This window comes from Alishewanella sp. HH-ZS (assembly GCF_001704375.1).
GTDB classification, from domain to species: domain Bacteria; phylum Pseudomonadota; class Gammaproteobacteria; order Enterobacterales; family Alteromonadaceae; genus Alishewanella; species Alishewanella aestuarii.
On sequence record NZ_LZEJ01000009.1, the window covers coordinates 1 to 57,671 of the forward strand.

At 52.6% G+C, this 57,671-nt stretch carries 55 protein-coding genes and 1 riboswitch (1 of these 56 running past the window's edge); of the genes, 27 read left to right on the forward strand and 28 right to left on the reverse strand.

Translation table 11 applies throughout. The features are described from left to right. The 3 genes from A9165_RS04850 to A9165_RS04860 form a co-directional block, all read left to right on the forward strand. Positions 1-700, forward strand: a 700-nt coding sequence (locus A9165_RS04850; protein WP_065955108.1) for a TetR/AcrR family transcriptional regulator, incomplete at its 5' end; no start/stop codon positions are given. Positions 701-750: 50 nt separating this feature from the next. Beyond that, on the forward strand, positions 751-1,869 hold the full coding sequence (locus tag A9165_RS04855) for an efflux RND transporter periplasmic adaptor subunit (RefSeq protein WP_065955109.1): 1,119 nt from the start codon (positions 751-753) through the stop codon (positions 1,867-1,869). A 10-nt stretch (positions 1,870-1,879) separates the two neighbouring features. Continuing rightward, the gene (locus tag A9165_RS04860; RefSeq protein ID WP_065955110.1) at positions 1,880-4,969 is read left to right on the forward strand and encodes an efflux RND transporter permease subunit; all 3,090 of its coding nucleotides are present in this window, start codon (positions 1,880-1,882) and stop codon (positions 4,967-4,969) included. Positions 4,970-5,090: 121 nt separating this feature from the next. Here A9165_RS04860 and A9165_RS04865 read toward each other — a convergent pair whose 3' ends face one another. After that, a complete protein-coding gene (locus A9165_RS04865; protein ID WP_008607615.1) occupies positions 5,091-5,948 on the reverse strand; it encodes a DMT family transporter in 858 nt (285 codons plus the stop codon). 286 nt (positions 5,949-6,234) lie between these two features. Between A9165_RS04865 and A9165_RS04870 the strand changes: the two genes are divergently transcribed. Together A9165_RS04870 and A9165_RS04875 are read left to right on the forward strand one after the other, a co-directional pair. Beyond that, a complete protein-coding gene (locus A9165_RS04870) occupies positions 6,235-7,512 on the forward strand; it encodes a DUF3422 domain-containing protein (protein WP_065955111.1) in 1,278 nt (425 codons plus the stop codon). 12 nt (positions 7,513-7,524) lie between these two features. After that, positions 7,525-8,199 carry a lytic transglycosylase domain-containing protein gene (locus A9165_RS04875; RefSeq protein WP_065955112.1) on the forward strand — a complete coding sequence of 225 codons (675 nt, stop codon included), beginning with the start codon at positions 7,525-7,527 and terminating at the stop codon, positions 8,197-8,199. Here A9165_RS04875 and A9165_RS04880 read toward each other — a convergent pair. Genes A9165_RS04880 through A9165_RS04890 form a run of 3 tightly spaced genes read right to left on the reverse strand, consistent with a single transcriptional unit; the run spans position 8,184 to position 10,816 of the window. Further along, complete coding sequence (locus A9165_RS04880; RefSeq protein WP_065955113.1) at positions 8,184-8,624, reverse strand: HPP family protein; 441 nt, start codon at positions 8,622-8,624, stop codon at positions 8,184-8,186. The genes A9165_RS04875 and A9165_RS04880 overlap by 16 nt on opposite strands. Positions 8,625-8,636: 12 nt before the next feature. Continuing rightward, entirely contained in the window at positions 8,637-9,755 is a 1,119-nt protein-coding gene (locus A9165_RS04885; protein WP_065955114.1) for a PilT/PilU family type 4a pilus ATPase, read from the reverse strand. Positions 9,756-9,763: 8 nt separating this feature from the next. Continuing rightward, the gene (locus A9165_RS04890; RefSeq protein WP_065955115.1) at positions 9,764-10,816 is read right to left on the reverse strand and encodes a type IV pilus twitching motility protein PilT; all 1,053 of its coding nucleotides are present in this window, start codon (positions 10,814-10,816) and stop codon (positions 9,764-9,766) included. 29 nt (positions 10,817-10,845) lie between these two features. On the opposite strand from A9165_RS04890, the gene A9165_RS04895 reads away from it, so the two are divergent. The 10 genes from A9165_RS04895 (at position 10,846) to A9165_RS04940 (ending at position 20,058) form a co-directional block, all read left to right on the forward strand. Beyond that, positions 10,846-11,541: a YggS family pyridoxal phosphate-dependent enzyme gene (locus A9165_RS04895; protein WP_065955170.1), complete on the forward strand. Its 696-nt coding sequence runs from the start codon at positions 10,846-10,848 to the stop codon at positions 11,539-11,541. Then, positions 11,534-12,349: a pyrroline-5-carboxylate reductase gene (proC, locus tag A9165_RS04900; protein ID WP_065955116.1), complete on the forward strand. Its 816-nt coding sequence runs from the start codon at positions 11,534-11,536 to the stop codon at positions 12,347-12,349. The genes A9165_RS04895 and proC overlap by 8 nt, the downstream gene beginning before the upstream one ends. A gap of 15 nt (positions 12,350-12,364) precedes the next feature. Beyond that, positions 12,365-12,904 carry a YggT family protein gene (locus tag A9165_RS04905; protein ID WP_008607603.1) on the forward strand — a complete coding sequence of 180 codons (540 nt, stop codon included), beginning with the start codon at positions 12,365-12,367 and terminating at the stop codon, positions 12,902-12,904. Between the two features lie 13 nt (positions 12,905-12,917). Then, positions 12,918-13,349, forward strand: coding sequence for a DUF4426 domain-containing protein (locus tag A9165_RS04910; protein WP_008607602.1), 432 nt, complete (start codon positions 12,918-12,920; stop codon positions 13,347-13,349). 9 nt (positions 13,350-13,358) lie between these two features. Beyond that, positions 13,359-13,964, forward strand: a complete 606-nt coding sequence (gene rdgB / locus A9165_RS04915) for an RdgB/HAM1 family non-canonical purine NTP pyrophosphatase (RefSeq protein ID WP_065955117.1) — start codon at positions 13,359-13,361, stop codon at positions 13,962-13,964. Continuing rightward, complete coding sequence (hemW, locus tag A9165_RS04920; RefSeq protein ID WP_065955118.1) at positions 13,961-15,103, forward strand: radical SAM family heme chaperone HemW; 1,143 nt, start codon at positions 13,961-13,963, stop codon at positions 15,101-15,103. Before rdgB ends, hemW begins: the two co-directional genes overlap by 4 nt. A gap of 21 nt (positions 15,104-15,124) precedes the next feature. Next, positions 15,125-16,972: a DUF885 family protein gene (locus A9165_RS04925; RefSeq protein WP_065955119.1), complete on the forward strand. Its 1,848-nt coding sequence runs from the start codon at positions 15,125-15,127 to the stop codon at positions 16,970-16,972. A gap of 60 nt (positions 16,973-17,032) precedes the next feature. Beyond that, complete coding sequence (locus A9165_RS04930; protein WP_065955120.1) at positions 17,033-17,995, forward strand: magnesium transporter CorA family protein; 963 nt, start codon at positions 17,033-17,035, stop codon at positions 17,993-17,995. Between the two features lie 93 nt (positions 17,996-18,088). Further along, positions 18,089-19,006 (forward strand): 30S ribosomal protein S6--L-glutamate ligase, encoded by a 918-nt coding sequence (rimK, locus tag A9165_RS04935; protein WP_008951500.1) that lies wholly within the window; start codon positions 18,089-18,091, stop codon positions 19,004-19,006. Next, positions 19,006-20,058: a succinylglutamate desuccinylase/aspartoacylase family protein gene (locus A9165_RS04940; RefSeq protein ID WP_008607596.1), complete on the forward strand. Its 1,053-nt coding sequence runs from the start codon at positions 19,006-19,008 to the stop codon at positions 20,056-20,058. The genes rimK and A9165_RS04940 overlap by 1 nt, the downstream gene beginning before the upstream one ends. 19 nt (positions 20,059-20,077) lie before the next feature. Here the strand turns inward: A9165_RS04940 and A9165_RS04945 are convergent, their stop codons facing one another. The 4 genes from A9165_RS04945 to A9165_RS04960 form a co-directional block, all read right to left on the reverse strand. After that, a complete protein-coding gene (locus A9165_RS04945; RefSeq protein WP_238534559.1) occupies positions 20,078-20,836 on the reverse strand; it encodes a DUF2884 family protein in 759 nt (252 codons plus the stop codon). A 95-nt stretch (positions 20,837-20,931) separates the two neighbouring features. Continuing rightward, positions 20,932-22,587, reverse strand: coding sequence for a FapA family protein (locus A9165_RS04950; protein ID WP_065955121.1), 1,656 nt, complete (start codon positions 22,585-22,587; stop codon positions 20,932-20,934). Positions 22,588-22,798: 211 nt separating this feature from the next. Then, positions 22,799-23,134 (reverse strand): hypothetical protein, encoded by a 336-nt coding sequence (locus A9165_RS04955; RefSeq protein ID WP_008607590.1) that lies wholly within the window; start codon positions 23,132-23,134, stop codon positions 22,799-22,801. A gap of 57 nt (positions 23,135-23,191) precedes the next feature. After that, positions 23,192-23,851 (reverse strand): DUF2982 domain-containing protein, encoded by a 660-nt coding sequence (locus tag A9165_RS04960; protein ID WP_065955122.1) that lies wholly within the window; start codon positions 23,849-23,851, stop codon positions 23,192-23,194. Positions 23,852-24,078: 227 nt separating this feature from the next. Here A9165_RS04960 and A9165_RS04965 point away from each other — a divergent pair, with 227 nt between their 5' ends. Together A9165_RS04965 and A9165_RS04970 are read left to right on the forward strand one after the other, a co-directional pair. Next, the gene (locus tag A9165_RS04965; RefSeq protein ID WP_008607588.1) at positions 24,079-25,095 is read left to right on the forward strand and encodes an efflux RND transporter periplasmic adaptor subunit; all 1,017 of its coding nucleotides are present in this window, start codon (positions 24,079-24,081) and stop codon (positions 25,093-25,095) included. 2 nt (positions 25,096-25,097) lie between these two features. Next, positions 25,098-28,256 (forward strand): efflux RND transporter permease subunit, encoded by a 3,159-nt coding sequence (locus A9165_RS04970; RefSeq protein WP_065955123.1) that lies wholly within the window; start codon positions 25,098-25,100, stop codon positions 28,254-28,256. A gap of 101 nt (positions 28,257-28,357) precedes the next feature. Here the strand turns inward: A9165_RS04970 and A9165_RS04975 are convergent, their stop codons facing one another. Together A9165_RS04975 and A9165_RS04980 are read right to left on the reverse strand one after the other, a co-directional pair. Continuing rightward, a complete protein-coding gene (locus A9165_RS04975; RefSeq protein ID WP_065955124.1) occupies positions 28,358-29,068 on the reverse strand; it encodes an SDR family NAD(P)-dependent oxidoreductase in 711 nt (236 codons plus the stop codon). Continuing rightward, on the reverse strand, positions 29,061-30,029 hold the full coding sequence (locus tag A9165_RS04980) for an NAD(P)/FAD-dependent oxidoreductase (protein WP_065955125.1): 969 nt from the start codon (positions 30,027-30,029) through the stop codon (positions 29,061-29,063). The genes A9165_RS04975 and A9165_RS04980 overlap by 8 nt, the downstream gene beginning before the upstream one ends. Positions 30,030-30,117: 88 nt before the next feature. Between A9165_RS04980 and msrA the strand changes: the two genes are divergently transcribed. After that, positions 30,118-30,663 carry a peptide-methionine (S)-S-oxide reductase MsrA gene (msrA, locus tag A9165_RS04985; RefSeq protein ID WP_065955126.1) on the forward strand — a complete coding sequence of 182 codons (546 nt, stop codon included), beginning with the start codon at positions 30,118-30,120 and terminating at the stop codon, positions 30,661-30,663. A gap of 26 nt (positions 30,664-30,689) precedes the next feature. Here msrA and A9165_RS04990 read toward each other — a convergent pair whose 3' ends face one another. Then, positions 30,690-32,465 (reverse strand): TonB-dependent receptor domain-containing protein, encoded by a 1,776-nt coding sequence (locus A9165_RS04990; protein WP_065955127.1) that lies wholly within the window; start codon positions 32,463-32,465, stop codon positions 30,690-30,692. 34 nt (positions 32,466-32,499) lie between these two features. After that, positions 32,500-32,703: riboswitch (cobalamin riboswitch) on the reverse strand. A gap of 74 nt (positions 32,704-32,777) precedes the next feature. Beyond that, complete coding sequence (locus tag A9165_RS04995) at positions 32,778-33,260, reverse strand: YajQ family cyclic di-GMP-binding protein (protein WP_008607581.1); 483 nt, start codon at positions 33,258-33,260, stop codon at positions 32,778-32,780. Between the two features lie 81 nt (positions 33,261-33,341). Between A9165_RS04995 and A9165_RS05000 the strand changes: the two genes are divergently transcribed. Continuing rightward, positions 33,342-33,704, forward strand: coding sequence for a VanZ family protein (locus tag A9165_RS05000; protein ID WP_065955128.1), 363 nt, complete (start codon positions 33,342-33,344; stop codon positions 33,702-33,704). After that, on the forward strand, positions 33,665-34,561 hold the full coding sequence (locus A9165_RS05005) for a ketopantoate reductase family protein (protein WP_065955129.1): 897 nt from the start codon (positions 33,665-33,667) through the stop codon (positions 34,559-34,561). The genes A9165_RS05000 and A9165_RS05005 overlap by 40 nt, the downstream gene beginning before the upstream one ends. A 4-nt stretch (positions 34,562-34,565) precedes the next feature. On the opposite strand, the gene thiI is transcribed toward A9165_RS05005, so the two are convergent. The 3 genes from thiI to pomA all read right to left on the reverse strand — a co-directional run bounded on the left by thiI (position 34,566) and on the right by pomA (position 37,834). Further along, positions 34,566-36,023 (reverse strand): tRNA uracil 4-sulfurtransferase ThiI, encoded by a 1,458-nt coding sequence (gene thiI, locus A9165_RS05010; RefSeq protein WP_065955130.1) that lies wholly within the window; start codon positions 36,021-36,023, stop codon positions 34,566-34,568. Positions 36,024-36,125: 102 nt separating this feature from the next. Beyond that, a complete protein-coding gene (locus A9165_RS05015) occupies positions 36,126-37,067 on the reverse strand; it encodes a flagellar motor protein MotB (RefSeq protein ID WP_065955131.1) in 942 nt (313 codons plus the stop codon). After that, the gene (pomA, locus tag A9165_RS05020; protein ID WP_008607576.1) at positions 37,064-37,834 is read right to left on the reverse strand and encodes a flagellar motor protein PomA; all 771 of its coding nucleotides are present in this window, start codon (positions 37,832-37,834) and stop codon (positions 37,064-37,066) included. Before pomA ends, A9165_RS05015 begins: the two co-directional genes overlap by 4 nt. A 210-nt stretch (positions 37,835-38,044) precedes the next feature. Here pomA and xseB point away from each other — a divergent pair, with 210 nt between their 5' ends. The 3 genes from xseB to dxs are packed head-to-tail and all read left to right on the forward strand — an operon-like array spanning position 38,045 to position 41,080. Beyond that, positions 38,045-38,290, forward strand: a complete 246-nt coding sequence (xseB, locus tag A9165_RS05025) for an exodeoxyribonuclease VII small subunit (RefSeq protein WP_008607575.1) — start codon at positions 38,045-38,047, stop codon at positions 38,288-38,290. A 1-nt stretch (position 38,291) separates the two neighbouring features. Further along, positions 38,292-39,179 carry a (2E,6E)-farnesyl diphosphate synthase gene (gene ispA / locus A9165_RS05030; RefSeq protein WP_065955132.1) on the forward strand — a complete coding sequence of 296 codons (888 nt, stop codon included), beginning with the start codon at positions 38,292-38,294 and terminating at the stop codon, positions 39,177-39,179. 23 nt (positions 39,180-39,202) lie between these two features. After that, positions 39,203-41,080 carry a 1-deoxy-D-xylulose-5-phosphate synthase gene (gene dxs / locus A9165_RS05035; RefSeq protein WP_065955133.1) on the forward strand — a complete coding sequence of 626 codons (1,878 nt, stop codon included), beginning with the start codon at positions 39,203-39,205 and terminating at the stop codon, positions 41,078-41,080. Positions 41,081-41,154: 74 nt separating this feature from the next. Here the strand turns inward: dxs and A9165_RS05040 are convergent, their stop codons facing one another. The 10 genes from A9165_RS05040 to glyA all read right to left on the reverse strand — a co-directional run bounded on the left by A9165_RS05040 (position 41,155) and on the right by glyA (position 51,388). Continuing rightward, the gene (locus tag A9165_RS05040) at positions 41,155-44,169 is read right to left on the reverse strand and encodes a two-component regulator propeller domain-containing protein (protein WP_065955134.1); all 3,015 of its coding nucleotides are present in this window, start codon (positions 44,167-44,169) and stop codon (positions 41,155-41,157) included. A 24-nt stretch (positions 44,170-44,193) separates the two neighbouring features. Then, entirely contained in the window at positions 44,194-44,670 is a 477-nt protein-coding gene (locus tag A9165_RS05045; RefSeq protein WP_065955135.1) for a phosphatidylglycerophosphatase A, read from the reverse strand. Next, complete coding sequence (gene thiL / locus A9165_RS05050; RefSeq protein WP_065955136.1) at positions 44,670-45,629, reverse strand: thiamine-phosphate kinase; 960 nt, start codon at positions 45,627-45,629, stop codon at positions 44,670-44,672. Before thiL ends, A9165_RS05045 begins: the two co-directional genes overlap by 1 nt. A 42-nt stretch (positions 45,630-45,671) precedes the next feature. Further along, a complete protein-coding gene (nusB, locus tag A9165_RS05055; RefSeq protein ID WP_008607569.1) occupies positions 45,672-46,085 on the reverse strand; it encodes a transcription antitermination factor NusB in 414 nt (137 codons plus the stop codon). Between the two features lie 12 nt (positions 46,086-46,097). Beyond that, on the reverse strand, positions 46,098-46,562 hold the full coding sequence (ribE, locus tag A9165_RS05060; RefSeq protein WP_008607568.1) for a 6,7-dimethyl-8-ribityllumazine synthase: 465 nt from the start codon (positions 46,560-46,562) through the stop codon (positions 46,098-46,100). Positions 46,563-46,638: 76 nt separating this feature from the next. Next, positions 46,639-47,748, reverse strand: coding sequence for a bifunctional 3,4-dihydroxy-2-butanone-4-phosphate synthase/GTP cyclohydrolase II (gene ribBA / locus A9165_RS05065; RefSeq protein ID WP_065955137.1), 1,110 nt, complete (start codon positions 47,746-47,748; stop codon positions 46,639-46,641). 11 nt (positions 47,749-47,759) lie between these two features. Next, positions 47,760-48,410: a riboflavin synthase gene (locus A9165_RS05070; protein WP_065955138.1), complete on the reverse strand. Its 651-nt coding sequence runs from the start codon at positions 48,408-48,410 to the stop codon at positions 47,760-47,762. Position 48,411: 1 nt separating this feature from the next. Beyond that, positions 48,412-49,560 (reverse strand): bifunctional diaminohydroxyphosphoribosylaminopyrimidine deaminase/5-amino-6-(5-phosphoribosylamino)uracil reductase RibD, encoded by a 1,149-nt coding sequence (ribD, locus tag A9165_RS05075; protein ID WP_083216226.1) that lies wholly within the window; start codon positions 49,558-49,560, stop codon positions 48,412-48,414. Position 49,561: 1 nt separating this feature from the next. Continuing rightward, a complete protein-coding gene (nrdR, locus tag A9165_RS05080; protein ID WP_008607564.1) occupies positions 49,562-50,014 on the reverse strand; it encodes a transcriptional regulator NrdR in 453 nt (150 codons plus the stop codon). Positions 50,015-50,134: 120 nt separating this feature from the next. Continuing rightward, positions 50,135-51,388, reverse strand: coding sequence for a serine hydroxymethyltransferase (glyA, locus tag A9165_RS05085; protein ID WP_065955139.1), 1,254 nt, complete (start codon positions 51,386-51,388; stop codon positions 50,135-50,137). Positions 51,389-51,619: 231 nt separating this feature from the next. On the opposite strand from glyA, the gene dinB reads away from it, so the two are divergent. Then, entirely contained in the window at positions 51,620-52,750 is a 1,131-nt protein-coding gene (gene dinB / locus A9165_RS05090; RefSeq protein WP_065955140.1) for a DNA polymerase IV, read from the forward strand. A 106-nt stretch (positions 52,751-52,856) separates the two neighbouring features. Here the strand turns inward: dinB and A9165_RS05095 are convergent, their stop codons facing one another. Both A9165_RS05095 and A9165_RS05100 read right to left on the reverse strand, forming a co-directional pair. Next, positions 52,857-53,069, reverse strand: coding sequence for a cold-shock protein (locus A9165_RS05095; protein WP_008607558.1), 213 nt, complete (start codon positions 53,067-53,069; stop codon positions 52,857-52,859). 229 nt (positions 53,070-53,298) lie between these two features. Next, entirely contained in the window at positions 53,299-54,633 is a 1,335-nt protein-coding gene (locus A9165_RS05100) for a DEAD/DEAH box helicase (protein WP_065955172.1), read from the reverse strand. Positions 54,634-54,737: 104 nt separating this feature from the next. Between A9165_RS05100 and A9165_RS05105 the strand changes: the two genes are divergently transcribed. Next, positions 54,738-55,277: a DUF2058 domain-containing protein gene (locus A9165_RS05105; protein WP_065955141.1), complete on the forward strand. Its 540-nt coding sequence runs from the start codon at positions 54,738-54,740 to the stop codon at positions 55,275-55,277. A 40-nt stretch (positions 55,278-55,317) separates the two neighbouring features. Beyond that, the gene (locus tag A9165_RS05110) at positions 55,318-56,175 is read left to right on the forward strand and encodes a TraB/GumN family protein (RefSeq protein ID WP_065955142.1); all 858 of its coding nucleotides are present in this window, start codon (positions 55,318-55,320) and stop codon (positions 56,173-56,175) included. Positions 56,176-56,236: 61 nt separating this feature from the next. On the opposite strand, the gene A9165_RS05115 is transcribed toward A9165_RS05110, so the two are convergent. Further along, positions 56,237-56,968, reverse strand: coding sequence for a class I SAM-dependent methyltransferase (locus A9165_RS05115; RefSeq protein ID WP_008607554.1), 732 nt, complete (start codon positions 56,966-56,968; stop codon positions 56,237-56,239). Positions 56,969-57,008: 40 nt separating this feature from the next. Here A9165_RS05115 and gloB point away from each other — a divergent pair, with 40 nt between their 5' ends. Beyond that, positions 57,009-57,671 carry the 5' portion of a hydroxyacylglutathione hydrolase gene (gene gloB / locus A9165_RS05120; RefSeq protein ID WP_008607553.1) on the forward strand. The gene runs 105 nt beyond the window's last position, so 663 of the gene's 768 nt are visible here — the first part of the coding sequence; it begins with the start codon at positions 57,009-57,011; the stop codon falls past the right edge of the window.

A 57,671-nucleotide genomic window follows, 5' to 3' on the forward strand; every position in this document is an offset into this window, starting at 1 on the left:
AAAATTTCTGGGGATACCTCAGGCCCGCGATGGTATTTTGCAACTGCAGATGGCGCCACTGGCGAAAGCCTGTGAATACGCTACCGGCACCCTGTATCAGCATTTCAGTTCGAAAGAAGATTTATTGCTGGCATTAGTGGCCCGCAACGGTTGCAACCAACTGCGGTTATTTGAACAGATAGCGGCACTGGCGATCCCACACCGCAACAAAATCCTGGCACTTTGTGTCGCAGAAGATTTGGCGCGCCAGTATCACCCCAGCCATGCCAGGCTGGAACAATATGTCTTTACCGAGGTGGTCTGGGAAAACGCCTCTGCTAGTCGCCGGCAGCTGATCCTGGATAATAGCAAGCCGCTTTCCGCGCTGGTAAGCGGCATAGTGCGCGCGGCCATTGACGCCGGTGAACTACCCGATCATCAGTGCTCAGCACTGGAACTGTCAATCGCGCCCTGGGCGCTCTGCTGTGGCAGTCACAATCTGGAACAAACCGCTGGCCTGTTTGAAGCCTTTGGCTTAAACAAAGATTCGTTGCAACGTTATCGCCATATGCATCTGCTATTAAATGGTATGCAGTGGCAACCCTTGTTGGATATTACCGATACAGCAACCTTGACCGCGCAAATTCAGGATTTAAAACAACGCGTTGAGCAGTTATTTCATAACCTGTGCCCGCTTAATGTGGACCCGCTAAATGTATAACAGATTTTTAGTTTTAGTTAATCGGGCGCCTGCCCTTGTAAGGAGACATCATGCTTAAGCGTATGATTATTATGCTTGTCCTGGTAACAGTGCTGTTCGGCGGTATCTTTGGTTTTAAAGCCGTCGGTAATTATTTTATGAATCAATTCTTCGACAATATGCCGATGCCACCGGCTGCTATTACCGCTGCCACTGTTAGCCGTGATGCCTGGCAACCCGCCGTCAATGCCATCGGCAGCTTTGCCGCAGTTAACAGCACCGAGCTTACCACCGAAGCCAGTGGCATTATCCGCAACATTCGCTTTGAGAATGGCGCCCTGATTAAAAAAGGTGAGCTGTTAGTGCAACTGGACGACAGTGTTGATCAGGCAGAACTGGCAAGGTTAAAGGCCGCTGAGCAATTGGCGAAGCTGGAGCAGAGCCGTCTGGAACGGCTGTTCCGCGATAAAGGTGTCTCGGAGCTGGATCTGCGTCGCCGCGAAAGTGAAGCCGCTCAGGCGAGCGCCGCTGTCGCTTCACAGCAAGCACGGATTGCGCAAAAATCGCTGGTTGCGCCCTTTGATGGTGTGGCCGGTATTCGTCAGGTCAGTCTCGGACAGTTACTGACTGGCGGCACCCCTGTTGTCAGTTTGCAGTCGCTGGATCCTATCTATCTGAACTTTACCCTGCCCGAGCAGCAACTGGCGTTGATTGAAGTCGGTAAGCCGTTAACAGTGCGGGTGGATGCCTATGCTGAACAGGCATTTGTTGGTGAAATCACGGCGGTGGCACCGGGTATTCGCGAGTCGAGCCGCAGTATCGAAGTCCAGGCCACCTTCGCTAATCCGCAGCAGTTACTGCGCCCGGGTATGTTCGCCCGCGTCAGCATGACAACAGGTGAACCCAACACTGTTACCCTGATCCCACAAACAGCAGTGCAGTTTAATCCTTATGGCAACTCAGTGTTTGTGATTACCGAACAGGACGGTCAACAGGTGGCGCAACAGCGCTTTATCCGCACCGGCGAAGCCCGTGGTGATTTGATTGCCGTGACCGCAGGTCTGGAGCCTGGTGAGCAGGTGGCGACCTCAGGCTTATTGAAGCTGCGCAACGGCGCCGTGGTAAATATTGTGGAAAACAGTTCGGCCGCGCCCAGCGCTGAATTAAACCCAACGCCGGCTAACCAGTAAGGATTGCAGTATGCGCTTTACCGATATTTTTATTAAAAAGCCGATCCTGGCCAGTGTGGTCAGTCTGCTGATCCTGCTGCTGGGCCTGCGCGCTATCTCAGAGATGAATGTGCGGCAGTTCCCGGAAATTAAAAATGCCGTCGTTACCGTCAGCACCGTCTATGTCGGCGCCGATGCCGACCTGATCCAGGGCTTTATTACCACGCCGCTGGAGCGGGAAATCGCTGCGGCTGAAGGCATTGATTATCTGGTTTCCACCTCGGTATCCGGGGTCAGTACTATTCAGGCCTTTTTACGGCTCGATTACGACCCGAACGAAGCCCTGACCCAGATCGCCGCCCAGGTGAATAAAATTCGCTCGGAACTGCCGGAAAACGCCCGCGATCCGGTGATTTCACTCAAAGTCGGCCAGAACGTGGCGGCGATGTATCTGTCGTTTTATTCCGAAGTACTGGGTAATAACCAGATCACCGACTATCTGGTACGGGTAGTGGAACCCCAGCTGGCGACGATTCCGGGGGTGCAACGCGCCGAAATTCTGGGTGCCCGCACCTTTGCGATGCGGATCTGGCTGGATCCGGTGAAACTGGCCGCCTACAACCTGACCGGCTCGGATGTTAATGCTGCGCTGCGTGGTAACAATGTGTTGGCGGCACTGGGTTCCACCAAAGGGCAGATGGTCGCCGTCGATCTGAATGCCGCGACTGATCTGCGCTCACCGGAAGAATTTAAACAGCTGATTATCAGCAGCGACGGTAAGGCGGTAGTAAGGTTAAGCGATGTCGCCACTGTCGAGCTGGGCGCGGAAAGTTATGACAGCTCCGTGAGTTTTAATGGTCTGGCAGCGACCTTTATGGGTATTGAGATTTCGCCGGATGCTAACGCCCTGGATGTGATTGCTGAGGTGCGCAAGGTCTGGGATCGCGATATTATCCCGCAGCTGCCGCAGGGTCTGGACGCCGATATTCCGTATGACTCAACCGAGTATATTGAAAACGCCATTGACGAGGTGGTGATCTCTATCGTGCTGGCACTGGTGATTGTCGTACTGGTGATTTACGCCTTCTTAGGCTCAATCCGTAGCGTCATTATCCCCGCCGTGGCCATTCCGGTGTCATTGGTCGGCACCTTCTTCCTGATGTGGATCCTGGGTTTTTCGATTAACCTGCTGACGCTGCTGGCGATGGTATTAGCGATCGGTATCGTGGTCGATGATGCGATCATTATGCTGGAAAATATTCACCGCTTTATCGAAGAGGGCCATTCCCGCATCGATGCTGCCATTATGGGCGCGCGACAACTGGCCTGGCCGATTATCTCGATGTCGACCACGCTGGTGGCGGTATTCCTGCCGATAGGTTTTGTTGGCGGTTTAACCGGAGTGTTGTTTGTTGAGTTTGCCTTTACACTGGCTGCTTCGGTGATCCTCTCTGGCGTGGTGGCGCTGACGCTGTCACCGGTAATGTGTGCCTATATTCTGAAGCCACACAGCGCAGACGGTAAAAAAGAAAAATCGCTGGAAGCCTGGCTGGATGCGCGCTTTGAGCAGTTGCGCGCCGCTTATCAGCGCCAGTTACACAACACCCTGAATACCATGCCAGTGGTACTGACCTTTGCTGCCATAGTGCTGGTGTCCTGCTACTTCCTGTTTGTTACCAGCCCATCCGAACTGGAACCGGCTGAAGATCAGGGCTTTGTGTTCTCGATTTTACAGGCGGACAGCTTTGCCACCCTGGATTATCTGGAGCGTAATACCGCTAAGCTGAATCAATTACCGGAGCAGGCACCGGAGATCCGTAACGTCTTTATCATTAATGGCATGGGCGGCACCAATACCGCTATCGCCGGCTTTGTCCTGGCGCCCTGGGATCAGCGCGAACGCACTACCGCTCAGGTACTGGAGCAGAATATTCAGCCGCATCTGGCCGGTATTCCGGGCCTGAATGCCTTTGCGCTGGTGCCACCTTCGCTGCCCTCTTCCGGTGATGGTACCCCGATTGAATTTATTATTGGTTCGACCCAACCCTTTGCTGCGCTGCAGGAAGTGGTACAGGAAGTGCTGGGCCGGGCGATGGCGTCAGGTCGCTTTATCTTTGTCGATAGCGATTTAAAGATCGATAAGCCGAAGCAAACCGTGCTGGTCGACCGGGAAAAGGCCGCCTTAATGGGTGTGTCTATGCAGCAATTGGCGGCAGATTTGGGCTCCTTGCTGGCCGGTGCCGACGCTGGCCGCTTTGCGCTGGATAACCGCTCTTACCGGGTTATTCCGCAAATTGAGCGCAGTGAGCGGCTGAATCCGGCGCAGTTAAAGGACTACTATACCCGTAATCAGCAAGGCGAACTGATCCCGTTATCTACGCTGGTAACCTTACAGGAGTCGGTACAGCCGCAAGCCCTGCGCGGTTTTCAGCAGCTGAATGCGGTAAAAATCTCCGGCGTACCCCGACCGGGCGTGCCCCTGGGGGAGGCGTTAGCAGTGCTGGATAATATTGCGGCTGAAGTGATGCCGGCAGGTTTTAGTATTGATTACGCCGGCCAGTCGCGGCAGTACAAGCAGGAAGGCCAGCAACTGGTGATTACCTTCTTCTTTGCGCTGATTGTAATTTTCCTGGTGCTGGCTGCCCAGTTCGAATCGTACAAAAATGCCATTATTATTATGGTAACAGTACCGATGAGTGTCTGCGGCGCCTTGATCTTTACCAGTCTGGGCTTTACCAGTATCAATATCTACACCCAGGTCGGTCTGCTGACGCTGGTCGGTCTGATTGCCAAGCACGGTATCCTGATTGTTGAATTCGCCAACCAGCTGCAGCAGGAAGGCAAATCAAAACGCGATGCCATTGAGGAAGCGACTGCGCTGCGGCTGCGTCCTATTCTGATGACCACGGCAGCAACGGTTCTGGCCGTGATCCCACTGTTGGTTGCCACCGGGGCCGGCGCGGCCTCGCGCTATGCGATGGGGGTGGTCATTGCCAGCGGTATGACCATTGGTACCTTCTTTACCCTCTATGTAGTACCGGCGATGTATTTGCTATTGGCCCGTGACTACCGGCAACAGCCGGATGCGGTCGTCGCCGCTGCTCAGACCGATGCGCAGTAAGTCGTAAGCCACTCAACTCATTCAACTCATTCGACTAAGCGGCCCTCGGGCCGCTTTTTTATGCTAGCGCCTTGGCTAAATTGAGCGATGCGCCACTGCTGCCTTAAAGCGGATAACGCGGTTAGCTCTCTTTCGTTTTACTTAAGGTGCTCCCCAAAGAGGCACTGATCACCAGTAAGATCGCTAACCACTGTGTGACACTGAGCAACTCCGCCAGCAATAAAAAACCGGCCAAGGCAGCGATCGCCGGCTCCATACTCATCAGTACACTAAAACTTTTGGCCGGCAGCGCCTTTAATGCCACCATCTCCAGACTATAGGGTAAGGCACTGGACAGCGCCGCTACGGCGATAGCCAGTGGGATCACCTGCCAGCTGAATAAACTGCTACCGGCACTGACCAGACCAATCGGTACTAAAAAGGCGGCGGCCACCGTCATGCCAAGGGCCACCGTAATGCCACCCGAGGCCAGATTACCAGCGCGCTGACCAAATAGAATATAGCCGGCCCAGCAGGCACCAGCGGCAAGCGCTAACATCACCCCAACCGGATCCAACGCATCGACACTGGTCATATCCGGTAACAGTAACAAAATACCGCCCAATGCCAGCGCGACCCAAACTAAGTCTAATTTGCGCCGCGAGGTGAATAATGCCACCGCCAAGGGGCCGGTAAACTCCAGTGCCACGCCAATCCCCAGCGGAATACGGGCAATCGCCAGGTAAAACAACAGATTCATGCCGCCGAGGCAAGCACCATAGACGATCACCGCGCGCCAACTGCGCCCCTGTGGTAACTGCCGCCAGGGCCGGAATACCAGCCACAGCATCAGAGCAGAGAATCCGACCCGCAGCGCTGTAGTCCCCGCCGGACCAATCAGCGGAAACAGTTGTTTGGCAATTGAGGCCCCACTTTGAATGGTGACCATCGCCAATAATACGCTGGCGACTGCCAGCCAAACGGCCTTGTTGCTTTGCATAACTGCCCTGTTTATTACCTGATTAGCATTATTTTACGCCATTCCTGGCCCTGCGTGTTGGGTTTGCCAGGGCCTATTGACCAGATTGCACCGAAAACAGGCAAAATGCCTGCTTCTGGCGCAGGCAGGCAATAGTCAACCGGCACTGAGCCAGGCCATTGTCTTGGCAAATTCATCGTTTTGTTAAGGCGTTGTCATCACCAAGCGTCAGCATAAGCAAGCTGGCACAGTACCTGCTTCGGTACCTACTGTTAAGCTAATGATCTCAGCCACAGCGGAGTGCACTATGGAAAGCTTATCCCGCCGTAATCATCCGTTACGCGATGTACTGGACAAAGAATTGCAGCAGCGAACCTTTGGCTCTGTTAGCGCCCCCTGCCGGCTGTGCCATTTTATGCTGACCGTTAGCCCGGCGCTACGTAGCCTAGAGCTGTCGCAAATGCAGCAACTGGCACAGCAGCAAGGTCAGCAGCTGAGTGACAATGCCCAGGATTTGACGCTGCCGCTGTACGGTCTATGGCTACGCTGGGAGCGGCATGGCGAGTTCTCCAGCTATACCTTTATCCGCCCCGGCATGGCCGAGCCCTGGTTTGATGATCCACTTAGCTTTTTGCCCAGCCGCGACTGGTTCAGCGAGCTGCCCGGACAGATTTTCCGCATTGTGCAGCTTACTATTCTGACCGCAGAGCAGCCACCCGCTGAGAGCTTGATCCGGCAAAGTTTTAATGCCGATAACTGTATCAGCAGCGAGTTAGCGGCTGGGCGGGCGCGGATCTGGACTGACTTTCAAAAGCATGCCGAAGGTGCCGGCCGGATGCTGCTATTAAGTAAAGGCTTAACCGGCGATGCACTTGGCCGGCTGGCACAACAGCTGTTTGATCTCGGCAATTACCGTAAGCTGTCACTGCTCGGCTGGCCGCTGGCCCGCCAGAGCCTGCAAAAATTAAGCGAACTGGAATTGCAGCTGGCAGGCCTAACCCAGAGTATTGAGCTGCAAAAACGTAGCGATGAGCAGTTGCTGCATGATATCACCGGTCTGGCCGCTGCGACCGAGCGGCTGATCGCCGAGAACAGCAACCGCTTACAGGCTACCGCAGCCTATTATCAGCTGACACTGGACAGGCTAAAGGCGTTGCAGGAAAGCCCACTGCCGGATCATTTGTCATTGCAGGACTTTACCGAAAAACGCCTCACCCCGGCCTACCGAACCAGTGAGGCAGTACAGCGCCGGCAACAACTGCTCTCCAGCCGCCTGGGTCGCTGTACTGAGTTGTTGCGCACCCGGCTGAATCTGAAGCTGGAGCAACAAAATCAGCAACTGCTAAGCTCAATGGAGCAAAAAGCCAAGCTGCAGCTAAAACTACAACAGATGGTGGAGGGCTTTTCGCTGGTTGCCATCAGTTATTACGCGGTGCAGTTGGCGGCTAAATTGCTGAGCAGTCTGCAATATTGGTGGCCTGAGCTAAATGCCGAGCGCTGGCAAAGTCTCGCTATTCCTGTCATTATTATTAGCGTGGCGGTGCTGCTGCGCTATCAGGCGGCCCGCTTAAAACGGAGTCTTTAAGGAAAGGGCAGCTTGATTAGCAATCTGAAGTGGTCTCCCCTGCTGTTGTCGCTGCTGGTGCTGCCATTAACAGCAGATGAAGCAAAACCGGTACAGCGGTTAAGTCCGCACAGCACCGCTATGCCTGTTAGCAAGCCAACGGCACCACAGATCCTGGTGTATAAAAGCCTACGCCAGGATGGTTCTGCCGTTTTTTCCGACCGGCCACCTGTTGATCAGCAGTATGAGCTGCTACGGTTTGATTGCTTTGCCTGTGCGGTGCGTTCGCCAATCAACTGGCATACCACGCCCTTGTTCCAGCGCCGCTTTGCACGGGTGATTGAGCAGGTTGCTGCCGAGTTGGTGCTTGAGCCGGCTTTAATCCGGGCCGTGATCCATGCCGAGTCGGCCTTTAATCCGCAAGCCATTTCGCGTCGTGGTGCCCAGGGCCTAATGCAGCTGATGCCAGAAACGGCCGCTATGCTTGGGGTGCAGGACCCCAGCCAGCCAGAACAGAATATTCGTGGCGGCAGCTTATATCTGCAACAGTTACTGCAGAGCTTTGATGGCGATCTCAGACTCGCGCTGGCTGCCTACAATGCCGGACCTGGTGCAGTCCGGCGTTTTGGCGGTGTACCGCCCTACGCCGAAACCACCGCCTATATCGAACGGGTCATGATTTTAAAGCAGCGTTATACCGGTGGCTGAGCAGGTTTTGGTTTAGCCAGTAAGGCGGCTTTCATCAGATCTTTCCAGGATACCAGCCCCAACAGGCGTTGCTGGGCATCGGTAACCAGTAAACAACTGATATTACGCTCCACCAGCATGCTGGCAGCCTGACGGACACTGGTATCAGGTGCGACGGTAAACACCGGAGCCGACATCACCTGGCTGACTTTACGGCTGCGCATCATCAGGCCAATCGCCTGTTCACTGGCCGCCTCCATCATCGGACTTAACTCTTTAAAGTAGTCTTTAACCGACACTATGCCTACCACGCGGTCCATACTGTCCACCACCGGCACATGCTGGAAACGGGCCTGACTAAACACAGCCCGCAATGATGCCAGATTAGCCTCCCCGGTTGTTGTCACCAGTCTGGTTCTTGGGGTCATAATGGCTAGTAAAGACATCTGCTTACCTCACTATTCTTTATCCATCCCATCCAGCGTCACACCAGATAGGAAACCCGAGCCCTTAACCTCGTTATTACGCAGCTTAATCATCAAACGTAAATCGTTCGGTGAATCAGCATGGTGGATGGCGTCGGTATAGCTGATGGTGCCGCGTTGATAAAGGTCATACAGTGCCTGGTCAAAGGTTTGCATACCAAGCTCGCGTGACTTGGCCATCACGCTCTTAATCTCTCCGACTTCGCCCTTGCTGATTAAGTCCGCCACGAACGGCGAATTCAACAACACCTCTATCGCCGCTACCCGGCCATTGCCGTCTGCAGTTGGGACCAGTTGCTGAGCAACGATAGCCCTCAGGTTCAACGACAGGTCAAACAATAACTTATCGTGCATCTCTTTCGGCACTAAGTGCATAATACGGTCAATGGCCTGGTTCGCATTGTTGGCGTGCAGGGTTGCAATACAAAGATGGCCGGTTTCGGCGAAAGAGAGCGCAAACTCCATCGTTTCCTGCGAACGGATTTCACCGATCAGGATCACATCCGGCGCCTGGCGCAGTGAGCTTTTCAGCGCCGCATCAAAGGATTCGGTATCAATACCAACTTCACGTTGCGTAATTAAACTGCGACCATGTTCGTGGACAAATTCGATTGGGTCTTCAATGGTCAGAATATGACCACGGGCATTTTTGTTGCGATAACCAATCAGGGCGGCCAGAGACGTCGACTTACCGGTACCGGTGCCGCCAACAAAGAGTACTAGACCCCTTTTGGTCATGATCACTTCTTTCATGATCGGTGGCAGGCCCAGATCTTCAACATTGGGGATGGTGGTCACAATGCGCCGCATCACCATACCGGCCTTATCACGCTGCCAGAAAGCCGACACCCGGAAGCGACCAGCATCGTTATGAATGGCAAAGTTACATTCTTTTTGCGTATTAAATTCGTGCTGCTGCTTTTCATTCATCGATGACAACACCAAGGCTAATGAGTCCATCTCGGTCAGCGCCTTGTCATCCAGCGGTGTCAGCTCGCCATTGATTTTGGCCGCCACTGGCATGCCTGCGGTAACAAAAAGGTCTGAAGCTTTAACTTCAACCATTTTCTTTAAATAATCAACTAGTTGCATACCTACCTCTAGATTCGGCCCATGGCGCCAAAGGTATTCTTATCCTGAGCTTTGGCCGCGGCGTCTTTCTGTGTGACCAAACCACGGTTTACCAGGTTCACCAGGCATTGATCCATGGTTTGCATGCCATGGGCGGCGCCGGTTTGAATCACGGAATACATCTGGGCAATCTTATCTTCACGGATCAGGTTACGGATCGCCGGTACCCCAACCATAATTTCATGCGCCGCGATCCGACCGCCACCGACCTTTTTCAGCAGCGTCTGCGAAATAACGGCTCTTAATGATTCAGACAACATCGAACGCACCATATCTTTTTCTTCACCGGGGAAGACGTCGATAATCCGGTCGATAGTTTTAGGCGCTGAGGTGGTATGCAGGGTACCAAACACCAGGTGGCCGGTTTCTGCTGCCGTCATCGCCAGACGAATGGTTTCCAGATCCCGCAACTCACCGACCAGGATCACATCCGGATCTTCCCGCAGCGCTGAGCGCAGAGCATTGCTAAAACTATGGGTATCGCGATGCACTTCACGCTGATTAATCAGGCTGAATTTATTGCTGTGTACGAATTCAATCGGATCTTCGATAGTCAGAATATGGTCAAAGCGGGTACTGTTGATATAGTCGATCATCGCCGCCAGGGTAGTACTCTTACCCGAACCGGTAGGCCCGGTAACCAGCACCAGACCGCGTGGATTCTCAGAAATGGTTTTAAAAATCTCCGGCGCGCCCAAATCGTCCAGCGTCAGGACTTCGCTGGGAATGGTCCGGAATACCGCCGCCGCACCGCGATTTTGCACAAAGGCATTGACCCGGAAGCGGGCTAAATTGGGGATTTCAAATGAGAAATCCGACTCCAGCCGTTCTTCGTATTCTTTACGCTGCTTGTCGGTCATAATTTCATAAACCAGCGCATGCACTTCTTTATGGGTTAGCGGTGGAATATTCAGTTTGCGTACATCACCATCAACGCGGATCAACGGCGGTACACCGGCAGAAAGGTGCAAATCTGAGGCTTTATGTTCAACACTAAAGGCTAATAATTCGGTAATATCCACAACCAGTCACTCCAATTTACCTATTTATGATGAATAACATAGCAGAACAACTGGCCCTCGCCTATCAGCAACTGCACAAATTCAGCGAAAGCCGGCCCAGCGACTGGCCGGCGCCAAAATTGATCGCGGTCAGTAAAACCAAGACTGCGGCAGATATTGAAGCGGCCTATGCTGCCGGTCAGCGGCGCTTTGGCGAAAATTATCCGCAGGAACTGGCCAGCAAAGCCGCTGCGCTTACCCATTTGGGTGAGCTGGAGTGGCACTTTATCGGGCCGTTACAGTCAAATAAGACCAAACTGGTGGCGGAAACCGCCAGCTGGGTACACAGCCTTGAGCGCGAGAAAATCGCCCGCCGCTTGTCCGAGCAGCGCCCGGCACATCTGCCGCCATTAAAGGTGTTGCTACAGATTAATATCAGTGCCGAAGTCAGTAAGGCAGGTATCACTGCAGAGCAGATGCTGCCGCTGGCAGCTGTCGTGGCCACTTTGCCTGGCCTGACACTCAGTGGACTGATGGCGATTCCGGAACCCGACCCGGCACGACTGGAAGCCGACTTTGCCCAAATGCAACAACTGTCGCGCTTATTGCAGCAGCACTATCCTCAAGCTGTTGAATTATCGATGGGAATGTCCGATGACTGGCCACTGGCTCTGCGATATGGCGCAACTATGATAAGATTAGGTACGGCTATTTTTGGCGCAAGGAATTATGACAAGCATGAATGACAACAGGGTCGCCTTTATCGGCGCAGGTAATATGGCACGTTGTGTCATCGCCGCTATGGTAAAAGCCGGCTATCCGGCGGAAAATATTCTGGCAGCCAATCGCAGTGAACCCAAGCTGACCGCGCTTAAGGCTGACTTTGCGATTGCCACCAGCCTCAGCAATATTGAGGCCGCCCGCTGGGCTGATGTGATAGTGCTGGCGGTCAAACCACAAATGATGCAGCAGGTGTGCGAACAACTGTTGGCCGAAGCACCAGAATGTCAGGAGAAGCTGTTTATCACCCTGGCGGCGGGTTTACCGGTCGCGCGCTATGAGCAGTGGTTAGGTGATATCCGCCTGGTACGGGCGATGCCGAATACACCGGCGCTTGTTAGCCTGGGCGTAACAGGGCTCTTCCCCAGTCGCTGCTCCAACTACGAGCGCGCCTTTGTTGACCATATTTTCAGCGGTACCGGTATGCGGGTCTGGTTAGAGCACGAAGCACAGATTAATCATATTATCGCCGCGACCGGCAGTGCCCCGGCTTACTTTTTCTATTTTATGCAAGCCATGCAGCAAAAAGCCGAGCAGCTCGGTTTTAGCAGCAGCGAAGCAAAAGCCATGATCGCTCAAACCGCGCTCGGTGCTGCCACCATGGCGCTACAAAGCGACCACAGCTTCGACGAATTACGGCAGCAAGTGACGTCGAAAGGCGGCACCACGCATGAAGCCATAAGCAGCTTCAGCGCTGCCGGCCTAGAACAGATGGTCGCTGCGGCGATGCAGGCGGCAATTGACCGTGCAGAAGAAATGGCGAAAACGCTTTAAGCAGGGAGTGATCTGATGAATGCAGTAATTTTTCTTATTAATACCGCCTTTACGCTCTATCTGATGGTGGTAATGCTCCGCCTGTGGTTACAGCTGGCGCGGGCCGATTTTTATAATCCGTTTAGCCAGTTTGTGGTCAAGGCCACTAACCCGCTGGTACTGCCATTACGCAAGGTGATCCCCAGCCTCGGTCAGTTAGACACCGCCACCCTACTGCTAGCCTATCTGATTGCCACGGCCAAATTTATTGTGCTGCAACTGGTGTTTTCACCGTCACTTAATCTTGGTGTCAGCTTTGTGTTAGGCGGTCTGTTATTACTAAAAGAAGCCTTGAACCTGCTGTTTTGGGTGTTGGTGATCCGGGCCATTATGAGTTGGTTTAGTCAGGGCCGGAACCCGATGGAACGGGTGTTCCATCAGTTAACTGAACCCTTTTTAGCGCCGGTTCGTCGGATTATTCCGCCACTGGGCGGCCTGGATTTGTCAGTATTGGTGGTACTGGTCGCCCTGCAGTTTATTAATATTCTGCTCAGCGACTGGTTAAGATTTGTTTAACAGGAGTCCCATTATGCACCCACTACTTAAGCTGATTAGCGCTTTGCTGCTTGCTCTACTGTTAACCCCGAACGCCCAGGCTGAACAAAAGAAACAGTTGGGTAACTGGGATGTGCATTATATCGCGTTTAACTCGACCTTCTTAACGCCGGAAGTGGCGCGGGCCGCCAATTTAAGCCGCAACAAAAGCAACGCCATTATTAATATTTCGGTACTGGATAGCCAAAGCCAGCAGGCACAGCAAGTGGTGATCAGTGGTATTGCCCGCAACTTACTCGGTCAGCAACGTGAGCTGACCTTTCGCGAAATTAAAGATGGCGAGGCCATTTACTATATCGCCGTCATGCCATTTCGTAATGAAGAGCAGTTCCGCTTTAGCCTGGATATCCGCCAGGGTAATCAGCGTCAGCAACTGAACTTTGAACAAAAACTCTATACCGAATAGGACTTGCTGATGCAAAAAGTGGTATTGGCCACCGGTAATGCCGGTAAGGTCGCAGAACTGTCGGCAATGCTGGCGCCCTTTGCGCTGGACATTGTGCCACAAACCGCACTGGGCGTAAGCGATGCCGACGAAACCGGTTTGACCTTTGTTGAAAATGCCATCTTAAAAGCCCGCCATGCTGCCCGGATCACCGGCTTGCCGGCAATTGCCGACGACTCAGGCCTGGCGGTTGCGGCCCTGGGCGGCGCCCCCGGTATTTACTCTGCCCGCTATGCCGGTGTTGGCGCTGGCGATCAGGCCAACATCGACAAACTACTCGAGGCAATGACCGGCATCACTGCCAGTCATCGGCAAGCCGCTTTTCATTGTGTTTTGGTGTATTTGCAACATGCTGCAGACCCGACACCGCTAATTTGCCACGGTAGCTGGCAAGGTGAGATTGCCTTGACGCAAAGTGGCAATGGCGGCTTTGGTTATGATCCGGTGTTTTATTTGCCAAAGCTTGGCAAAACCGCAGCCGAACTGACCAAAGCAGAAAAGCAACAGCTAAGCCATCGTGGGCAGGCACTGCGACAACTGGTGGCCGCGCTGCAGGTTAAGGAGCGCGCGCTTTGAGTTTAAGCCTGCCGCCGCTATCACTTTATATCCATATTCCCTGGTGTATTCAGAAATGTCCTTACTGTGATTTTAATTCCCATGCTGTGAAACAAGGGATCCCGGAGCAGGAATATATTGCGCACCTGCTGGCCGATTTAGATCAGGATCTGCCACTGGTCGCTGGCCGCCAACTTAGCAGCATTTTTATCGGCGGCGGCACCCCCAGTGTATTTAGCGCGGCCGGCATCACCCAAATTCTGGACGGGGTTAAACAGCGGCTCCCTGTCGCTGCGGATTTAGAAGTGACAATGGAGGCCAATCCGGGCACCTTTGAAGCGGAGCGCTTTGCCGGCTATGTCGCTGGCGGAGTGACGCGTTTTTCGATTGGGGTGCAGAGTTTTCAAACGCAGCAACTGAGCGCGCTGGGGCGCATTCATAATGCCGAAGAAGCCAAAGCCGCGGCGCGGCTGGCTGCGACCCTGCCACTGCAGAGCTTTAATCTGGATCTGATGCATGGTTTGCCTGGTCAGACGCTGGCAGGCGCCCTGGCTGATTTACAGCAAGCCATCGACCTTAACCCTCCGCATTTATCCTGGTATCAGCTGACGATTGAGCCGAATACCGCCTTTGCCAGCCGGCCACCGGTGTTACCCGAGGATGAGTTGTTATGGGATATCCAGCAGCACGGCGCTGAGCTGCTGGCTGCGGCCGGTTATCAACAATATGAAACCTCAGCCTACAGTAAAGCCGGCCATCAGTGCCGGCATAACCTGAATTACTGGCGCTATGGCGATTATTTGGGCATCGGCTGTGGCGCCCACGGTAAAATCACCCTGCCCAGCCGTAATAGTATTTTGCGTACAGTAAAGATTAAACACCCGAAGGGCTATATGGATTTAAGCCGTGGTTATCTGGACGAGCGCACTCAGGTTGAGCCGGAAGACCGGCCCTTTGAGTTTTTTATGAACCGCTTTCGCTTACTGGAGCCCTGCCCAATCAGTGACTTTAGCGCCCTGACCGGTTTGCCGCTAAGTGTTATCAGTAGCCCCCTAGCTGAAGCCGAGCAAAAACAACTTATAACGGTAAGCCACGAGCATTGGCAAATTACTGCCAAAGGTGCCCGCTATCTGAATGATTTACTGACACTCTTTATTTAAATAACCAAACAGAGGTCTGTTATGCGACAACATCTTAGTTTCCGAACTGCCACCCTGCCGCTGCTACTCGGTAGTCTGCTAATCAGTGGCTGCGGCCCGAAAACGGCTGAACCCAGCGCCGTAGTGCCGACGGTTGCACAGCAACAGGTGGATATGAATGAACGGGCGAACCAGCTGTTTGAGCAAATTTTTAACGAGCGGGTGCAGCGCAACCCGGTAGTACAAACCAGCCTCGGCATCAAAGATGACTATGATAAATGGCAGGATCTGTCGGATGCGGCGTTCGAAGCAGAACTGGCACTCACCCGTCAGCATCTGGCCTTACTAGAAGCGATTGATGTTGCCGCGCTGGATAACCAAACCCGTTTAAGTTATCAGCTAATGCACAAGCAGCTGCAGGAAATGCTGGAAGATGCGCGCTGGCGCCTGTACAGCTATCCGGTGAATCAGATGTTTGGCGTGCATTCACAGGTGCCGGCGCTGCTGATCAATCAACATAAAATTGACTCCATCGACGATGCCAAAGCCTATATCGCCCGCTTAAATGCGGTACCGGAATTATTCCGTCAGCTACAGCAACTGCTCACGCAAAGTGCGGAAGCCGGCATCATAGTACCGAAATTTGTGTTTCCGCACCTATATTCGGCCAGCGAAAATCTGCTGCAAGGCGCCCCGTTTTCAGAGCAGGGCGACAGTACTCTGCTGGCAGATTTTAGTAGCAAGGTGGCAGCTCTGCCATTATCAGAGCACGAGCAAAAGCTGTTGCTGGATGAAGCCAGAGTGGCACTCATTACCAGCGTCGGGCCGGCCTATCGCAGTCTGATCAGCTTTTTACAGCGATTAGAGCAGCAAGCCGGTACCGATGATGGCGTCTGGCGTTTCCCGGATGGGGCGGCCTTTTATCAGAACCGCCTGGCCCGGATGACCACCACCGATTACAGTGCCGAGCAGATCCACCAGTTGGGGCTCAAACAGGTTGAGCGCATTCATGGCGAGATGCGGCAAATTATGCAGCAGGTGGGCTTTGCCGGCGATCTGGCGGAGTTTTTTGTGTTTATGCGTGAAGCGCCACAGTTTTACTATCCGGATACCGAGGAAGGCCGTGCGGCTTATCTGGCTGAAGCCACTGCCGTCATTGACCATATGCGTACCCGGCTGGATGAGCTGTTTTTGGTTAAGCCCAAGGCAGAGATGATTGTCAAAGCGGTTGAGCCATTTCGCGAACAAACCGCGGGTAAAGCCTTTTACCAACGCCCGTCGATGGATGGCAGCCGGCCCGGCGTGTATTACGCCAATTTGTACCGCATGAGCGATATGCCAAAGTATCAGTTGGAAGCGCTGGCCTATCATGAAGGTATTCCGGGCCACCATATGCAGCTGGCCATTGCGCAGGAGCTGGACGGCATTCCGAAATTCCGCCGCTTTGGCGGTGCCACCGCCTATATTGAGGGTTGGGGCCTGTATTCTGAATTGCTACCGAAAGAAATTGGCCTTTATCAGGACCCCTACTCTGATTTTGGCCGGCTGGCGATGGAATTATGGCGTGCCGCCCGCTTAGTGGTCGATACCGGTATTCACGCTAAAAAGTGGAGCCGTGAACAAGCGATCCAGTATCTGGTCAACAATACCCCTAATCCAGAAGGCGATGCGGTAAAAGCCATTGAGCGTTATATTGTGATGCCGGGCCAGGCCACCGCCTATATGGTGGGCATGATCAAACTGCTGGAACTGCGCGAGCTGGCGAAAACCGAACTGGGTGAGCGCTTTGATATCCGCGAGTTTCATAATGTGGTGCTAAAAAATGGTGCTGTACCGCTCGATGTATTAGAGCAACTGGTAAAAGATTATATCGCCAGCAAACGCGCCTAAATAGCGGTGGGCAGCAGCCGTACTGCCTGGCGGTGCGGCACTCGCCATGGAGGATAACGGATGATCAGCGTCAATTATTATGATCCCGAGCTGGGAGGCTGGCAACAACAGCAGGTCAGCCGCCTGCCAGTGAATGCGCGGCATACGCCGCCGCTGTGGCTTGATTTACAACAGGCCAGCGCAGCAGAAGAGCAACAACTGCTGCAGGACCTGGGCATCGCCGCTACCATGGCCGAAGATTTTAGCAAATCCCGGCACCCACCAAAATTTGAAGCAGTGGGTGATTTTAACTTACTGATTTTAAGGGCTTATGCTGACGCTGACTTCAGTGAACTGACCGAAAGTGCTCAGCTTAACCTGCTATTCTGTCATGACATTCTGATCACCAAGCTGCATTGCCGCCAGCAACCACTGTGTAGCCAACAGCAACCACAATTAGCAAAGCCCAGTGCTAACCAGATCAGCGACTGGGTGAAGCAACTTACGCTGATCGTCGCAGCCAGTTATCTGGAAAAACTACTGGTGTTTGAGGATGAATTGGGTGAGCTGGAAGATCGGATGTTACACAAAGGTAATGACGAGCTGATGACGATGATGATGCGTTATCGCTCCGTATTGCGTAAAGTCAGTCGCAACCTGGCCTATCAAAAAGATCTCTTTGCTGATGCCCTGTTCGAGGAGCAGCATAGTCTGCTGCGGCGTTTTGCGCTGGCCGATTTGCGCGACTTTTATGAAAAGTTTGAACGGCTGCATTCGATGACCGAGATGTATTATGACCAGCTTAGCGATCTGGTTCAGGGCTATCTGTCGACCACCTCACATCAAATCAACGAGCGGATGAAGGTACTGACTATGGTGAGTAGTATCTTTATCCCGCTAACCTTTGTCGCCGGGATCTATGGCATGAACTTTAGCAATATGCCGGAACTGGAGCTGGAATGGGGGTATTATCTTACCCTGGGTTTTATGCTGGCGGTGGGCCTTGGCAGTCTGATCTGGTTTAAACATCTGAAATGGTGGTAATAACGAATATAATCTTATGATCTCTTGCGGCGCTCCCACGGCCGCATAATAATGCCGCTATTGGCCATTATTACCGGCCGCGTCGGAGCCCATATGAAAATAGCGATTTTATCGCGCAATGCTGAACTCTACTCCACTAAACGTCTGGTTGAAGCGGCAACGTCAGCCGGGCACGAAGTACGGGTTATCGATCCCCTGATGTGTTATATGAATATTAACCGCATTAGCTCTTCGATTCACTACAAAGGGGAAGTGTTAGAAGGCTTTGATGCGGTGATCCCCCGTATTGGCGCCTCTATTACCTTTTACGGCACTGCGGTACTGCGGCAGTTTGAAATGATGGGCGTGTACGCGCTAAATGAATCTGTCGCCATTGGCCGCGCCCGCGATAAGCTGCGCTCAATGCAGCTGTTAGCGCGCCAGGGTATTGGCTTGCCAATCACCGGTTTTGCCGATAAGCCCGGAGATATTCCGGATCTGATTGAGATGGTTGGCGGTGCACCCTTAGTGATTAAATTACTGGAGGGAACTCAGGGCATCGGTGTGGTGCTGGCCGAGACCCGTACCGCGGCCGAGAGTGTGATTGATGCCTTTATGGGGCTTAATGCACATATTCTGGTGCAGGAGTATATTAAAGAAGCCAATGGCGCTGATATCCGCTGCTTTGTGGTTGGCGATAAGGTGGTTGCAGCGATGAAGCGGCAGGCGAAAGCCGGCGAATTCCGCTCCAATCTGCATCGTGGCGGTACCGCAACCAAAGTCAGTCTGACCCCAGAGGAGCGGCGTACCGCCTTGGCTGCCGCGAAAACCATGGGGCTGGATGTTGCCGGAGTCGATTTATTACGCTCAAATCACGGCCCTGTAGTGATGGAAGTCAACAGTTCACCCGGCCTGGAAGGTATTGAAGCGGCGACCAACAAAGACGTTGCCGCTGCCATTATCCAGCATCTGGAGAAGCGGGTGCTCAGCCAAAAAAGCCGCAAACCGGCCAGAACAAAAGGAACCGGCTAATGTCCGAACTACGCGCCCCGTTTTTCCTCGGTGAAAGTCAGATCCCGGCCGGCAGCCGGGCGGTAGTAGACATCCCTTTTGGTAAGCTCTATACCCATACCGAATTGAATATCGGCGCTCATGTGGTGCATGGCCGTCAGGATGGCCCTGTATTACTGGTTACAGCCGCGCTACATGGTGACGAAATTAACGGTGTCGAAATTTGCCGCCGCTTACTGAAGGTCCCCCGCCTGAACCGGCTGCGCGGTACTCTGGTAGTTGTGCCGATTGTTAATACATATGGCTTTGTACAACAATCGCGTTATTTACCGGACCGACGGGATCTGAATCGCAGTTTTCCTGGCAGTGAGAAAGGCTCCCTGGGCAGCCGGATGGCGTTTCAGTTTACCGAACAAATCCTCAGTAAATGTACTCATGCCATAGACTTACATACTGGAGCCATTCATCGCAGCAACCTGCCACAGGTAAGAGCCAGTGCTAAGGATAAGGTGGCACTGAGTATGGCGGAAAGCTTTAACGCGCCGATTATTATCAAGGCAGCCAGCCGCGATGGCACCATGCGCGGCACAGCCAACAATTTAGGGATCCCGATTTTACTGTATGAAGCTGGCGAAGCGCTGCGCTTTGATGAGCAGTCCATTAAGATTGGCGTACGCGGTATCGTCAATGTGATGCAGCAACTGGGTATGCTAAGTCGCGGCAAGCGACTCGGTAAAACCCGCTCGCTGTTTTCGAAGAAGAGCAGCTGGGTGCGGGCCGAGCATGATGGCATCGCCCGTTATTATGTCAGCTTGGGGCAAACCGTACAGCAGGGCGATCTGCTGGCGCATATCTATTCGCCTTATTCCGACTTTGAGGTTGCCGTTACGGCGACGCTATCCGGGGTGATTATCGGCCGCACTAATCTGCCGCTGGTGAATGAAGGCGAAGCGCTGTTTCATATTGCGGAGGTCAGTTCACTGGAGGAGGCCGAGAAGACGCTGGATGCGATCAGTGACGAAGTAGACAATGCGATGCCGTTATCGCTGACCGATGAATATGGCGTGGTCTAAGCTAGAAACTCAACACGAGCTAGGGCGCCTTTTCGACCACTACATCAAATTCAGCCAGCTCAGGCAGTTGCTGCTGCAGCTTGGTTTCGATGTCATCCAGCTCACGCATTCGCTGACAAAACAGCGCTGATTTCGCTTCCAGCTCAACCATTTTCTGATCCATACCCAGGGTGATTTTATCCATCAGTTGATTTACTGCTTGCCAATCCTGACTGTCGGCCTTTTCAAAGTTGCTGTCTGACTGGCGCAGTGCATCACGCAAAGCGCCCCAGACAGCACCAACAGTATGGCGGGCTAGCATGGTTAATTGCGGTTTAAGTTCACCGTTTAGGAAATTATCCAGCTCGTTTAAGCTTTGTGGTGCCAGATAAAAATGATCACCGGTGCGCACAAAGCGCGATAAAAATTGAAAGGTGGTTTCGCGGATCAGGGCACGCCACTCGGCTTGCTGCGACTTATTACCCACACCAGCCAACATCGCCTCGATACTGGATAAGCCAACTTCAACGCCATCCACCGCCAGGCTAACAATTTCCGGCACAAAACGGCGTAAGCCCTGGGCGTAGAGCTGCAGTAACTGTTGCGAATCATCTTCCAGCTCAAACCATTCGCCTTTGATAAAAAGTTGTTTATCTTCATTGATTTGAACGAAGGTGCGGTTATTTTGCATAATGCGGATCTGATCCGGAGAGATCAGCACACCATAGCGGAAGGCCATATTACAGTCGGCAAGCAGCGGTGAACTGACTAGCAGTAATAAAAAACAGAGAACTCGCACAACCAGACACCTACCAACCAAACCTGAGACTAGCTTAGAGAAAAAGCCCGCAGAGCGCATTACTCAATACCGCATAGACGCTACCCCTGGTCGCACTACAGTGGATTGATCGCCGGATGACCATCCTGAATCTCGATCACTGAAGGCCCGTACTCACGGCGACTGCGGATAATTTCTTTACCAAATTGCACTTCAACTGCCGAGAACAGCTGCTGAGTCGCTTTTACCTTTAACTCAGGCAACAGCAAGAGTCGTTGCTCTTCCTGAGCACGCACCTCTTCAATCAGCGCTTTAGCCAGCTCTTTTTGCTCAGCAAACTCCTGCTCCAGCTTCTGAATTAACTCGTCGGTCTGGCCAGCCAGTAATTTACGTTGCTTATCAATACGCTGCTTAAGCTCATCCAAAACCGCTCTGGCCTGGCTCAATTGACTACGCATTAACTCTTGTTGCTGCAATAATGGCGTCAGATGACGGTTGACTTTAATCACCACGACACCGCTGGAAGGAGAACCCAGTTGCCCGCAAGTTAAGGTTTTACCAAGCAGATAGTGACCACCAATAATTTTTCCGGTGACTTTCTCCGCAGTGCCTGCTAACACGGTTTCGGCCTCTACCGAACAATGCATCAGATACTTAGTCGCCATCAGTTGGCCACCACAGATAAAGGCGGAATACTGCGCAATATTGCAGTTAATATCGCCCTGCGCTCTAATCACTGTGCTGTATTCAGGGGTCTCGCTTTGCGGATTAAGTTGATGACCGATAATCGAGCCGACAATATTAATATCACCACCCGCTTCGACTAAGTCGCCTTCCATAACACCTTGAATAATGACATTACCGCCCGCGACCACTTTCATACCAGAAATCACATTACCGGTGACAACCACTGACCCTTTGAAAATTATATGACCAGTGGTCAAATCGACATTCTTAACGGTAAAGACTTCATCAACAGTCGCGCCATTATCGATGGCTCGGGGTAAACCGTCTTGAGTTGCCAGCAACAGGTCCGGATCTTCGGCACTCAAGCCGACCCCCGGTCCTAATTGCCAGTCTATCAATACGCCGGGTTCTGCCGGCAACGCTTCCCCAATAACGTTGATTCCGGGCTCACCTGAAGTAGGTGGAAAGCGGCGCATGAGTGGCTGGCCCGCAGCAACCGCCGGAATAGCGCCAAAGTCACGTAGGTCGGCTTTCGCCTCTGACTCAACCAAGGGTTGATTACGACGCCGCACCATATCCGGAATCAATGGTTCAAAACGCGAGTTCATACCATTGACCACGGCCCGGCCGGTCGCAACTTCTACTTTCAGGCGACTACCGGGTTCTGCCCGGCTGGCTTGTTGCACCAAACGGATTATATTTTCTTTTTGAAAACCAAAGACGATACCTGCCTGCTGTGCGCCCTTCACCAGCTCGTTAGCGGAGATGGGTGCGCCGCCCCAGGCTGCAGTAATAATCGCATAGGCGGCCATCTTATCTTCGGCGATCTCAAATGCCAGCTGAGCAGGTCGTTTCTCAGCAATCGGATAGGTCAATACCCTGGCGTTTTCGGCCAAAGTCATGGCTTTAACTTTTTGTTGATATTCCTGATATTCTGCGACGAGATTAGCCAGATTATTCTGGTTTAGAAAACAGCGACCGAAACCGGCATCAATGATGGCTTGTTTTAAGGCGTCAGCAGTCAGAGGTGCAGCAGAAACCGGCACTTTGATTATTATATTGAGGTCGTGCTCAGTAAATTCCATAAATATTCCCATTACTTCAGGGAGTTATCAGGTATTGCTTTTGTCAGTTACTTCCTGCTATCACCCTGTGTTGGCCGGATTTCACTATCCGTTATAAGAAAAAAGCATTACCTGAGACAAGATGCCGTTACTGAACCAAATTTTTTACATAAAAGCAAGCGCTGTCTGCTGGTCAGCGCGTTATTCTGGCTATCTACCTCACCAAGGGTAGCTAAATATAGTTATCCTGGTGAACCCGGATAAACATATCCGTACCTTTTTTAGTATACTCGATTTTATATTCTTTGTTGTTAAGCGCCTGAATAAACAACAACGTCTTAGTCTCACCGAACACATCGACACTCGATACGTCCACCAACTCCAGGTAGCGCTCTTTCGCTTCGCTGCGACTAGATGGCACTGCGTCCTCAAAAACTTTTACGCCGTGTCGAGATACCAAAATTGGCGGGTCCTGATCATCGTTAATAATCACCAGGTCCAGCTTTTTATTTTTATGAATGATGGTATTCCGGCCACTGACCAGAAAAGCTTTTTCATAATTATTCATTACTACTCTGCCGGTTGTTTAGATTAAGGTTATTATGATACAGCAGTTTAGCACTGTCTAGTTCCCTGTTTGTAAGCTGGCCAACCGCTGCTTGTTTATCGCCTGACACCATTGCTGGGCTACCTCTGCCGGTACATTAACCGGCACCATAAACTCAAAGCCACAGGCCTCTGCCAGACGTTGCATACGCTGCGCAAAGGCGGCTCGAACACCGTCATAGCGCTGTTTACCACTGTTGAAAAAGTCCTTTTCTTTTAACAACTCAGTGGCACACTGGCCGCTGGCACAGCTTTGCCGGATCGCTTCCAGATACAGCGGTCGCTGCTCTGTCATCATTCTGACCGCTAACCGCAACGGCAATTGCTGCAGTAACGCATCGAAATCTGTGATCTTAAAGCCGATAAAAGCCAGTGGCTTACCATCCAGCTCCGGCACCGCACAATAAGCAAAGGCACTAAAATCCAGACGGCAACTGCCTGCCCGGTGACAGTAGCGGATGCCATACTCATCAAGTTCCAAACTATATTTGGGCTCAGCCAATTTTGCCCAACCCAGAAATGCTGCCAATAAAGACGCCATATAAGCAATACCCAACCACCAGCTAAACTGGCTGGCGAACAACAGGGTGTACAACAGCAGTAACAGTAATACAGCCAAACTACTCAATAATAATCTGGCACCGCCACTACTGGCAGAACCAGCAAACCCCTGTTTCATACTGCGACCTCGCGTTGTCATAATCTTGTTGTATTATCTTACGTTATTTCACCGCTTCTGGGTTAACCGTCATGAACCAGCTAGACTGATACGACAGACCGCAGGATGAGTGCGATAACAGGAAATCTGAACGGCGATTCTTTCCATACAATACCCTGAGTTTATTTTTTGATTAAATTGGAGTTCCCTTGGCGCCTTTACACTCTCGCTTGATATGGTTCATTTTATTGGCCTTATTGTGTTTTGTTGGCTTTTTGTACTGGCAATCTCAACAAAGCAATGGCAATAGCCGTGGGCCTGGCGGTGCTGTTGCCGTTAAAACTGCCACCGTTAGCACTCAGCAAATGATGCGGGAAGTCAGTGCCATAGGTACCGGTATCGCCAATAACTCGGTACAGCTAATTGCACCAAGCAGCGAATTCTTAATCGAACTCAATGTTAGCGAAGGCCAGAAAGTGAATGCCGGCGATGTGATAGCACGTTTAAATAACGTGCAGCAAAAAGCCAGGGTCGCCGAACTGGAAGCTGTACTAACCGAGCAGCGCCGGCAACTTGACCGTTTAAAAAATCTGGCTACCACCCAGGCTACCGCCCAATCCTTGCTGGATGAGCAACAGACCCGGGTTAACAGCACCCTGGCACAACTGGATATTGCCAGACAACAGCTCAATGACATGACTATCCGCGCCCCATTCAGTGGTTTTCTCGGCTTGCGTCAAATTAGCCGCGGCGCCTTCGTTAATGCTGGCACCGTGATCACTACGCTGGATGATATTCAACAGTTACGGGTAGAATTTCGGATCGCTGAGCGGCATCTGGCCGATGTGGCCGTCGGTATGCCGCTTACTGTAACTAACGTTGCTTACGGCAAATTACCTTTTGAAGGTGAAGTGACCGCCATTGATACCCGATTAGATCCGGTGACCCGCTCAGTGACTATTCATGGCCGGATTGCGAACGATAACCTGATGTTAAGACCAGGTATGCTGCTCAATGTCCGTTTGCAACTGGATAACCGGCAGGTGCTGCAAATCTCTGAAAAAGCTTTGGTGCCGCAACAGAACCGGCAATATGTGTTTGTTGTCGATGCCGAAAACCGTGTGCAACAACGGGAAGTGCAAATTGGCCAGCGGATCCCTGGCTGGGTAGAAGTGGAATCAGGCTTAGCTGAGGGCGATGAAATTATTGTCGAAGGGGTGCAAAAGGTCCGCACCGGCGTCACTATCAGCAAAATTGAGGGCTAACTATGTGGTTATCTGATACCTCAGTCAAACGCCCGGTTTTTGCTACTGTAATCAACCTGTTACTGGTGATTTTCGGCATTGTTTGCTTCACTATGCTGCCGCTGCGGGAATATCCGGATATCGATACGCCTGTTGTTAGTATCAATACCAATTATCCGGGCGCCTCCGCCGAAATCGTTGAGAGCAAAATAACGCAAATGCTGGAAGACCGGATCAGCGGTGTTGAAGGCATTAAAAGCATTAACTCCAGCAGCCGCAATGGCCGCTCCAGCATTACCATTGAGTTTAACGTAGAGCGGGACATCGACGCAGCCGCTAACGATGTACGCGAGCGGGTTTCACGCGCACTGAATAACCTGCCAGATCAAGCGGACCCACCAGAAGTCTTTAAAGCCAATGCTGACGAAGATACCATCGCCTGGTTTTTGCTTAACAGCGACAATATGACCACGCTGGAACTGACTGATTATGCCAACCGCTATATTGCAGAGCGGTTTTCGGTAGTCGATGGCGTGGCTCGCCTGCAGTTTGGTGGTGCCCGCGATTATGCGATGCGGATTTGGTTAGACCGCGATGCGATGGCTGCCCGTGGTGTCACAGTACAAGATGTTGAGGCGGTACTTCGCGCCGAAAACGTTGAACTGCCAGCCGGTAATATTAAATCGATCGATCGCGATTTTACGGTTCGGGTGGTGCGCTCTTTCCGCACCCAGCAGGACTTTGAACGCATCGTCGTTAAACGCGGAGCTAATAACTATCTGGTAAGACTGGCAGAGATTGCCGATGTCATGTTAACGGCAGAAGATGAGGAAGGTGAATTCCGCAGTGACGGTAAGAATATCCTCGGTATCGGTATTATCAAACAGTCAAAAGCCAATACGCTGGAAGTGGTACGCAACGCCCGGGCGGAAATGGAACGCATCAAGGCTAATCTGCCGCCGGGCATGACCATTGAGCCAGGCTATGACTCTTCAGTCTTTATTGCCCAGTCGATTAAAGAAGTTTATAACACCCTCGGTATCGCCATGTGCATGGTTATTCTGGTGATTTTCCTGTTCCTCGGCAATATCAGAGCCACCTTTATTCCGGCTATTACCGTACCGGTGGCACTGGTCTCTGCGGTAACAGTACTCTTCGCTCTGGATTTTTCTATTAACCTGTTGACCTTGCTGGCAATGGTACTGGCGATTGGTCTGGTGGTAGATGACTCTATCGTGGTATTGGAGAATATCTACCGCCGGATTGAACAGGGCGAAGCACCATTGTTGGCAGCCTATCGCGGTGCCCGTGAAGTGGGTTTTGCGGTGGTTGCCACTACCTTGGTACTGATTTCCGTCTTTGTGCCACTGGTCTTTATGCAGGGCCAGTTGGGTAAGCTATTCACTGAATTTGCGCTGGCGGTGGCAGCAGCGGTGGCGTTTTCCAGTGTGGTGGCGCTGACGTTATCACCTATGCTGTGCTCAAAAATCCTGAGTCACCGCAAACGCGAGAGCAAGCTGGGTACCTGGCTGCACGCTGCTTTTGCTAAGCTGGAAGCCGCTTATAAGAGCCAGTTAGCCGTGGTCTGCAACACCCGTTGGCCGGTACTCATCGTCGTAGCGCTGTGTTTTCTGGCCAGCTATCAATTGGTACGAATGCTACCAAGCGAACTGGCACCACAAGAGGATCGTGGTACCTTCTTTGTGATGATGAGTCCGGCTGAAGGCGCCAGCTATCAGAGCAATAGCCGCAATATGCGGTTAATTGAAGATATCCTGACCCCTTATTACCAGGACGGTCAGTTGACGCGAATGCTGATCCGGGTACCAGGCTGGGGCAACAGCGGTGGTATTGCCATAGTGGGTACCGAGAATTGGTATAACGGTAAACGACCGACTCAGGAGCTAGTGACTGAAATTGGCCAAAAAATTAACGAACTGCCAGATGTTAGGGCCTTCACCTTTATGCGTGGTGGATTAGGCGGCGGTGGCGGCGGTAACCGGCCGGTGCAGTTCGTGATTCAGGGCAATACCTATGAGGAACTGGCACAGTGGCGCGATATTATTTTACGCCGAGCAGCAGAGAATCCGAATTTATTGATGCTGGATCACGATTACAAAGAAACGGTACCGCAGGTATTGGTAGAAATCGATACCGACCGTGCCGGTGATTTAGGTGTCTCGGTCGGCGCCATTGGCCGGGCGCTGGAAGCGATGCTGGGTGGCCGTCGGGTGACCACCTTCCTGGATCGTGGCCGGGAATATGATGTGATTATCGAGGGCCTGGATGATGACTTCCGCGCCCCTGGTAAAATCAGCAATGTCTATATTCGCTCAGACAGCAGCCGGGAGTTAATTCCGCTGGATAACCTGGTGACCTTGCGTGAAGAAGCTACGGCTTCAAGCCTGAACCGCTATAACCGGATGCGTGCCATTACTATCACTGGTGGTCTGGCGCCCGGCTACAGTCTGGGGGAAGCACTGGAGTATCTGGAGACGATTGTCCGAACCGAAATTGATGAGCCGGTCGGTATTGATTACAAAGGCGAGTCGTTACTGTTCCAGGAAAGTGGTAAATCGACAACACTGGTATTTGTACTGGCATTGATTATCACCTATCTGGTACTGGCGGCTCAGTTTGAAAGCTTTATCCATCCGCTGGTCATTATGATCACCGTGCCACTTGGTCTGGTTGGTGCCCTGTCAGGTCTGTATTTCTCTGGTATGACACTGAATATCTACAGTCAAATCGGACTCGTGATGCTGATAGGCTTAGTGGCGAAGAACGGCATCCTGATTGTGGAGTTCGCCAACCAGCTGCGTGATGCCGGGATCGCCTTTGAAGAGGCGGTAAAGCGCGCTGCGGCGCAGCGGCTGCGCCCTATCGTGATGACTGCCTTTACAACCGTGATGAGTAGCTTGCCGTTAGTACTGGCAACAGGCCCGGGCTCAGAAAGCCGGATGGTGATTGGTATGGTAATTTTAAGCGGTGTCGCCTTTGCGACCCTGCTGACGCTCTACGTAGTGCCTGTGACCTATATTGCGATTGCCCGTAACACTGGCTCACCGAAAGCATTAAGTCGTGAGCTGGAACGTCTGGAAGCGGCTGCGCCGGACGAACATGCGGCTGATGAGGTGGTGCCGGGCGCTATCGATAGCGATAACTCGCCTGCGAAGTCCTAACTGGCGTAAGTAACAATCCACCTCTATAGGAGGTGGATTAAGATTAACAATAAAAAACGGGAGCCTGGTGCTCCCGTTTTTTATTGTGCCGCATCAGAGCATTAAAAAGGGATCGGCTGCCCGTCCCAATTCAGCAGCAAACCGGAGTCCGTCAGCTGGCTTTGCCGGATCACGCTTAGCAAACGTTCCGCCGTTGCCGCTGCGCTTTGCAACTGCCCTGCCGGCAGCCGCTGCTGAAAAGGTGCTGACAAAGCGCTGTCGGTGGTGCCCGGATGCAGGCTAAACAGCGCTGCAGTTTTATTCACACGGCCAAGCTCAATACTGACGCAGCGTACCAGCATATTCAGCGCCGCCTTGGCCATCCGGTAACTGTACCAACCACCGAGCTGATTATCACTGATACTCCCGACCTTAGCACTGAGTACCGCTACCCGGATCCCCGGTTGTTTCTGTAGCCAGGGCTGTAGTGCCTGCAAATAGAAAACCGGGCTAAACAGATTAATCTCCATACTCTGCTGCAGCGCCTCTCGGCTTACTTGCTGCAGACTTTTCTCCGGCAAATGCCCATCGCCATGCAACCAGCCCTGGCATATCACAACGGCGGTAACGGGCAGCTGAAAAATCCTGGCCAAAACCGCGTCAGCTGCGCCCTGCTCTGCACTCTGTAGTTGGTACCAGCTCACACCGGATATCGGCTCAGCTAACGGCTGGCGGCTGATCGCCGAAACCTGATGCCCGGCAGCCAATAAATTCTGTAGCAGGCCCTGCGCAATACCGCCGCTGGCGCCAATAATTAACCAGTGTTCAGTCATTTTGTATCTGCTCCGCCACCTCAGTACCACTTAACCAGGCATTTTCTACCCTTCCGCCGCGCAACCAGTCACCAGCCAGCCAAAGGCCAGCTGCAAGACTAACCGGCGGTACTGGCTGTGCAACCTCCGCAATCTGAGCAAAGCGCCAGCGATGGCAGATAGCAGCCGCAACCTCGACCGGCTGTGCCAAAACCTTAGTCAGCAATTCGGCAGCCAGCTCCTGCCAGAAGCTGGCCGGCTGCTCCAGATGCTGCTGACTAAAGGCGGCCGTAAAATGCAATAGCCAATGCTCCGGGCCTGCCCGCCCGGGTTTACTATTTTGCCGGCAAAGCCACGACAACGGCAGTTGCGGGTCTTTGACAAAGATCCCGCCAACATTGCTACCGCTTGGCCTTGTCAATTGCAAATCAACCGCCCAACAGGGGGTCAGTATCTGTTGCGGTAACAGTGTGCTGAACTCAGCTGGCAATAGTGCTGCGGCTTGCTGAGGTGGTACTGTCAGTACCACCTGGCTAAAAGGGCCATAGTCCTGACCTGTTGTATCCTGCAGCCACCAATAATGATCTTGCTGCCAGATCCGTTGCAGTTGACATTGATAGCGGATATCCAGCCCCTGCGCCAGCTGTCGCAGTGGGCTATGCATCGCCGGCACACCGACAAAACGCAGCTGAGCGTCCGGAGATGGCAGCAGTTTACCCGCCACAAACTGCGACATGGCTGCCAACCAGGGGGCAACCACGCCTTGCTGTTGCCATTGTTGAACCTGTGCCATAAAAGACGGATGCCGGGCGGTAAAATACTGCGCACCTAAATCCAGATAACCCTCAGCGCTGCGTTTACTGGTCATACGCCCACCCGGCCCGCGGGCTTTATCAAATAGCTGAACCGGCTTGCCCAGTTGTTGCAGCCGGTTAGCACAAGCCAGGCCGGCGATACCGGCACCGACTACAGCGATCGTCATCTTTTACTGATCCCATCTAAACTAATAATGTGCTACTTACGTTAAACTTAAGGTAGATGATCAAATCACAGCGCAGGGAGTATCAAAAATGGCAAACGAAGTGGCAACCTTTGGTGCCGGCTGCTTTTGGTGTCTGGAGGCAGCACTGAATGAACTTGAGGGCGTGCACAGCGCGCTCAGTGGTTATATGGGCGGCCATACCGCAGCGCCGGATTATCAGAGTGTCTGCAGTGGCCAGACAGGTCATGCCGAAGTGGTGCAGGTTAGCTATGACCGGGAGCGCATCAGCTTTGCCGAGCTCTGTCAGGTATTTTTTGCCCTGCATGACCCGACCCAGCTAAACCGCCAGGGCAATGATATTGGCAGCCAATACCGCTCAGTCATTTTTTATCACAGCGGCAGCCAACAGCAACAGGCGGAGGCCTTTATTAGCGAGCTCAATCAGGCCGGTCTGTTCGATGCCGCTATCGTCACCGAGCTCAGTCCGGCCAGTACCTTTTATCCGGCAGAGGCCTATCATCAGGGCTATTACCGCCAGAATCTGCAACAAGGCTATTGCCACTGGATCATCACCCCGAAGCTGCAGAAGTTTCGCCAGCAGTTTTTAGCTCAGCTAAAACAAAGGCCGTCATAACGACGGCCTCTGGCGCACCATATCGCTTAGAATAAGCGGTATTGCAGGCTAAGATTCAGATTCACACCGGCGGTATTGTAACCGTCGCTGGTTTGATACTGTTTATCCAGCAGGTTATCCACTTTGGCCCGTAGCGTCAGCGCAGGTTGCAGCTGATAGGCCAGGCCCAGCCCCCACAGCGTAAAGCCGCCCAGCTCGCTGCGGCTGGCAAAATCGCCCTGATAGGTATCACTCTGATAATCCGCTGTCACAAAGGCGCTCAGCGCCTGCCATTGCTGCTCTAATCGCCAGTGTAACGTATGTTTGGGCCGGCGCACCAAACGCTGACCACTTAACTGATTTTTGGTATTCAACAAGGTATAGGCCAGCTGTTGGGTCAAACTGCCCAGCTCTGCGGTCACGGCGAACTCGACACCGGACAAACGCGCCCGGCTGATATTTTCCGGCCGGAAACTGGTCATATCAAACTGGATCAGATCCTGCACCTGGGTTTCGAACCAGGCCAGTTCAAAACTACCATTGGCAACCTGATAGCTAAGCGCAATCTCATCCGCCACACTGCGCTCTGGCGCAAGCTCTGCATTGCCGCTGCCCGGATAGTATAAATCATTAAAGGTCGGCGCTTTAAAGGCCGCACCACGGCTGGTCCGTACTAACCAATGTTCGGCAAAACGATAACCAGCCGCCAGTTGCCAGGTATTATTGGCGCCATATTGGTCGGTCAGATCGCGCCTGGCCGAGCCCTCCAGTAACCAGCTATCCTGCTTCAGATGCACACCACTGAATAGCGCCTGATTGATGCGCCGGCTTTCCAGATAACCGACACCCGAGCGCTGTACATCTTCGCTATACCAGTTAACACCCGCTAACCAATTCAGCGCCTCGCTCAATGCCAGGTTGGCCTGATAGTTAAACTCCTCGCGCTCGGTGACAAAGGGGCTGCGGGAGTCTGGACCAAAGCTGGTCTCATCATCCAGGCTACGGCTAAGCTGAGCCTGCTGTTGCAGCTGGTCGGCAGCATACTGCCAACCCAAAATATAGCTGCGATGCAATACATCGCCCTGATCTTCACTCCCCCAGGCGGTATCATACTGATAGGTGCCGGAGTTAATATCAAACTGGGCATTAAAGTCCCCCGCTACCGTGGTCAGGGCAGCAGCAAATTTGGCAAAACGCTGTTGATAGCCATCCCGGTCCGGATCCAGACCATCCCGCACGTCAAAACCGTCGGCCCGGCTGTAGCCGAAAGCGCTGTTTAACTGCAGCGCCCCAAATTGCTGGCCCAGCGCCAGATCGGCAGCGGCCTGTCCGTAACTGCCGGCATTCAGTTGCAGCTCAGCGCCCTGCCCCTGGCGGGTACTAATGACGATCACCCCAGCGAGTGCATCGGCGCCATACCAGGCCGCGCGGGGTCCACGGATCACCTCAATCCGCTCAATTAATTCCAGCGGCACCATACTCAGGGCTTTGGCACCGGTGGTGGCCGAGCCAGCGCGCACGCCGTCAATCAACACCAGGGTGTAACCGGTATTACCGCCGCGCAGATAAAGACCAGTACTTTGGCCACGGCCACCATCCCGCGACAGGTTAATGCCCGGCAACTGTGCTAATAGGGCCGGTAAGTCGGCAGCTTGCCGGGCCAGAATATCTTCACGCTCCAGCACCGAGATACTGGCCAATACATCGGCTTCTGCTAAGGCAGTGCGGCTGGCGTGAATATTAATGCGTTCAACAGACTCAGCCATAGTTGTGGCTGAACAAAGCGTAAGTAGCAGCGGTGCTGCCAGACGAAATTGCAACATAGCATCTCCCAATGTGCCCACCGCACATTGCATCAGGTTGGTCGGATTGTCAGGCCGGTCTCCGGGCTTGTTACCTGGCAGCTGTGGGCCACCACCTGCTTCACCTTCCCATCTTGCGACAGTGGCATCAGAAACAGGTACAGTCACTTACCGTTGCGGGGGCAGCTCTGGTGTTACACCAGATTCCCGTTTAACCCTCGGCAGCATCTGCCGGGGCACCTGAAAATAAAAACGGCTTCTATCCGAAGATAAAAGCCGTCGCAGTTTACGCCCTTCTCTCAGAATGTCAACAGACTTCTGGATGGCTGAACCTTAATCGCGAAAGTTGGTGAACTGAAACGCTTGCTCCAGCTCGGCGCCACGCACCAGTGCAATGACTTCCTGCAGGTCGTCGCGCTTTTTGCCGGTCACCCGTACCTGCTCGCCCTGGATCGAAGCCTGTACCTTGGCTTTGCTGTCTTTAATCAGCTTAACCAGTTTTTTCGCCATCTCGGTTTCAATACCTTGTAACAGATTCAAGGTCTTACTACAGGTTTTACCTGAGAAGGTGACACTACCCTCTTTGAATGAACGGATATCAATACCGCGTTTCACAGCCTTAGTCAGAAAAATCTCCACCATTTGCTGCAGCTGAAACTCGGCATCAGCGGTCAGGGTCACCACTTTGTCTTTTAACGCAAATTCTGCGGTGACACCGCGAAAGTCAAAGCGGGTTTGTAATTCCCGATTGGCATTATCAACAGCATTCAACACTTCCTGCTGATCGACTTCTGAGACAATATCAAAGGACGGCATCTTATTCTCCTGTATGCGGTTTACTGGCGATTATAACCAGAAAACTGTTACAATCCGAGCGACTTTCGCGGAGGTTGTAACGTGCCCCAATCCTTTTATCGTCTGTTATGCGTGCTGGTGTTAATTGTTTCTACTGTAGGTTTTCTGGCTGAAATCAGTGGTCACCGCGTCGGTGCCGGTATTGCTAACCTGGATAAACTGGCGCACTTTCTGATTTTTGTTGTACTAAGTTGGCTGTTTTTCAAAGGCTTTCGCCTGGTATTCTGGAAATTGTTTCTTTTGCTGGCACTGTATGGCGCGCTGATTGAAGTCGTGCAGGAGCACTTCACCCGTCGCCACGGCGATATCTGGGATTGGCTGGCAGATATCGCTGGCATCCTGGCATTTTACCTCGGACGTAAGCTATGGCACTTTTGCCGCCCGCGCAGCCGCGCTGCCAGATAGTTGGCCGTGGCGCCATCGGCCTGCTTGCTGCCAGTCGGTTGCAACTGGCCGGCTGGCAGGTCAGTCTATGGCTGCGGCAAGCGGCAAACCTTGATTGCATTTTTGTACCAGCAGAAGGAGCGCCCCGGTCACTGCATTTCCCCGCGGCCGAAGCACCGTTAACGCTGTTGTTAGTGCCAGTAAAAGCCTATGCCGTGCAAAGCTGCTTGCAGCAACTGGCGTCAGTACTTGCCGCCGATGCCCAGCTGATTGTCAGCCACAACGGCATGCCGGATCTGGCGTGGCTGCAACAGCAGCCGGCTCCGGGTCAGGGATTGTGGTTTCTGTCAACCAGCCATGCGGCTTTGCGCAGCGCTGATGGTGTGCAACATAGTGGTTTGGGGCAAAGCGTGCTGGCGCCTTTAAACGCTAAGGCGCAGCAAGCCACAGCAAGCGTGATGGCGATGCTGGATACGGCGCTGGGACCGGTGACCTTGACTGACGATATCCGGCCGGCTTTATGGCGCAAACTGGCCGTCAATGCGGCGATCAATCCGCTGACCGCACTTCATCAGTGCCGCAATGGCGCTTTGGCCGCAGCAGACTATCAACCCTTACTGGCGGCTATTGTGCGTGAGGTCTGTCTGGTAGCCGGCGCGGAAGGTATCAGCCTGTTGCCGGAGCCAACGCTGGCGTTAGTACAACAGGTGATCGCCAATACTGCGCACAACTATTCCTCGATGCAGCAAGATGTCAGCGCCGGACGTCAAACGGAAATCGCTGCCATCACCGGCTATATTGTGTCACGTGCAGCCAGTCACGGTTTGTCGGTACCAGAGAACCTGGCCTTATGGCAGGCGCTTCGTCATACCGCCTGAGCTATCAGGGCCGGTACACCGCCACATTTTGATAACCCATTTCCTGCAGCAGTAAGGCCTGTAGCCGGCTCATTACGCCGCGTTCGCAATAACAGTAATACTGTTTGCTCTGGTCCAGTTGCGGGAATTGGGAAGCCAGCCGGAAAAACGGGATCTGTTGTACCTGATGGCTATGCAATTGCAAGGGTTTGGCCTCAGTTTCATCCGGTGCTCGGATATCCAGCACCACCGCATCCGCAGGCAATACATCTTCTACTGCCACGGTACGGGCCTGTTGCTCGGCCTGATACTCTATGGTGCGAATATCCAGAATTTTGGCTTCCCTTACCACCTGCTGCAAGATAGCACTGTCAAAGGCCGCTTCCGTCGCCTCCACCTCTGACAGCACGGCATTGACGGTCGGGCTCTTTGAAATCACGCCACAGTATTCCGGCATAGTGCGGGCCAGTTCCTCAGCACCAATCTGTTTTGCCAGATCGATGATTTCCTGTTTATCCTGATAAATCAGTGGCCGCAGGATCAGTGTATCGGTGACCCGGTCAATTACCGCCAGATTGGCAATGGTCTGGCTGGCAACCTGACCGATACTTTCACCGGTCACCAGCGCTTTGATGTCCAGATCTGCTGCTACCTGACTGGCGGCACGCATCATCATCCGTTTTAACACCACGCCCATCAGGCCGGATTCCACTTTCTCCAGAATTTCGGTTACCACCGGCGCAAAATCAACACTGACAAATTTCACCCGATGCGACAAACTGTATTTTTGCCACAGATAAAATGCCATTTCCCGCACACCGGTTTCATGCGCTGCGCCACCTAAATTGAAGAACAGATAGTGCGTGCGTAACCCCTTACGGATCATCAGATAACTGGCCACCGCTGAATCATAGCCGCCTGAAATCAGGGAAAGAACATCAGATTGCGACGGTAGCGGGAAGCCGCCCATACCGGCAAAGCTTTCACTGACCAGTAAAAACTGCTGCTGCTTAATTTCCAGCTTAATCGTCAACTCAGGCTTTTTCAGTTGCACCCTGGCACTGCTGACCCGCTGGTTCAGCCCGCCACCGATATAACGCTCGGCTTCCAGCGAACTAAAACTGTGGCTCCCCTGCCGTCTGACCCGGACACAAAACGTCTTGCCCGGCAACTGAGCTTCGTAAACCGCGGCCACCTGCAGAAAAATATCGTGCAGGTCATTAAACTGCCGGGTTTGCATCTGAGAAAAACTGACGATACCGGGAATACAGCTCAAACGTTCAATCATCTGACTGCGCAGTGATGGCGTGTCATACTGACTGCGTACGGTAAGGTGGTCAAAGTTATTCAGCACTTCTACCTGTTCATCCAGTTGTTTCAGGATGGTTCTCAGGTTGCGCTCCAACAGCATGGTCTGCCGTTTACGCACTGATTTACTTTTGATCGAGATTTCCGGGTGCAGCTTGATAATAAATTCCAGCATGATGGCTTGTCAGTAGCAAAAAATGGCGCGCATTATAGCGAAAAAGCCAGCAAAGTGCGAACAAGGCACCAGGCTGGCCTAGCCTCTTACCAGGACTTTAGCCTAAGGCGGATTGATTGGTTGCAAGCTGACGGGCTCCGACTCCTTGGCTTTACCCTGCATAATGGCAATTTCTACCCGCCGGTTACGGCGCCGGTTTAACTCGCTATTATTAGGTACCAGAGGCCTGGTATCGGCATGTCCCACCACGCTTAAGCGATTACGGTCAAAACCTGGCGCCCGCAGCAGCTCACTGGCAACTGATACCGCGCGTTTTGCCGATAGATCCCAATTATTCAGATGCAGCTCATCGGCGACCTGAAAATCATCAGTGTGACCACTGACGGTAATCTCTCCCGGAATATCCACCAACATCCGGCCAATTTGCTGCAAAATAGGTTTAAATCTTGGTTGTAAAAAGGAAGAGCCTGACGGGAAAGAGCCATTTTCCCGAATACGGATAATAATTTGCTGCCCCAGCGATTCCAGCTCAATGGCACCATCAACAATTTGCTGTTCCAGCTCCTGCGCCATTTTCTTAACCGTTTCGTTAATCTGTTCCTGCGCAGCCTCGGCCATCGCTTCTGCGGTTTCCGTTTCTTCAGCATTTAATGCAGACTGGCCACCAGTCTGATCTTCTCGCTGCTCCTGACGCCCACCGGCCGAATCTTCTTCGCCCGCCTGAAACTCAATCACCTGTTGTGTCATTTCCATCGTTTGCTGCTGGATGGTTTCAATCGGCGTCGGATCGGGCCGGCCAGGCCGGAACTCCATCGCAATAACACTGGTGCCCTTTGGAATATCATCCACTTCAATTTTATTTTGCACACCAAAGGCAAACTTCATCGAGCCGGCAATTTGCTTAAATTTCAACACATCCATTTCGGAGAAGGCCAGCAATAACACAAAGAAGCACATTAACAATGCCATCAGATCGGCAAAGGTGCCCATATACTGAGGTAAACCAGGTGGTGGGCATTTACACTCTTGCTCGCTATCACTCATGCGGCTTCTCCGGCGACCTCACGTTTCCCCTGGGCCAGATAATTGCGCAGGATCCCCTCTATCACTTTCGGGTTCTGACCGTCCTGGATCCCCAGGACCGCATCCAGGATCAGCATATTGTTAAGTTTTTCCTGCTGATTGCGAATGGCCAGCTTATCGGCCAGTGGAATGGCAATAACGTTGGCAATAAAGGCACCGTAGAGCGTAGTTAACAGGGCCACCGCCATCGCCGGACCTATCGCTTTCGGGTCATCCATGTTGGATAACATCGCCACCAAACCGATTAGAGTACCAATCATCCCCATCGCTGGCGCCACATCACCGAGGCTCTTAAATACGCCAATAGCGTTTTCATGACGTTTCTCGGTCAGCGCAATATCTTTTTGCAAGGTCGCCCGCACCACATCGGCATCATGGCCATCAACCAGCATATTGATGCCTTTTTGCATAAAGGCATTTGGGATCTCCGCCTCCTCCAGCGCCAGGAAACCGCCTTTGCGCGCTGAGTCACCCAACTGCACCGCTTTTTCAATCAGCTCTTCCGGGGCTTCAATCTTAAACATAAAGGCTTTTACCGCAGCCTTACCGGCACCGAGAAACTGTGTCAGGGTAAATTTTGACAGCACAACAAAAACTGAGCCGCCAACCACAATTAACACCGAGACCAGATCGCCAAACATCCCAGGATCACCGGCACTACCGATAATCATCGCCATCACCACAAAGCCGATAGCGCCTAACATTCCGATCAGCGTCGCTAAATCCACATCTCACTCCTTAACCGACAGAAATTGTGCTGACTAACTTTTATACGTATAGCTTAATTTTACCTTAGCCAACACTCTGTTATCGACTTCAGTTGCTGAACATTAAGCAATAATTCAACGCAAAATACCAATTTAGTCGTTTCCAAGTCGTGCAGCATTGACCATAATAGCCTGCTAGGATAAGGTTGCGCACAGTTTTTGGGGAGTCGGATGAATAAAAAAAACGCAGACACCATGCCGTTTGAACAGTCGATGCAGGAACTGGAGCTTATTGTCCAGCAACTGGAGCAGGGCGAACTATCGTTAGAGCAGGCGCTGAGCCAATTTGAACGTGGTATAGCGCTGGTTAAACACAGTCAACTGCAACTGCAAGGTGCCGAACAAAAAGTCCAGATTTTACTGCAACAACAGCAGCAAGAGAGTCTGGCGGCCTTTAGTCCGGAGACAGGAGACTAATTTGACCCCAGCCAGCCTGCCGCTGCTCCAGCAACGTCTGGAGCAGCAACTTACCCTTTTGCTGGACGCCAGAAAGTCGTCCAGCCCCGAACTCTACCCGGCGATGGCGTACAGCCTGTTGCTTGGCGGTAAGCGGGTGCGACCTTATCTGGTTTATCAGTGTGGCCAGTTACTCGGTGCCAGTCTGGCGGACCTGGATGGCCCGGCGATGGCCATCGAAATGCTGCATACCTATTCGCTGATCCATGACGACCTGCCAGCGATGGATAATGACGATTTACGCCGCGGTAAGCCAACCTGCCATAAAGCCTTTGACGAAGCCACAGCTATCCTGGCCGGTGACGCGTTACAGGCACTGGCGTTCGAGGTGCTAAGTTCGCACCCTTATCAGCGCCTTGCTGCAGCGCGACAATTGCAGATGGTACAGGCACTGGCAAGCGCAGCGGGTGCCGCCGGCATGTGTGGCGGTCAAGCCATTGATTTAGCCCAAACCAATCAGCAGATCAGTCTGGCCAGACTGGAGCAAATGCACCGGCTGAAGACCGGCGCCTTAATTGAGTGTAGTGTAAAGTTAGCCTATTATTGCAGTCCGCTGCAGGATGAGCAGATCCTACAACACCTGACCACTTTCGCCGGCGCTCTGGGCCTGGCATTTCAGGTTCAGGACGATATTCTGGATATTGAGGGCGACACCCTGACACTCGGCAAACCGCAGGGCTCAGATTTACGTGCTAACAAGGCAACCTATCCGGCGCTCCTGGGATTGGATGGCGCCAGAGCTAAAGCGGATGAACTTTATCGACAGGCGCTGCGGGCTCTCGACAGCTTACCATTCGAGACAACTGAACTGCGGGCCTTTGCCCACTATATAATCGCCAGAACGTTTTAACCAAGGCATTTGGTAACTAAGCTATGCATATTGATATGACGGATTATCCGCTACTGGACAAGGCTAACCTGCCCGAGCAACTCAGGTTGCTGCCGCAGGAGCAATTACCGCAACTGAGTCAGGAGTTGCGCCAGTTTTTATTGAAAACGGTCAGCCAGAGCAGTGGTCACTTCGCCTCGGGGCTGGGCACCGTCGAGCTGACCGTCGCTCTGCATTATGTCTACAATACTCCCTTTGATCGGGTGATCTGGGATGTCGGCCATCAGGCCTATCCGCACAAAATTCTGACTGGTCGTCGTGAGCGGATGCATACCATCCGGCAAAAAGATGGCCTGCATCCGTTTCCGTATCGCGAAGAAAGCGAGTATGACGTGTTATCCGTCGGCCACTCCAGCACCTCGATCAGTGCGGCACTGGGCATGGCTATCGCCGCACAGCAAGCCAAAAGCCAGCGTAAAGTTGTGGCGGTAATTGGTGATGGCGCCATTACCGCCGGCATGGCATTTGAAGCACTAAATCATGCCGGTGAAGTCAAACCCGACATGCTGGTCATTCTGAACGACAACGAAATGTCGATTTCCGAGAACGTTGGCGCCCTGAATCAGTATTTTGCCCGCATCCTGTCCGGCAGCTTTTACACCAGCCTGCGTGAAGGTGGTAAAAAGATCCTGCGTGGTATGCCGCCGTTGCATGAGCTGGCCAGTAAAGCCGAAGAACACTTTAAAGGCATGGTGACACCAGGTACCTTCTTTGAAGAGTTGGGTTTTAACTATATTGGCCCGATAGACGGTCATGATGTGTTGTCGCTGGTCGATACCATTCGCAATATGCGTCAGCTTAAAGGGCCGCAACTGCTGCATATAGTCACCAAAAAAGGTAAAGGCTATGCCCCTGCTGAGGCCGATCCTATCGGCTATCACGCCGTTGCCAAGTTTGATCCCAGTGCCAGCAGTCAACCCACCAAGAAAGCCGGTTTACCGAGCTTTTCGAATATTTTCGGCCAGTGGATTTGTGATATGGCGGAGCAGGACGAACGGTTACAGGCAATAACCCCGGCGATGCGCGAAGGGTCGGATCTGGTGGCCTACTCCAAGCGTTTTCCAAAACGCTATTTCGATGTTGCCATTGCCGAACAACATGCTGTTACCCTTGCCGCAGGGATGGCGATTGAGGGTCTTAAGCCAGTAGTCGCCATTTACTCCAGTTTCTTACAACGTGGCTATGATCAGTTAATTCACGACGTTGCCCTGCAGCAACTGGATGTGTTATTCGCCATTGACCGAGCCGGCATTGTTGGCGCGGATGGCCCTACGCATCAGGGTGCCTTCGATATCAGTTTTATGCGCTGTATCCCGAATATCACCATTATGGTGCCATCGGATGAAAACGAATGCCGGCAGATGTTGTATACCGGCTATCAACACCCCGGAGTTGCAGCGGTGCGCTATCCAAGAGGTAGCGGTACTGGTGTTGCTGCAGAAGAAAAGATGGAATTACTACCAATAGGTAAAGCCCGGCTGGTGCGTCAGGGAGAACAGCTGGCGATCCTGGCGTTTGGCCCGTTATTGGCGGCCTGTCAGTTAGCAGCCGACACCCTTAACGCAACCCTGGTGGATATGCGTTTTGTTAAGCCTTTGGATGAACAGTTATTACAACAGCTGATGCGCAGCCATGGTCAGATCCTGACGGTAGAAGACAATGCGCTGATGGGCGGGGCCGGTTCAGCAGTGAATGAATACCTTATGCAGCACCACTACCAGGGCAAAGTGATGAACCTGGGACTGCCGGACGAGTTTATTAAACATGGCAGCCAGCAGGAAATCTATCAGGAGCTGGGGCTGGATAGCGAGGGGATCCTGACACAGGCGCAGGCGCTGACCGCGCTAAGCAAGACAAAGTGAGCAAGACAAAGTAAGCCAGGCAAAGCCTGGCCATAATAATGCAGTGCAAACAAAGGCTCCTGACGGAGCCTTTGTTATTCGGTCTTAAGCCAGATCAGGCCTTCGGCCTGCAAGCGATTGACCTGTTGCTCTAAATCCTCAGTTTCTTCAAATTCAAACGCATCCAACTGGCTGGCAAACTGCAGACTGGCGACTTTGGCGACTCGCCCATGCTGCTGTAATTGCCGCAATGCCAGGCTGGCCAACTGTAATGAAAACTCCCAACTTAACAAGCTGCCGCCGAGTAATGGCAAAGGATACCAGGCATAGGCGCCCGACACGGACAATGTCAGCGGGCTACCATCACCCAGCGCTAAGTCGCAACCGGACAGTAAGTCCAGCAGCCGCCGGCTATAGGGGCCTACTTGCTGCTGCAAAATTTCCCGGAACACGACCACAAAACGCCCGTCGTCTAAACGTACAACATAGTCTGAGCCCCGGGTTTCGCGGCTTAACACCGCACTGAAGTGTTGCAACAGGCTATCCGCCAGACCTTTACCATGAGTTGCCAGCAGCTGATCCAGCCCATCTGCTTGCAGCACCAGCAACGCAATAATCTTGCCTTGCTGCTGCAGGCTGTCGATATTGCGCTGAAAGTGCTCGATGTCTTTTGGTAATTGCTCAGACAGAAAGCGGCTATTCCGCAGCCCCGTCAGACTATCTCGGTGAGTCAGTTGCTGCAGTTGTTCATTCAGCACATTCAGTCGCTGATTGCTGTTTTCCAGTTCCAGCGTACGCTGTTGCACCAGACGCGCCAGTTGCTCCTGTTTTAATAAGGCATTCTGCCGGTATAACCAAAACAAGCCGTAAAGGGTACTGATAAACAGCAATAACCAGAGTAGACGATAAATTAATGTCTCATCAAAACGACGGGGGATCACCAGCTGCAGTTGTGCCTGTGCTGCATCCTGCCATTGCTGATGCCGGTACTTTACCTGCAATAAGAAGTCAAAATTACCCGGCGGCAGGTTAGTGTACACCGCCTCCCGGCGTTGTGGACTGACGTGCCAATCTTTATCAAAGCCCTCTAATTTATAACGAAATACCAGACTTTCCGGCCGGTCAAACTCTAACGCCGTAAAGCTGAGCTGCATATTGCGTTCATATTGCTCCAGTACCACACTACGCTGCGTCGCGGCAACCGGGTAAAAATGTTGCGCATTAACTGATTTCAGGTGTGGTCTCGGCTCTGGTAAGGCACTGACCGCCGGCAGCTCCGGCACACTGACGACGCCTTTTAATGTTGGATACCAAAGCTGCTGCTGCCAGTACACGACTTTAGACGCCCCTGCGCCATTGCAGCAACGGCTGGACAGCGAGCCCATCTGCCGATCGAATGGCGATAAAATCTCTTCCAGCCGGTATCCTTCAGTGCGGGCGGCTTCCAAGCTGGCGCGTTGCAAACGAAAGATCCCCTTGTGAGTACTAACCCAAATCCAGCCACTATGCTGATGATAGTAAAAACTCACTGCCGGGCCATGCACCAGGCCATTACCGCCATGCAGTTGCTGCCAGCTCTGCCCCGGCAACATAATAAAGATCCCGTCATCCAGGGTACTGACCAGCGTGGTATCGTCCGGTAGTAACAGCGCCGCCAGTATATAGGCGTTGTAGAGCGCAGTACCCGATCCTTGCCGGCTTAATCTGTTATTCTGCCAGCGGTACAAGCCGCGGCTGGTGCCCAATAACAACTGTCGCTCGTTACGATTCAGGGTGGTGATCTGACGTGATTCAAGTTGCTGATTCAACTCCGAGAAATGTAGTTCACCATCAACAACCTGATACAGGCCCTGCAAGGCCGCGATCCAAACTCGTCCCAGCGGATCCGGTACCATAGCTCTCACTGTTTGCCCCTGTAATTGCGGGAAAACCGGCAGTAAACGCCCTTGCTCCTCATCCAGCTGATACAATCCACGCTCCATGGCTAACCAGAGTGTGTGCTCATCCGGCCAGAACATGTCATGAACAGTTTGCGCCTGTAATGCCTCTTCCGCTAGCAATTGCCGGTAGAAACCGGCTTTATCAAGAATTCCTAACTCGGTCTGCGCCGCGATCAACAACTGTCCCTGAGGGGTCAACCCCAGACTACGGACCACCGGATCATGTCCGGGCTGCAAACGCCGGATCTGTGCCAGACTGGCGCGAAACACACCGTCGCTAAAACTGCTTAGCCACAGATGTTGTTGCTGATCCTGATACAGCGCGCTAAACCATGGCGAACTGCCTAACTCCTCCAGCGTAACAGTTTGCCAATGCTCCTGGCCAAAACGGTAGAACAACTTGCGGTAGGCTGAGATCCAGGTTGCGCCATGGGCATCCTGCAACACCTGATACACTGGCGCCACGCTGCCATCGGGCAGAGCCTGCGCTTTGACCCCCTGCTCCGTCAACCGGTATAGCCCGGATTCACTTGCCAGAAATAAGCCTTCATCGCTACCACTGAGATCGTAGAGTGGGGTTTGCATTAACTCTGTTGGCAACGCATGCTGTAACCACTCACCATCAGGGGTCCGCTGATACAAATATTCCGCAGCGGCGACCCACAGCTGTTGCTGAAAATACGTTAGCTGGCTGACAACGGCTTTGATATGCTCCACTCGTTTCACCTGCCCCTGACTAACACTAAATAGTTGGTCGGCGGCAACCCAGATTTCACCGTTATCCAGCTCGAGTATTGACGTTACTTCGTTGTAAAGCGGTAAACGCTGAAATTGCCATTGTTGCGGATGGAACACTGATAAACCAGCTTTGGTACCGATCCAGATCCGGCCTTCTTTATCGGTTAGTAGCTGGGTAATCGCATTACTGGCAAGCTGTGGATGAGTTTCAGTAGTAAAGATTTCAAATTGCTGGCCATCGAAGCGATGCAAGCCGTAGAGGGTGCCGAACCATAAATAACCCTGTTGGTCCTGCGTAATGGTGCGGACTGAGTTACTTGCCAGACCGTTGGCACTGGTCCAGTGTTTAATATCATAATCGAACACCGAAGAGGTGACGGCCTGCACGGGCAACAAATAGCACAGCGCTAATAACATGCAGAGTAGTCGCATCTCCCCTCCGTAGATTAGGTATCCTTATAACCAACCCTGCTTCAGCAAGGCGTGCATAATCAGTAAAGCCGGTATTGCTGCCAACAGGTCATCCAGCATAATGCCAACACCACCATGCACCCGCTGATCAAACCAACGGATCGGCCAGGGTTTGACAATATCAAAGAAGCGGAATAATACAAAGCCAACTAACAGGCTGCTAACAGAAATTGGCACCAGCAGCATCGTCAGCATAAAGCCGATAATCTCATCCCAGACAATGGCACCATGGTCATGCTCGCCCACATCCGCCGCGGCTTTGCCACAAATATAGCAACCCAAAGCGGCGCCAAACAGCAAAAACAGCCCGTACCAAAGCGTGCCTAACTGACTGAATAATAAGATCAGCGGCACCGCAGCAAGAGTTCCAAAGGTACCAGGTGCCTTTGGTGCTAAACCACTGCCAAAGCCAAGGGCTAAGAAATGCTGCCATTTAGACAGCTGAAATTTAGTGTTCTGCATCAGAAATGAACAAAGCCAGTATGTTGATAACTAATGGCCTGTTCCCCGGCTTTTAATTCCAGTTTGCCACTGGCGCCGGTAATACGGCCGATACAAGTAACGGGTACGCCATAAGGGCTTAACAGCACATCAAGAGCACCACGACGACTCTCAGGTACCGTAAACAGCAACTCGTAGTCCTCGCCGCCGGATAAAGCTAACTGTAAGGCTTCGGCCTGATCGCAGCTGTCTTTTAATGCCTGTGACATCGGGATTCGATTGATATCAATAAAGGCACCAACGCCGGACCGGCGCAGAATATGCGGTAAATCACCGGCCAGACCATCAGAGATATCCATTGCACTACTCGCCAGATTGCGCAGCGCCTGCCCCAGGGCTACCCGTGCTGATGGATAATGAAAACGCTGCAGTAGGTGGCCCTGATGTTTCTTACTGACCTGATGCTGGCCTTGCACTAACTTTAAACCGAGCGCGGCATCACCCAAAGTGCCGGTAACATAGATATAATCGCCAACCTTGGCCCCGCTGCGGGTAATGGCTTTACCATGCGGCACCAACCCCTTGGCAATCATAGTCAGACTAAGTGGTCCGCGGGTAGTATCGCCACCAATCAACTGGCAGTGATAATAGTCGGCAGTTTCATGTAAACCGGCAGCAAATTCCGCCAGCCAGTCTTCTTTCACTTCCGGTAACGTCAGGGCTAACGACAGCCAGGCAGGTTCCGCGCCCATCGCTGCTAAATCACTGACGTTCACTGCGACCAACTTATGGCCGAGGGCTCTGGGATCAACATCGGCAAAGAAATGGGTGCCACAGACCATAGTATCGGTGGTGATCACCAGATCATAGCCATCCCGCACCTGCAGTACAGCACCGTCGTCACCGATCCCCAGTTGGGTATCAGCGCGTTTCGCCCCGGCCTGACTAAAGTACCGGGCAATTAAATCAAATTCACCCATACAGATTAAAAAGCCGACTTACGTCGGCCTCCATAAAGCAGGTTATGCTGGTCGTAATACCCGGACGGCTTTGTCCAGGATACCATTGACGAATTTGTGGCTATCATCCGCGGCGAAGGCTTTGGCCAATTCGATCGCTTCATTAATGACAACCTTATAAGGCACATCCAGGCGGTATTTCAGCTCATAAGCCGATACCCGTAACACGGCTTTCTCGACTAGATCGATATCTTCAAACGGCCGCTCCAGAAAGGGTTTAATGGCTTCATCGAGCTTGCTGTGATGTAACACCACGCCACGCAGAATATCCTGGAAGTAAGGCACATCCAGATGTTTGACATTGTTTTCCAGCAACAGTTGCTGTTCAATATCGGCAATCGGATTCTGACTGACTTGCCAGCTGTAGATACCTTGTACCGCTAACGAGCGGGACTGACGACGCACATTTGGTTTCATGCCGGTTTCCTGTTACAACTGCTCAAGCACATTAATCATTTCCAGTGCCGACATCGCTGCTTCACCGCCTTTATTGCCTGCCTTGGTTCCGGCACGCTCAATCGCCTGCTCGATACTGTCAACAGTCAGCACGCCAAATGCCACCGGCAGGTCAAACTGCATCGCGACCTGGGCAATACCTTTCACACATTCGCCGGACACATATTCAAAGTGCGGCGTGCCACCACGGATCACCGCGCCCAGCGCAACGATAGCGTCGTATTTTTTGCTGGCAGCAACCCGCTGCACCGCTAATGGCAGTTCGAAGGCACCGGGGATCCGCACCACGGTAATATCTTCAGCGGCGATATTGCCGACACGCTGTAAGGTATCTACGGCGCCGCTAAGCAAACTTTCGACGATAAAACTGTTAAAGCGCGCGACCACGATCGCGATCTTTTTACCTGTTGCAGCATAGCCTGCTTCAATCACCTGCATTGCCAGTCCTTACTTGTTAACTGCCACTAAAATCAGCCGCGCATAATAGCATAGTCTGCGACGTTCTGGCAGAGGCTTATTCAGAAACGTAATCCACCACTTCCAGGCCAAAGCCTGACAGCGCGTGATACTTTTTCGGTTGGCTTAACAGCCGCATTTTCCGCACACCAAGGCTGGCCAGAATTTGCGAGCCGACGCCAACATTACGGGAGGTACCTTTCCAGGGGGCAGAGCGGGGTTTTTCACCTTTATCTTCGGCCTGGAAATTCTGCACCATTTGTACCAGCTCGTCAGTCGACTCGTGCTTACCCAGCAGCACCAGCACCCCGCCCTCGTTAGCAATACGCTGCATGGCAGTGTGCAATGGGAAACTCAGATTAGCGCCACGGTTGCTCAGTAATAAATCACTGAAGGTATTGTGTAAATGTACCCGTACCAGCGTGGGTTGTTCTGGCTGGATTTCCCCTTTCACCAGCGCAAAGTGCAGCTGATTATCGATAGTATCTTTAAAGGTCACCAGTTCAAACTCGCCCATCTCCGTTGGCAGCTGGCAGGTTGCCACTTTTTCGATAGTGGTTTCATTCAGGTTCCGGTATTCAATCAAATCGGCAATGGTGCCAATCTTAATATTATGTTGCTTGGCAAAGACTTCCAGATCCGGACGCCGCGCCATGGTACCGTCATCATTCAGGATTTCGACAATCACAGCGGCCGGTTCCAGGCCAGCCAGACGCGCCAGATCACAGCCGGCTTCGGTGTGACCAGCACGCACCAGCACACCGCCGTCCTGCGCCATTAACGGAAAAATATGGCCGGGCTGCACGATATCTGCCGGGCTGGCGTCACGAGCTACCGCCGCTTTCACAGTGCGGGCGCGGTCTGCCGCCGAAATACCGGTGGTAACCCCCTCGGCGGCTTCAATCGATACGGTAAAATTGGTCGAAAACGGCGATTTATTGGCATCAACCATTAACGCCAGATTAAGCTGCTTGCAGCGCTTTTTGGTCAGGGTTAAACAAATCAGACCGCGGCCATATTTGGCCATAAAGTTAATCGCTTCCGGCGTAACATATTCGGCCGCCATCACCAGATCGCCTTCATTTTCACGATCTTCATCGTCCATCAGGATCACCATCTTGCCCTGACGGATATCTTCAATAATTTCAGCGGGGGTATTCAGTTGCATAACTAACCTTCTTATAAAAAGCCGCGCTGCGCCAGCAACGCCAAATCAACACCGCCCTTAGGCGCCGCAACCGGTGTGGTTAACAGCCGCTGGATATAGCGGGCTAACAGATCCACCTCTATATGTACCCGACTGCCTTTTTGCAAGGTCAGTAAGGTAGTTTGTGCTGCCGTATGCGGCACTATGGTTAAGCGAAAACGGTCAGTCAGCACTTCATTTACGGTCAGACTAATGCCATCGATAGTCACCGAGCCTTTGTGGGCAATAAAGGGCGCCAGTTCTGCCGGCAGCGCAAACCACAGTTGCCAGGCACGGGCGCTTTGTTCCATGGCCAGCAAAGACGTCACCCCATCGACATGACCACTCACCAGATGCCCACCGAGACGCCCGGTTGCCAGCAGCGCCTTCTCCAGATTCAACAACTGCCCGACCTTATATTCACCAAAGCGGGTCAGGGCTAAGGTTTCAGCCGACAAGTCTGCACTAAAAGACTGGGCACCTAGCGCAGTGACCGTCAAACAGACACCATTCGTCGCGATACTATCGCCCAATTTGACGTCGCTAAAATCCAGACTACTGCTCTGGATGGTGACACTCAGATCGCCGCCCTTGGGGCTAAGCCGGCTCAGGGTGCCGGTGGCTTCAATAATACCGGTAAACATCTTATTCCTCGCTAGGGCGGGCGCGCAGGCGCAGGTCCGGCCCCAGACTAATAACCTCATTAAACGCCAGTTTTGGCGTCTGCGCCAGTTGCTGAAAATCCCCCAGCACCGCCAATGGCCGGCCTTGTTCGCCCAGCAGCAGCGGGGCCTGATACAGCAGTAATTCATCCACTAAGCCAGCTTTTAGCAAACTGCCCGCCAGGACAGCACCGGCCTCCGTCCACAGACTATTAATCTGTCGCGCTGCGAGTCGTGTTAGCAGCTGAACCAGATCCAACTGGCCGTCAGCGCTTAACGCCAGCGGCAATCGTTCTACTGCGACCTTTGTCTCGGCTAACATACGCGGCGCGGCGTCAGCGGCATAACACAGCAGCACCGGACCACCTTCATTAAACAGCGGTTCGCTGCCACTTAACCGCTGCTGCCGGTCCAGAATCACCCGCAGTGGTTGGCGTAAACTGCCATCGGCGAGCGGCCGGATCAAGGCTGCCGGCTCTGCGCCAGCATCGCTACTTTGCCTTACCGTTAAGCGCGCCGCATCGGCGAGTACGGTACTGGCGGTGGATAAAATCGCGCTAACCTGCGCCCGCCATAGCTGCACGTCAGCGCGTGCGGCGTCACTGGTTAGCCATTGACTCTGGCCATTAGCCAGGGCGGTACGTCCATCCAAACTGGCCGCCAGTTTCAGATACAGATAAGGCCGCTGCCGCTCCATCCGGCTTAAGAAGCCCGGATTAAGCGCTCTGGCTTCCTCTGTTAATAAACCGTACGCAACGCTAATGCCAGCTTGTTGCAGTATGGCAACGCCCTTACCGGCGACCAGCGGATTCGGATCCAGCATCGCAATCACCACCCGGGCGACACCGGCTTTTACCAGTGCTTCCGCACAAGGTGGCGTGCGACCATAGTGGGCACAGGGCTCCAGCGTCACGTAACAGGTCGCACCCCGGGCGGCGCTGCCGGCTTGTTGTAAGGCAAAGACTTCAGCATGCGGGCCGCCGGCTTGCTGATGAAAGCCTTCGCCGAGCACCTGACCATCCTTAACCACCAGCGCTCCCACATTGGGGTTGGGATCAGTCGTAAAACGGCCCTGTGCGGCCAGCGCCAGCGCGCGGCGCATAAAAGCATGATCGGCCTGACTAAAACTCACCTTATTGCTCTCCGAGACGGGCAATTTCTTCACCAAACTCGCGGATATCTTTAAAGGAGCGGTACACCGAGGCAAAGCGCACATAAGCAACTTTATCAACTTTCACCAGCTCATCCATAATCAGATTCCCCAGCAAATTACTGGCGACTTCACGTTCACCGGTGGCCCGGAGCTGGGATTTAATTTTATTAATCAGCTGCTCAATTTGTTCGGTCGCCACCGGCCGCTTTTCCAGTGAGCGTAATAAACCGCTGCGTAACTTATCTTCATTAAAGGGTTCTCGGGAGCCGTCACGTTTAATAATTCGTGGCATCACCAACTCTGCCGCTTCAAAGGTAGTAAAGCGCTCGTGGCAAGCCAGGCACTCGCGACGACGGCGTACCTGATGACCATCGGCGACCAGACGCGAGTCAATGACCTTGGTATCATCGGCATTACAAAAGGGACAATACATACTGACCTTTTACCCCCTAGCTAACTGTTCAGGACAAGGCGCTAACAGCCTGTTTAGCCGGCGCTTTGCATAAAAGAATGGCCGCATTAGCGGCCATCACAGCATAGCACGAGTTATGCCTTAGGCATAAACCGGGAAGCGGCCACAGACTTCAGCCACCTGAGCCCGTACCTTGGCAATTACCGCCTCATCACCACGGCTATCCAGCACATCACAAATCAGGTTAGCAACCAAACGCGCTTCGGCTTCTTTAAAACCACGACGGGTAATGGCCGGGGTACCGATGCGCAGACCGCTGGTAACAAATGGCGAACGCGGGTCGTTCGGCACTGAGTTCTTGTTTACCGTAATATGCGCCTGACCTAACCAGGCATCAGCATCTTTACCGGTGATATCTTTATCGATCAGATCCATCAGGAACAGATGGTTCTCGGTACCACCGGATACAATCTTATAGCCACGGCTGATCATCTCAGCACACATGGCTTTAGCGTTCACCAGCACCTGCTGCTGATAAACTTTAAATTCCGGCTGCAGCGCTTCTTTAAAGGCTACCGCTTTCGCCGCGATCACATGCATTAACGGGCCACCTTGTCCGCCCGGGAACACCGCTGAGTTCAGTTTCTTCTCAATGGCTTCGTTCTTACGGGCCAGGATCAGACCGCCACGTGGGCCAGCCAGGGTTTTATGGGTAGTGGTGGTCACCACATCGGCGATAGGCACCGGGTTTGGATACAGACCCGCCGCCACCAAACCGGCAACGTGCGCCATATCCACCATCAGGTAGGCACCGACTTTATCCGCGATATCACGGAAGCGCTGCCAATCAACAATACCTGAGTAAGCCGAGAAGCCGGCAATAATCAGCTTCGGCTTGTGCTCTAAGGCCAGGGCTTCAGCCTGATCATAATCAATCACACCCGTTTCAGGATGCAGACCGTACTGTACCGCATGATACAGCTTACCCGAGGCGCTTACTGTGGCACCGTGCGTCAGGTGACCGCCATGGGCCAGACTCATACCCAGAATAGTATCGCCGGCATTTAACAAGGCCAGGAATACCGCGGAGTTCGCCTGTGAACCTGAGTGCGGTTGCACGTTGGCGTAGTCGGCACCAAACAATTCTTTCGCGCGGGCAATGGCTAAATCTTCCGCGATATCCACATATTCACAGCCGCCGTAGTAACGTTTGTGCGGATAACCTTCAGCATATTTATTGGTTAATTGTGAACCTTGCGCCTGCAGCACCCGGGGGCTGGCATAGTTTTCTGACGCGATCAGCTCAATGTGAGCCTCCTGCCGCTCAGTTTCCTGAACCATGGATTGCCATAATTCCGGATCAAAATCCGCAATATTCATATCACGCTTTAACATGCTTTCTCCTGAGCGCGGCTATCACGCTTAACGTTAACGACAGTTTGAAAAACTGGCGGCTATTCTACCCTGAAATAAAAATTGTTGCACCGAAAAAACAGCCATCCAGACTTCTGAAAAAGCAAATCTGCCGCCGGCGCCGTATTAGCGCGCTAAAAATGTGCAGCAAAGTTGCCAAAGCCGCGGCCATCGGCTACATTACTGGTTATTCATACAGCATACTAAGCAGTAATGACTTCGACGCGGAAAATTATTCATCTGGATATGGACTGCTTCTTCGCCGCCGTGGAGATGCGCGATAATCCGCGGCTGCGTGATATTCCGCTTGCCATCGGCAGTGACGGTAAACGGGGTGTTGTCGCCACCTGTAATTATCCGGCGCGGGCCTTTGGTGTGCGCTCCGCGATGTCCAGTCATGAGGCGTTAAAGCGTTGCCCACAGCTGACTTTTGTCCGCGGCAATATGGATAAATATCAGGCAGTCAGTAAGCAGATCCGCCAGATTTTTTTGCGCTACACGCCGTTAGTCGAACCCTTATCTCTCGATGAAGCCTATCTTGATGTCAGTGCCAGCCCACATTTTGCCGGCAGCGCGACACTGATTGCCGAAGATATCCGCCGTAGCGTGTTCGCGGAAACCGGTCTGACCGTCTCCGCCGGGGTGGCACCAAATAAATTTCTGGCAAAAATTGCCAGTGATGAAAATAAGCCGGATGGGCTTTTTGTGTTAACGCCGGCTAAGGTAGCTGACTTTGTTGCCGCTCTGCCACTACGCAAAATTCCCGGTGTCGGCCCTAAGGCAGCAGAGAAACTGGCCAGGCTGGGATTGCAATTTTGCCGCGATATCGTACCGCCGGGTGGTGAAGTGCCGCTGCCGTTACTAAGCGCCCTACTCAAAGAGTTCGGCAGTCAAACTGCCAGTTTATTAGAGCGCTGTCAGGGTATCGATCTGCGGGAGGTGCAACCGAGCCGGGAGCGCAAATCGGTTGCGGTGGAGCGCACCCTGGCCAGCGATTTACACCAGCTAACTGACGCCCAGCAGATGCTGCAACAGTTATTGCCGGATTTACAATGCCGGCTCGAGCAAAGCGGCAAGGCGCATTTACTGGCCAAAATCGGCGTGAAATTAAAGTTTAGTGATTTTCGGCTGACCACAGTCGAGACGCAAAGCCAGCATCTGGATCCGGTTTTACTAAACGAGCTGTTAGCACAGGCCTGGCAAAGACGCGCGGATCAGGGTATTCGCTTGCTGGGATTGCAATTGGGCTTTAAAACACAGTGCGAAGAGCAGTTAAGCCTGCCATTTGACGTGACGCTAACCCACCCGAATAACAGTAACAGTGCCGCCTGTCTGCCTGGCTAAACCAGCCGGTTTAAACCACAGCAGCGGTACCAATTAAAACGGCAATAAAGTCGGCTGCAATAAAAAGCCGGCGCTAGGGCCGGCTCTTTTACAAAAACGAGACTAATTAACCGGTAACAGTGACGTTTTCAGCCTGTGGGCCTTTTTGACCTTCAGTAACTTCGAAAGTTACTTTCTGGCCTTCAACCAGCGTTTTACGGCCAGTGCCGTTGATGGCGCGGAAGTGTACAAACACGTCTTTGCCGCCGTCACGGGCGATAAAACCAAAACCTTTTTCCTCGTTGAACCACTTCACTGTACCAGAAATTAACTGTGACATAACATTCTCTTACTTAAACAAAAGTTTGCCGGAGCTCCGGCGTCTTAAATATTACCGGCCAGGTAATCGAGCTGATAGATATTCAACCGCATTATCAGTGGCGCTGATGCTGTGGTCAACATAAATACCGGAGCGAACAGAACTTTCGTTGCTGTACAGGCCGTACCGGCGACATGGCAAGTTTTGCTATGTCACTTTTTGAGTGTAGCAGCAGATGTTGAAAAAATAATCACTCTGGCTGAATTTTTTTCCGCCGCACCGGTGCACTGCCATCGTCGCCGCCTTGAAAGAAACGTTTGGCCGTTGCGGTTGGGCTGGTTTCAGGTTTTGCCACTACCCGTGCCGTCTTGCCAGCACCTGGCTTGGCAGGCTTAGTTTGTGCGGCTTTCTTCGGCGCCACCTTAACTACCGGCTGACCATTAAAGCGTGCTGCCAACCCCTCCAGGGCACTGAATTCTGCTGGCCGTCGTAAGAAGGCTTCTATTTTCTGTAGTGCTGACCAATCCTTTGGCCCCACCAGCGAGATTGCGGTCCCCTTGGCACCAGCACGACCGGTACGCCCTATGCGGTGTACATATTCTTCCGGATGTTTCGGCAGGTCAAAATTGATGACATGTGATACTTGCAACAGGTCCAGACCACGGGAGGCCAAATCAGTCGTTACCAACACCTGATACTTGCCGCTGGCGAAATCCTGCATCACTTTATTACGCTGTGCCTGATTCAGCCGCGCACTTAAGCCAATAGCGGGCAAACCGGCTTGCTGACAAAACTCGGCCAGCCGGGTGGCGTCATCGCGGGTTGCGGTAAAAATAATCAGCTGCTTCAAACTTTCCTGTTGTAACAACTTCGCTAGCAGCGCTTCTTTGTGCGTTAAATGATCGGCAAAATAGAAGCGCTGGCTGATATCACTGTGTAGCTCGTGCCCGCTATTTACACTAACCCGAAACGGATTTTTTAACAGCGCCAGTGATAACGCATCTAAGTCAGTATGCTCCAGCGTGGCGGAAAACAACAAGGTCTGCCGTAAGCGATGAGCGGCGGCTTTATTAATGATGGTCAGTTGCGGTAAGAAACCCAGATCCAGCATCCGATCCGCTTCATCCAGAATCAGCATTTCCAGGCCCTGTAAAAATACCGACTTATGCTCGAGGTGATCAACAAAGCGGCCGGGCGTGGCCACAATAATGTCAGGCTGGCGTTTCAGCAGTTTTTCCTGATCATTAAAATTCTCGCCCCCAACCAGCAGCACGGCAGTCACCGGGGTATTGGCCACGAACAGCCGTAACTGGGCGTAGACTTGTTTTGCCAGCTCACGGGTCGGCGTTAGGATCAGCGCCCGCGCATCCTGTTTCGATAATGCCCGGCTTTTTAACAACCGCTGCATCATCGGCAGCAAATACGCCAGCGTTTTACCCGAGCCGGTTTTTGACGATACCAGCAGATCGCGCCCCACCATTACTGCGGGTATGGCTTCCTGTTGGATCTCGGTAGGCCGGGCAAAGCCTAAATGTTGAACAGACCGCAGCAAACGCGGGTCCAGCCCCATATCCTGAAATTGCAAAATATCTGTCTCCAAAAATCTGGTGTCCAGTATACCCTAATTGTTTGCAACCGCCCATCGCGCTAGTATAGCGTCACCTTACGCCCTACTGTGATGAATTAACGATGAGTAATGCTCTGAAAGAACAACTGTTAAAAGCTGGCCTGGCCGATGCCAAGAAACTAAAAACCGTAAAAAAACAGCAGCATCAACAACGGGTGCAGGCGCCGAAAAATCAAAAAGTGGTTAATGAAGCTAGTATTCTGGCCGAGCAACGTCGGCAGGAACAGGTCGCCCGGGATCAGGAGCTAAACCGGCAAAAGCAGGCTGAACTGCAGAAAAAAGCCATCGCCGCCCAGGTGAAACAGCTGATCGAAACCAATCAGATTAAGATCAGTGGTGAAGTGGCGTTTAACTTTACCGATGGCAAGCTGGTGAAACGACTTTACGTTAATGATAAGTTGCATAATGAATTAACCCGTGGTTTACTAGCCATTGCCCGCTTAGGTGAGCACTATGCACTGGTGCCGGCGCAGATTGCTGAAAAGATCCAGCAGCGCCAGCCGGAAAGTATAGTGTTACTAAACAGCCGGCAAGAACACCAGGTAGCGGCTGAGGACGACCCTTACGCTGCCTATCAAATCCCGGATGATCTGATGTGGTAACTGGCAGTTCATCCTTACCGCTAACAGAAGGAGCAAGAGAATGCGGTTTCTGATTCAGTTTAGCCTGCTTTTATTACTATTGTTCAGCCAGTCGCTGTCGGCCGCGTCGGTTTGGCAAGTCAGCAAGGGGGAGAAAACCTTTTATCTGGCAGGTACAGTACATCTACTTAGTGAAAGTGATTTTCCGCTGCCCAAAGCCTACGATACCGCTTTTAATGCCAGCTCTAAGCTGCTGTTTGAGACCGATCTTGGCGCCATGACCCAGCCGCAAGGCATGATGCAACTGATGTCGCAGAATACCTTTGCCCCGGGGCAAAGTCTGCAACAAGTCTTATCAGCGGAAGTCTATGCCAAATTAAAAGCCGAAGCCGAAAAGCGGCAATGGCCACTGACCTCGTTAGAGCAATTTAAACCTGCCTTTGCTTCAATGACCATGTCAGTACTGGAATTGCAACGGCTGGGAGCCGCCGGTACCGGCGTTGATATGCATTACTGGCAGTTGGGACAGCAACAAAATAAGACGCTGGCCGGTCTGGAAACCCTTGATGAGCACCTTGCTGTGTTAAATGCCATGAATCAACTCGATGCGAATCTGGTGATCAGCTCGACCTTAAATGATCTGGATAAGCTGGAAGGGATGTTAGGTGAGATGAAAACGGCCTGGGTAAAGGGCGATGTTGGCCAGCTCGAAACGCTATTCTTAAAAGATATGCAGCAATATCCTGAATTGGAAGCCATACTGCTAACCGATCGCAACCACGCCTGGATGAAAACGCTGACGGCGTTGGAAGAAAACAACGTAATGGTACTGGTTGGCGCTCTGCATCTGGCAGGCAAAGATGGCTTACTGAAGTTACTCGCTGATCAGGGATATCAGTTGACACAACTGACGGAATAAAATCAGCCCCCTTACATTCCAAGAACACGCCCGCTATTGCGGGCGTAGTTTTAGGCGTTGGCTAGAGTTTTTCTCTGGCGCGGATGCCCTGCTGCGCCGGGCTAAAACTACTTTGTACCCGCCACTTCGGACGGATCGGAGTCAGCGGTAATTCTCGTTTGCGCGCCACTAATAAGTAACTGGACGCAAACAGGTTTAGAAAGCGTTCATTAAACTTCTGCCAGCTACTCTGCCGAAACTCTTGTGCCAGCATGGCGCTGCAAAAAAATCGCTGTTCAGCCATGACTTCAAAACCGATCAGGTGTAGCCAATCTTTGATCCGGGCTGCACTAAAAAAGTGTCCTTGCCAGGGCAATTGCTGCTGATACGCCGGTAAACAGCGCCATAACCCTAACCAGCTATGTGGGTTAAAGCCACTGAGCAACAAATAGCCGTCCGCAACCAGCACCCGGTGTGCTTCACGGATCACATGATGCGGATCATTCTGAAACTCCAGGCAGTGGCTGAGCAATACCGCATCGACACTACTACAAGCGATCGGCAACGCATCCGGCTCTGCCACAACATCAGGGGTAATACTGGCAGAGCCCAGCCGTAACTGATAACGCACCCGGCATTCCGGCGTGCTCAGTTGGCAGCTAAGATCCCCAACTTTTAACAAATAATAGCCAAAGATTTGCTGCCACCAGGGTGCCAATTGCTGTTCTAATGCTGCGGCCAAGGCCGGTCCCTGCCGGAAACTTTGCCAGTGTTTCGGCGCTTGCAGCTGATTTTCACGTAATGCCGGTTTCATGTTAAGGTGCAGCCTTGTTTGCGATGCATGGAGCCTTCAAATGCCAGAACTGATCCCGCTACCTGCCTTTAATGATAATTATATCTGGGTTCTGACCGAGCAACACAACCCCTACTGCCTGGTTGTCGATCCGGGTGATGCTGAAGCCGTGATCCCGTTTCTGCAGCAACAGCAAAAAATACCTGCGGCGATCCTCATTACTCATCATCATGCCGATCATACCGGCGGTATCCGGCAATTAAAACAACACTACCCAGCTTGTCGGATTATCGGCCCCGCTGCAGAAGAATCCAGAATTCAAGGACTTGAACAGCTAGTGTCCGGCGGAGACCTGTTAAGTGTACCTGAGCTAAACTGGCAGTGCCAGGTGTTCGACCTTCCCGGCCATACCGCAGGTCATATTGGTTTTTATTCAGCGCCCGTTCTGTTTTGTGGTGATACGCTGTTTAGCGTTGGTTGTGGCCGCTTATTTGAGGGGACCGCAGAGCAGCTGTATCAGTCTTTGCAATCCCTGGCGGCACTGCCGGACGATACGCTAATCTGCTGTACTCACGAATATACCCTTGCCAATATAGCCTTTGCCCTGAGCATAGAGCCAGATAACTCTGATTTGCAGCTGCACCTAAAGCATTGCCAGCAAAAACGTCAGTTATCTGAGCCTACCCTGCCAGCGCTATTGGCGACTGAGAGAAAAGTTAATCCG

What these genes read in the sequence shown, in the direction of transcription:
- A9165_RS04855 (WP_065955109.1), top strand. Translation starts at nt 751, where the DNA reads ATGCTTAAGCGTATGATTATTATGCTTGTCCTGGTAACAGTGCTGTTC.
- A9165_RS04860 (WP_065955110.1), top strand. Translation starts at nt 1,880, where the DNA reads ATGCGCTTTACCGATATTTTTATTAAAAAGCCGATCCTGGCCAGTGTG.
- A9165_RS04865 (WP_008607615.1), bottom strand. Translation starts at nt 5,948, where the DNA reads ATGCAAAGCAACAAGGCCGTTTGGCTGGCAGTCGCCAGCGTATTATTG.
- A9165_RS04870 (WP_065955111.1), top strand. Translation starts at nt 6,235, where the DNA reads ATGGAAAGCTTATCCCGCCGTAATCATCCGTTACGCGATGTACTGGAC.
- A9165_RS04880 (WP_065955113.1), bottom strand. Translation starts at nt 8,624, where the DNA reads ATGTCTTTACTAGCCATTATGACCCCAAGAACCAGACTGGTGACAACA.
- A9165_RS04885 (WP_065955114.1), bottom strand. Translation starts at nt 9,755, where the DNA reads ATGCAACTAGTTGATTATTTAAAGAAAATGGTTGAAGTTAAAGCTTCA.
- A9165_RS04895 (WP_065955170.1), top strand. Translation starts at nt 10,846, where the DNA reads ATGAATAACATAGCAGAACAACTGGCCCTCGCCTATCAGCAACTGCAC.
- proC (WP_065955116.1), top strand. Translation starts at nt 11,534, where the DNA reads ATGAATGACAACAGGGTCGCCTTTATCGGCGCAGGTAATATGGCACGT.
- A9165_RS04905 (WP_008607603.1), top strand. Translation starts at nt 12,365, where the DNA reads ATGAATGCAGTAATTTTTCTTATTAATACCGCCTTTACGCTCTATCTG.
- A9165_RS04910 (WP_008607602.1), top strand. Translation starts at nt 12,918, where the DNA reads ATGCACCCACTACTTAAGCTGATTAGCGCTTTGCTGCTTGCTCTACTG.
- rdgB (WP_065955117.1), top strand. Translation starts at nt 13,359, where the DNA reads ATGCAAAAAGTGGTATTGGCCACCGGTAATGCCGGTAAGGTCGCAGAA.
- A9165_RS04925 (WP_065955119.1), top strand. Translation starts at nt 15,125, where the DNA reads ATGCGACAACATCTTAGTTTCCGAACTGCCACCCTGCCGCTGCTACTC.
- A9165_RS04930 (WP_065955120.1), top strand. Translation starts at nt 17,033, where the DNA reads ATGATCAGCGTCAATTATTATGATCCCGAGCTGGGAGGCTGGCAACAA.
- rimK (WP_008951500.1), top strand. Translation starts at nt 18,089, where the DNA reads ATGAAAATAGCGATTTTATCGCGCAATGCTGAACTCTACTCCACTAAA.
- A9165_RS04940 (WP_008607596.1), top strand. Translation starts at nt 19,006, where the DNA reads ATGTCCGAACTACGCGCCCCGTTTTTCCTCGGTGAAAGTCAGATCCCG.
- A9165_RS04950 (WP_065955121.1), bottom strand. Translation starts at nt 22,587, where the DNA reads ATGGAATTTACTGAGCACGACCTCAATATAATAATCAAAGTGCCGGTT.
- A9165_RS04955 (WP_008607590.1), bottom strand. Translation starts at nt 23,134, where the DNA reads ATGAATAATTATGAAAAAGCTTTTCTGGTCAGTGGCCGGAATACCATC.
- A9165_RS04960 (WP_065955122.1), bottom strand. Translation starts at nt 23,851, where the DNA reads ATGAAACAGGGGTTTGCTGGTTCTGCCAGTAGTGGCGGTGCCAGATTA.
- A9165_RS04970 (WP_065955123.1), top strand. Translation starts at nt 25,098, where the DNA reads ATGTGGTTATCTGATACCTCAGTCAAACGCCCGGTTTTTGCTACTGTA.
- A9165_RS04975 (WP_065955124.1), bottom strand. Translation starts at nt 29,068, where the DNA reads ATGACTGAACACTGGTTAATTATTGGCGCCAGCGGCGGTATTGCGCAG.
- A9165_RS04980 (WP_065955125.1), bottom strand. Translation starts at nt 30,029, where the DNA reads ATGACGATCGCTGTAGTCGGTGCCGGTATCGCCGGCCTGGCTTGTGCT.
- msrA (WP_065955126.1), top strand. Translation starts at nt 30,118, where the DNA reads ATGGCAAACGAAGTGGCAACCTTTGGTGCCGGCTGCTTTTGGTGTCTG.
- A9165_RS04990 (WP_065955127.1), bottom strand. Translation starts at nt 32,465, where the DNA reads ATGTTGCAATTTCGTCTGGCAGCACCGCTGCTACTTACGCTTTGTTCA.
- A9165_RS04995 (WP_008607581.1), bottom strand. Translation starts at nt 33,260, where the DNA reads ATGCCGTCCTTTGATATTGTCTCAGAAGTCGATCAGCAGGAAGTGTTG.
- A9165_RS05005 (WP_065955129.1), top strand. Translation starts at nt 33,665, where the DNA reads ATGGCACTTTTGCCGCCCGCGCAGCCGCGCTGCCAGATAGTTGGCCGT.
- thiI (WP_065955130.1), bottom strand. Translation starts at nt 36,023, where the DNA reads ATGCTGGAATTTATTATCAAGCTGCACCCGGAAATCTCGATCAAAAGT.
- A9165_RS05015 (WP_065955131.1), bottom strand. Translation starts at nt 37,067, where the DNA reads ATGAGTGATAGCGAGCAAGAGTGTAAATGCCCACCACCTGGTTTACCT.
- xseB (WP_008607575.1), top strand. Translation starts at nt 38,045, where the DNA reads ATGAATAAAAAAAACGCAGACACCATGCCGTTTGAACAGTCGATGCAG.
- dxs (WP_065955133.1), top strand. Translation starts at nt 39,203, where the DNA reads ATGCATATTGATATGACGGATTATCCGCTACTGGACAAGGCTAACCTG.
- A9165_RS05040 (WP_065955134.1), bottom strand. Translation starts at nt 44,169, where the DNA reads ATGCGACTACTCTGCATGTTATTAGCGCTGTGCTATTTGTTGCCCGTG.
- A9165_RS05045 (WP_065955135.1), bottom strand. Translation starts at nt 44,670, where the DNA reads ATGCAGAACACTAAATTTCAGCTGTCTAAATGGCAGCATTTCTTAGCC.
- thiL (WP_065955136.1), bottom strand. Translation starts at nt 45,629, where the DNA reads ATGGGTGAATTTGATTTAATTGCCCGGTACTTTAGTCAGGCCGGGGCG.
- nusB (WP_008607569.1), bottom strand. Translation starts at nt 46,085, where the DNA reads ATGAAACCAAATGTGCGTCGTCAGTCCCGCTCGTTAGCGGTACAAGGT.
- ribE (WP_008607568.1), bottom strand. Translation starts at nt 46,562, where the DNA reads ATGCAGGTGATTGAAGCAGGCTATGCTGCAACAGGTAAAAAGATCGCG.
- ribBA (WP_065955137.1), bottom strand. Translation starts at nt 47,748, where the DNA reads ATGCAACTGAATACCCCCGCTGAAATTATTGAAGATATCCGTCAGGGC.
- A9165_RS05070 (WP_065955138.1), bottom strand. Translation starts at nt 48,410, where the DNA reads ATGTTTACCGGTATTATTGAAGCCACCGGCACCCTGAGCCGGCTTAGC.
- nrdR (WP_008607564.1), bottom strand. Translation starts at nt 50,014, where the DNA reads ATGTATTGTCCCTTTTGTAATGCCGATGATACCAAGGTCATTGACTCG.
- glyA (WP_065955139.1), bottom strand. Translation starts at nt 51,388, where the DNA reads ATGTTAAAGCGTGATATGAATATTGCGGATTTTGATCCGGAATTATGG.
- dinB (WP_065955140.1), top strand. Translation starts at nt 51,620, where the DNA reads ATGACTTCGACGCGGAAAATTATTCATCTGGATATGGACTGCTTCTTC.
- A9165_RS05095 (WP_008607558.1), bottom strand. Translation starts at nt 53,069, where the DNA reads ATGTCACAGTTAATTTCTGGTACAGTGAAGTGGTTCAACGAGGAAAAA.
- A9165_RS05105 (WP_065955141.1), top strand. Translation starts at nt 54,738, where the DNA reads ATGAGTAATGCTCTGAAAGAACAACTGTTAAAAGCTGGCCTGGCCGAT.
- A9165_RS05110 (WP_065955142.1), top strand. Translation starts at nt 55,318, where the DNA reads ATGCGGTTTCTGATTCAGTTTAGCCTGCTTTTATTACTATTGTTCAGC.
- A9165_RS05115 (WP_008607554.1), bottom strand. Translation starts at nt 56,968, where the DNA reads ATGAAACCGGCATTACGTGAAAATCAGCTGCAAGCGCCGAAACACTGG.